A 42,349-nucleotide genomic window follows, 5' to 3' on the forward strand; every position below is an offset into this window, starting at 1 on the left:
CATGATCTCCATCGACCGGCCGTCGAAGACGGCGTGGTGCATCGTCAGCAGGAGGGCGTGGCGGTCGGGCGCGAGCGTGAGGAGCCGCCCCCGGGCGAGCGGTCCGGAGCCGAGGTCGAAGGGCGTCTCGCACTCCTCGCGCTGCGCGGCGAGGAGGAGTTCCTCGGCGTCCGCACGGCCGGACAGGTCCGCCACGCTCAGCGCGAAGCCGTCCCCGGGCGGCATGATCTCCTGCCGCGCCTCGCCCTCCACCGTGACGAACCGGGTGCGCAGTGCCTCATGGCGTGCGGCCACGGCGTCGAGAGCCCGCGCGAGGAGCGCCCGGTCCAGGCCGCCCTCGATGCGATAGGCCATCTGCTCGTTGTACGCCGCGTGGGAACCCTCGGCCTGCTCCAGTGCCCACAGACGCTGCTGGCCGAAGGAGCAGAGCGGCGGCGCACCGGACTCCGGTGTGGGGGAGGAGTGGTCGCGAGGAGTGTGTGTCGCCGTCAAGGGCGGCCCTTCTGCCGTGAGGTGAACGATCGGTACCGACGCGAGCCGGCCGCGGCGTCGTCGCCGCGGGGCGTGGGGAGCGAAGAGGGCCGTGCGGCGGGGTCCGGTCGGTTCGGCCGAGGTTCCGGACAGCGGTGCGGCACTGTTCTCGCTCCGTGGGGGACGGGTTCTCTCGCACGAACGTGAGCGGCGCGGGTGGATCGCGGGCCGCCGTCGGGCCTGGCCGGAGGTTCAGATTCCGGCCGAGGTCAATGATTGGCCTTGGCTCTTCACTGTGTCAATGACTGCCTGTGCCGCTCGATGTCCGCATGGTCACGAACGGGCGGCAAGCGGGCAGCGGCGGGGAGTCTTTCGGGCACCGGCGCCGGAGCCCTCCTGTCGGGGTGCGGTATCTGTCCAGGCAAATTTGCGCAGTCCAAGCTGCGCAATCTAGTCTGGGTATATGCGTGAGATGCCCCAGGTCCCCGACGACGTTTCCGAATCAGCCGCGCGCGCGGCCCGAGAGGTCCGCGTGGTCTTCAGCCGGCTCCGGCGGCGCATGCGCGAGACCTACGACCCCGGGGACCTCACCCCGTCCCAGACCTCCGTCCTCAGCCGGCTGGACAAGGACGGGGAGGCGTCGGTCAGCGACCTGGCGTCCGCCGAACGCGTCCGCCACCAGTCGGTGGCCGCCACCGTCGGCGTGCTGGAGGAACGTGATCTCGTCTCCCGCCGCCCGGACCCCGGCGACGGTCGCCGCCAGCTCGTCTTCGTCACCGACGCCGGACGCGCCTTCCTCGAGGACCGGCGCCGGGCCGGCGAGGGCTGGCTCACCCGCGCCCTGGAGGACCAGTGCACGGAAGCCGAACGCCACACCCTCATCGAGGCGGCGGCCCTGCTGGAACGCATCGTCCGGTCATGAGCGGCCATGTGCCCGGCGTGATACGCCGTCTGCTCCCCGGCCGCTCCAAGGGGGCGACGGACGGCTTCGACCGACGCCTGATGGCCCCGATGATGCTGGGATCGGCGCTCAACCCGGTCAACTCCTCCGTCATCTCCGTCTCCCTGGTGCCGATCGGCGCCGCCTTCGGAGCCTCGCCCTCCCAGACGGCGTGGCTCATCTCCGCCCTCTACCTGGCCACGGCCATCGGTCAGCCCGTCGTGGGACGCCTGATCGACCTCTTCGGACCCCGCCGGCTGTTTCTGGCCGGGACGGCACTGACCGGCATCGCCGGCGTCATCGGCATGCTCGCCCCCAACCTCGGCGTGCTCGTCGCCGCACGGGTGATCCTCGGCTTCGGCACCTGCTCCGGCTATCCGGCGGCCATGTACCTGATCCGCAGCGAGGCCCGGCGCACCGGCCGGGAAAGCCCGGCCGGCATCCTGACCGCCCTCGCCGTCACCACCCAGACCATCGCCGTCATCGGCCCCAGCCTCGGCGGCCTGCTGATCGGCTTCGGCGGCTGGCGTACGACCCTGGCCGTCAACATTCCCCTCGCGATGGCCGGTCTGTACCTCGGCGCCCGACGCCTCCCGGTGACCCCCGGCTCCCGCCGCGAGGACGGCCGCAGCCCCGTGCGCGACATGGACCTGCCGGGCATGGGCCTGTTCGCCGCGGCGCTCGTGTGCCTCCTGCTGTTCCTGATGAACCCCGGTGGCGGCACCTGGTACCTGCCGGCCCTGACCGCCGCCGCGGCAGCCGCCTTCGCCTGGCGCGAGCTACGGGCGCGGCAGCCCTTCATCGACATAGGGGTCCTCGGCGGCAACCTGCCGCTCCTCGCCACCTACGGCAGGGCCCTGCTCGCCTACGTCGTCACCTACGCGTTCCTGTACGGCTACACCCAGTGGACGGAGGAAGGACGCGGGCTGTCCGCCTCCCAGGCCGGCCTGGTGCAGCTTCCCCTGTTCGCCATCGCGATCGTCGTCTCCCTGCTCACCGGCCGGCACCAGGCGGTCCGCGGCAAACTCCTGGTGGGCGCCACCGGGCAGATCATGGCCTGCGGCATGCTGTTCCTGCTGCGCTCCGACAGCCCCGTCTGGATGCTCCTGGCCGTCGTGTTCGTCCTCGGAGTGCCTCAAGGCCTGAACAGTCTCGCCCTGCAGAATGCCGTCTACCACCAGGCCGACGCCGAACGCATGGGCTCCTCCGCCGGGCTCCTGCGCACCTTCGGCTACCTCGGCGCCATCATCGCCTCCGCCGCCAACGGCGCCTTCTTCGGCCGGCACGTCGACACCGGCGGCCTGCACCACCTCGCCGCCTTCATGCTCGCCATCAGTGCCCTGTTCCTCGTGGTGACCCTGTTCGACCGCTCCCTGCGCCGCGTCGCCCCGTCGGAACCCGAAACCTCCGCACCGTAACCCCGAACCCCCGACCCCCGAATTCCGATCAGGAAAGAGACGAACCACCGTGACGAATCCCGCCGCATCGACAACCGCCCTGCTGGTGATGGACGTTCAGGAGGCCATCACCGCCCGGGTCCCCGACCCCGACTACATCCCACGCCTCACCCGGGCCGTCTCCGCCGCCCGCGGCGCCGGCATCCCCGTGCTGTACGTCGTCATCGGCTTCCGCTCCGGCCACCCCGAGACCAAGTCCAGCCCGCAGTTCGCCGCCCTGCCCGACACCGCCTTCACCGAGGACGACCCCGGCGCCGCCATCCACGCCAACGTCGCCCCCCGGCCCGGCGAGAGCATCGTCACCAAGAGGCGCGTCAGCGCCTTCGCCGGCAGCGACCTCCAACTCCTGCTGCGCGCCGGCGGCATCGACCACCTCGTCCTGACCGGCCTGGCCACCAGCGGCGTCGTCCTGTCCACACTGCGCCAGGCCGCCGACCTCGACTACCGGCTCACCGTACTGTCGGACGGCTGCGGCGACACCGACCCGGAGGTGCACCGTGTGCTGACGGAAAAGGTCTTCCCCCGCCAGGCCGAGGTCACCACCGTCGACACCTGGACCAAGACGCTCGCCTGAACACGCGGGGCCGAGCCCGCCAGGTCATATACATGAATCATCGGTCTCGACAGAGAAGGGCAGTGAGGCGATACGCCTGATATGCGCCCGTTTCACTGCCACCCCGTCCAGCAGGATTCACACATATGAACCACCTGCGTCCTGAGTGTTGACCTCAAAAGAAGGGCGCCAGCACACTGAACTCGCCCGCCTCTCGGCGGACGAACGGCCTCCACGTGCCTCCGCCATGAGACGAGGAGTACGTCATGACCGGATTCAGCCGTCGCGATTTCATCAGGGCCGCAGGTGTCGGGTCCGTGGCCCTGGCCCTGCCACCGGCGGGAGCGGTGGGTGAGGCGAGTGCGGGAGCGGCCCGGCCGACGGCCCTGCGGGGGGCCGTGGACGCCTCGGGCACCTGGCAGGTGACCGCGACCGTCCTGGGCTGGACCTTCGGCGGCTCGCTCGGCTCCGCCGCGACCGACATCACCACCCGCTCGGGATCGGACGCGGTCGGCGCGTACGACGAGACCGCCTTCACATTCCAGTCGGGTGCGCGAAAGGGCGGCATCCGCGTCTACGACGGCGCGTCGGCCGTCGTCTTCACCGACACCCGCGTCACGGCCGGCGCCAACTCCGATCCGTTTCCGACGGTGAGTCAATACCCGAGGCTGGCAAATCAGTTGAGCCACAGGGACTGCTTCGGGAGATTCCAGTTCAACAGCTTCACGAGCGCGGCGGACAGCCCGTGGGTCTTCTTCGACGACGCGGGCAACACCTTCCTGCTCTCGGCGGCCAGCCACTTCCAGGACACGCGGACCACACAGGCCGCGGACGGCTCGATCGCGGTCGGCGTCATCGACTCGATCACCACCCTGCCGGCCGGCTACACCCGGCAGACCATCCTCTCGGTCAAGGCCGGCATCGGCGCCACCCACCGCGCGTGGGGCACCGCGCTGACGCGGCTGGCGGGCAAGACCCCACCGGCCAACGACTCGGGCGTCATCCTCAACACCCTGGGCTACTGGACCGACAACGGCGCCGACTACTACTACCGGTTCGACGAGTCGAAGGGCTACGCGGGCACCCTGCTGGCCGTCCGCGACGAGTGGGCGTCCCGGAAGATCCCCATGGGATACATGCAGCTCGACAGCTGGTGGTACCCCAAGGGCCCGGCCGACGACTGGAACGCCCTGCCGGACGGCACCTCGCTGTACGAGGCGGACAAGACCCTGTTCCCGGACGGACTGGCCGCGTTCCAGAAGAAGTTGGGCAAGCCGCTCGTCACCCACGCCCGGTGGGTGGACCCTTCGAGCCCGTACCACGGCACGTACACGTTCTCGAACAACGTCGTCATCGACCCGAAGTTCTGGCAGGGCGTCATGGACTACCTCAGCGAGGGCGCAGTCGCCGTCTTCGAGCAGGACTGGCTCTGCAACAAGGCCAAGCCCGCCGACGACAACCTCACCGACGCCGACGCGTTCTTCGACAACATGGCCCGGTCCTCCGCCGCCGAGGGCATCGACCTCCAGTACTGCATGGCGCTGCCGCGTGACTACCTCCAGAGCACGCGCTACCCCCACCTGACCACGATCCGGGTGAGCGACGACCGCTTCGACCGGCCGAAGTGGGACATGTTCCTCTACGACTCGCAACTGGCCGGCGCGCTCGGGGTGTGGCCCTGGGCCGACGTGTTCCTGAGCGGCGAGACGAACAACCTGCTGCTGGCCAACCTGTCGGCCGGCCCGGTCGGCGTCGGGGACGCGCTGGGCAAGGTGAACGCCGCAAACCTGTCGAAGGCGGCACGCCCCGACGGGGTCCTCGTCAAACCCGACGCGCCCATCGTCCCCACCGACGCCACCTACATCGGCGAAGCGGCCGGGAAGTTGCCCGCCATGGTCGCCTCCACCCACGTCGCGCACGCGACGGGGCTGACCTACCGCTACGTCTTCGCGTATGCCCGGCAGTTCCGCGCGCCGCAGTGGATCCACCAGGCCGAGGACGCGACCCTCTCGGGCGTGACTGTCGGCACGGACCAGCCCGGATACACCGGCAGCGGCTTCGCCGACTACCAGAACGCCGACGGCGACTACGTGGAGTGGACGGTCCGGGCACCCGCCGCGGGCACGTACACCCTTCAGTTCCGCTACGCCAACGCCGCGTTCACCGACCGCCCGCTCGCGGTGACGGTCAACGGCGGCACCGCACACACCCTGTCGTTCCCCTCCACCGGCTGGTGGACGTCCTGGAGCGTCGTGGGCCTGACCGCCACCCTCGCCGAGGGCGCGAACACCGTACGCGCGACCGCCACCGGGGCGAGCGGCGGCAACATCGACTGGCTCGGCGTCACCCGGGGCACCGTGCCGACCGGCATGTCCCAGAGCGTCTCCTTCAGCCCGGCCTCCCTCGGCGTGGGCGGACCGGCGTACGTCTACGACTACTACGCGGGCACCGGCTCCCCGGTCGCCGCGGGCGGCAGCGTGAGCGCCACCGTCACCAGCGGTACGTACTGGATCGTCGCGCCGGTGGGCCCCTCGGGCATCGCCTTCCTCGGGGACGCCGGGAAGTTCGTCCCGCACGGCGGCAAGCGCGTCGTGCACCTCGACGACGACGGCGAGGTGCACGCCACCATCGCCTTCGCCGCCGGTGAGGGACCGGTGACCCTGCGCGGCCACGCGCCGCGCAGGCCGACCGTCACCGCCACCACGGGCAGTGCGGGCACCGTCACCTACGACACGTCGACCAGCCTGTTCACCGTTTCCGTGACGAGCGCCGACAATCAGGCGGTCGTCTCCATCGCCCCCTGACTCCCCGACCGCGGCGCCCCGACCTGTCGAGCGCACTCGGCCTGCCAAGAAGGTGAGAACCGACGTGAGAAGACCTTTCGCGGTCGCCGCAGCGGCGGCCGCCGCGATCCTCGGGCTGATCGCCGTGCCGGCGGCGGCAGCCGCGGCCTCCGCCTCGGCCCCGGCGTCCGTCGAACTCCGAGTGATGCCGATGGGCGACTCGATCACCTGGGGCACCGGCAGCAGCGACGGCAACGGCTACCGGCTCCCGCTGCACGACGCACTCACCGCCGCGGAGTACACCGTGGACTTCGTCGGCAGCATGCGGAACGGCAGCATGGCGGACCCCGACAACGAGGGCCACAGCGGCTGGCGCATCGACCAGGTCGCCGACATCACCGACTCGGTCCTGAGCACCTACCGGCCCAACGTGGTGACCCTGATGATCGGCACCAACGACCTGAACCAGAACTACCGGCCGGCGACCGCACCCGACCGGCTCGCCGCCCTGGTCGACCGGATCACCGACGACCTGCCGGGTGTCACCGTGCTGCTCGCCTCGTTGATCGTGTCGACCCACTCCGTCGAGGAACCCCTCCGGCCGGCCTTCAACCGTGAGGTGCCCGCGATCGCCGAGGCCGCGCGGGCGGAGGGCAAACACGTCGGCTACGTCGACATGGGCACGCTGACCACCGCCGACCTCGCGGACGCGCTCCACCCCAATGACGCCGGCCACCAGAAGATGGCCGACGCCTTCCACGCCGGCATCCTGGCCGCCGACGCGGCCGGCTGGATCGCGCCGCCGGGCCTCGGCGGGATCGTGCACTCGGGCGTCGCCGGGACCGCCAACGGCACCGACGCACAGAAGTGGACGACCCTGCGGCCGGTGCGACCTCCCGCAGCGCTCCGCTAGTGCGAACGGCCACCAGCACCGGCAGTGTCGGCGGATTCGATGCCAAGGACGTTCAGCAGCGCCAGAGCGTCGGCGTCGGGGGAGTTCACCGGTGCGCTGTAGAGCACCAGGTACTGATCGTGATCCGTGAGCGCGAGCTTGTCGCACTCGACGGTGAGTTCTCCGACGACCGGGTGGCGGAAGGTCTTCGTGAGCATCGGTATGGCCTGCACGTCGTGCCGCTCCCAGAGCCTGGCGAAGTCGGCGCTGGCGTCGCGCAGCTCCTCGACAAGGCCGGTCACCGCGGGATCCGTCGGATAGCGGGCGAGGGTGGCGCGCAGTTCCGTGACCACGTGGTGCCGGAACTCGGCCGCGTCGGAGATCCCGTACGGCGCCGCGTCCGCGTCCTGGGGCGTGAGAAAGGCCCGGCGCGCGAGATTCCGGTCCTCCGGGGCGAGCCGGGCGAAGTCCTCCAGGAGCGCCGCCGCGAGAGCGTTCCACGCGAGCACCTCGAACGCGGCGGACATGACCAGGGCGGCCGTCTGCGGCAGCCGCTCGATGAGCGCGAGAATGCTCGGGCGGACATCGCGCCGGTGCAGCCGGGTACGCAGCGGCGCGGTGCCCGCGAGGACGTGGAGGTGGTCGGACTCGGCGTCGGTGAGCCGCAGCGCCCCGGCGACACCGGCGAGGACCTCGCTCGACGGCCTCGGCGCCCTGCCCTGTTCGAGCCGGACGTAGTACTCCGTGGAGATGTGCGAGAGAACGGCCACTTCCTCGCGCCGAAGGCCGGGCGTGCGGCGTCGCGGGCCGCGGGGGAGCCCAACGTCCTGCGGCCTGAGCCGCTCGCGACGGCTGCGGAGGAACGCACCCAGCTCATGCTTGTCCATGTCCTCCAGTGTGCATGCCGCGCGGCGGCGGATCCTGGTACCGCCTGTGCCTGTATCCGGCCCGGGGCCCGGCCGATGCTGTCGACATGACGAACCACACGAACAACGCACCCATCGGCCTGCTCACCGGCAAGGTCGTACTCGTCACCGGCGCCAGCCGCGGCATCGGGGCGGCGGCGGCCAGGCTCTTCGCCGCCGAGGGCGCAACCGTCGTGCTCGCCGCCCGCGGCACCGACGCCCTCGACCGCATCGTCACCGAGATCCGCGCCGACGGCGGCGTGGCCGACGCCGTCACCCTCGACCTCGCCGACCCCGCGAGCGTCCGCGCCGCGGTCGACCGCGTCGGGGAACTGCACGGACGGCTCGACGGAGCCTTCAACAACGGCGCGGCCGTCCAACAGCCCGGCCCGCTCGACACCACGAGCGACGCGGACATCGACGAGCAGTTCGTCGTGAACTTCCGCTCGCACTGGACCGCCATGACCTCCGAGGCCGCACTCATGCGGCAGGGCGGCGGCGGGGCCATCGTCAACACCTCGAGCATCGGCAGCCGCCGCGCGAACCCCGCCCTGCCCGCCTACGGCGCCATGAAGCGCGCGCTCAACAGCATCACCGAGACCGCGGCCGTCACCTGGGGCCGGCAGGGCATCCGAGTCAACGCCGTCACTCCCGGCGGCACCGCCACGGAGATGATCGACAAGTGGGAGGAAGTGTCCCCGGGCATCATCGAACGCAACAACGCGGCGACTCCGCTCGGCCGCATGGCCGAGCCCCGCGAGGTGGCCGAGGCCGCGGCATGGCTGCTGAGCGACCGTGCCTCCATGGTCACCGGCGCCATCGTGCCGGTCGACGGCGGCGCCGGCGCCTGAGAAGTCGAGCACCGGAAGGCGCGGCCTGTGTCAGGATGCTCGGCATGTCTGGTCGAGCGCTGAGCTTCGGGGCGGTGGCGGAAGCATACGAACGGTTCCGGCCGGGATATCCCGACGCACTGTTCGACATGGTGACCGCATACGCGGACCGTCCGCTCCGTACCGCCCTCGAGATCGGCGCCGGGACAGGCAAGGCAACCCGCCTGTTCGCCCGACGCGGGGTCGTGGTCACCGCGACCGACCCCGATGGGTCCATGCTCACCGAGCTGCGCAAGCACGTGCCGGCGAACGTCAGGACGGTGCAAGCCGCGTTCGAGGACGTGCCACCGGGGAAGCGGTACGGGCTGGTCTACGCGGCGGCGGCGCTGCACTGGACGAACCCGGAGGGCCGGTGGACACGCATGGCCGCGCTGCTGGAGCCGGGCGGAGTGTTCGCCTCGTGCGGCGGCCCCTTGCGACTGGCCGACCCCGTCGTGGAGGAGGCTGTCCGCGCGGCGCGAGCACCATACTTGGAAAGCGACGAGGTTCCGTCCCCGGACGGGACGCCCGCGGACCATGAGATGCAGTGGCCGGGCACGGAACTGCGACGGTCCGAGTGGTTCACCGGCGTTCAACAGGCCGTGATCGAAAGACGTGTCGCGATGAGCGCTCGCGACTACGTTGGTCATCTCTCCACCGTCTCGGCCTATCTCGTGCTGCCGAGTGCGGAGCGGGAGCAGGTATGGGGCCGGATCATGCGGCTGCTGCCGGAGAGAGTCGAGATGACAGCCGACATCACCGTCCATCTCGCGCGTCGGCGCTACGAGGATTGATCGCAGGTCCGGCTGGGCGCGCGCCCAGCCGGACAGGGTGGTGGCCGAAGGTCCCTGTGGTCCTGGGCCGTTGAGTCCCCGGGTGCGGACCTTCGGCATCGGGCGCGGGGTGGTGGGGACTGGGAGAGTGAGTGGTGTCAGGAACCGACCGGATGTCTTGAAGGGATCAACGCCATGGCCGTGCACGAGCCCACGCACCGCAGTTCGGGTTTCCACCTGCCGACGTTCCGTGGGAACCTCACCGCTTCCGCTCCGGGGTCGGCCGAGTCGGCGGACGCCGGCACGCTTGCCGCACGGGCCTACGCCTTCGCCGCGGCCCGCGTGCTGCTGGGGTTCGTCTTCCTGTGGGCGTTCCTCGACAAGACCTTCGGCTTCGGCTACGCGACCCCCTCCGGGAAGGGCTGGATCGACGGCGGCTCGCCGACCGAGGGCTTCCTCGGGCATGTCGCGGTCGGTCCGATGGAGTCGACGTTCCACTCGTGGGCCGGCGCGGCCTGGGCCGACTGGCTGTTCATGCTGGGCCTGCTCGGGATCGGGGTCGCGCTGATCGCCGGGGTGGCGCTGCGGCTGACGGCGCTGGCCGGGACGGTGATGATGGCGCTGATGTGGGTGGCGGAATGGCCGCTCGCGAAGCACCTGTCGGACGGCTCGGCGAGCGGCTCGGCGAACCCCTTCGTCGACTACCACCTCATCTACGCGGTGGTGCTGATAGCCCTGGCCCTCGCCTCGGCCGGCAACACATTCGGACTGGGCCGGCTGTGGGCCCGGCTCCCGCTGGTCCGTGACCACCGGTGGCTGCGCTGAACGCGAGCGGTGGGGCGGGTCCACAGACGGACCCGCCCCACCGGCCTGTGGGTGGGTTCGCCGGCGCCACCCCGCCGACCGTCCACCTGCCGGACCTCAAGGTCGACCCGTCGGATGTCGCGCGGGCCGGCCTCGACGGCGTTCAGGCCGGACCAGAAGATCGTTCCGGCCAGTCCACCATGTCGATTCCACCGGCCCATGACACGGCCCGCGGCGTCACACCCTGGACGCGCCCAGGGACGTGGTGGCTTGCGTCGTGCAGGTGGATGAGGATGTCGTGTGCCCGGCCGAGGGCGCTCCTGTACTTGGTGGGATCGGGCCGTCCGGCACCGATGTTCCAGGTGACGCGCTCCTTGTCCAGCCAGGCGCGTGCGGAGTCGGGGGCAGTGCGCATGTCCAGGATGTAGTCCCGCCGGCGGACCTTGTCGAGCGTGTGTTCATTGGTGCCCGGCCTGGCGGCACCCACGGTGTAGGTCCGCATCACGTCGTCGTCGGCGCCGAAGGCCGCGAAGGATCCCTTGTGAAAAGTGAAGCCGACGCTGACACAGCCCGTGCCGAACGCGTCGCGCAGGAACGCCCCTTGGGAGTCGTGGGACATGTGGGTGTTGTGCCCCGGGCGCTGCCTCCGCAGCAGTTCGTACACCTCCCGGGTCCGCTCCGCCCGCTCCTTGCGCTCGGCCGGCGGCGGATCACGGTAGAGACCGGGCAGGCGGGCCTCTTGGAGGAGGGGCCGTCCCCCTGACGCGGGTAGTGCCTGCTGTATCGACCGGGCCGGTCTCGACCACCACAAGTCCGGTGCGGTACACGCTTCCCAACGGCCAGTCAGCGGGCCCGCACGCGATCCCGCACCCGACCCGAGGTCCGCATTCCCGCACTCCTTCGCGAACCGTCCCTCACCGGGCCGTCCAGCCCCCGTCCACCGTGACCGTCGTCCCGGTCATGAAGCGCGACGCGTCCGACGCGAGGAACACCGCGGCGCCGCCCAGCTCTTCGGCCTCGCCGACCCGGCCCAGGGGAGTGCTGTCCACGATGCGCTCGCCCCAGCGGCTGTCGAGCAGGCCCGAGCTGAGGTCCGTACGGAAGTAGCCGGGCGCGAGCGTGTTGACGCGCACGCCGCGGTCGGCCCACTCGACGGCCAGGGACTTGGTGAGTGCCTCGACGCCGCCCTTGCTGGCCGCGTACGCGGCGATGCGCTCGAAGCCGGTGCTGGCGTGCACCGAGGAGACGTTGACGATCGAGCCGCCGCCCTGCTCCAGCATGACCTTCCCGGCCTCACGGCAGCAGTAGAAGGCGCCCGCGAGGTTGACGTCCACGACCTGCCGCCACGCGTCGTCGGTGACCTTCTCGCTGCGGGTGAAGTGCGGGCTGACGCCTGCGCAGTTGACCGCGGCGTCGAGGCGGCCCGCCCACTTGACGACCCGTTCGACAGCCGAGCGTACGGCGGCGGAGTCGGACACGGAGCCGGGCACGACCAGCACCTTGCCTCCGTGGCCGGAGAGTTCGGCGGCGAGCTGTTCCAGGTCGGCGGTCGTGCGGGCGGTCACGGCCAGGGTCGCACCGGCCTGGGACAGCGCCACCGCCATGGCGCGGCCGAGGCCCTTCCCGGCGCCGGTGACCCAGACGGTCTTGCCGTCGAGGCGCAGGTCGCGGTTCACATCGCTCATCGCCGGGGCTCCGTCGGAAGCTCGCGCAGATTCCGTTTGAGGACCTTGCCCGAGGGCGTGCGCGGGAGTTCGTCGACGACGTGGAAGTGGGCGGGCACCTTGAACTTGGCGAGCCGGGCCCGGCAGAACTCCCGCAGTTCCTCCGGGCCGGCCTGTGTCCCGGGGCGGAAGACGACGAAGGCGCGGGGCACTTCGCCCCAGCGGGCATGGGCGAGGCCGACCACGGCGGCCTCCAGGACGGCGGGGTGTTCGTACAGCACCCGCTCCACCTCCGGGGTGGCGATGTTCTCGCCGCCGGAGACGATCATGTCCTTCTTGCGGTCGTCGATGTAGAGGAAGCCGTCCTCGTCGACATGGCCGATGTCCCCGGTGTGGAACCAGCCCTCCTTGAGGGCGGCCGCCGTCGCCTTCTCGTCCCGCCAGTAGCCGGCGAAGACCTTCGGACCGCGCAGGGTGATCTCGCCCAGTTCGCCGGTCGCCGCTTCGGCGCCGGCGTCGTCGACGATCCGTATCCGGGTGTGCGGGACCGGGCGGCCGACCGAGCCGAGCTTGGTCAGGCAGTGCGCCCGGTCGAGGAAGGTGTCGCCGGAGACGGTCTCGGTGAGGCCGTAGGCGTCGGCGAACCAGGCGTTGGGGAAGGCGGTCATGATCCGGCGCAGCACCGGCTCGGGTGTCTCTCGCCGCCGCCCAGCACGAACCGGACCGATGCGGTGTCGTACGCCTCGCGGCCCGGAACCTCCAGGACGGCGTTGACCATGGCGGGCGCGAGCCACAGGTTGGTGACACGCTGGTCCTGGATCGTCCGGAGGGTGCCCTCGGCGTCGAACTTGCGCTGGAGCACGACCTTCCCGCCCGCGTACAGCACCCCGAGCGCGGGCATGTCCAGACCCCCCACGTGGTACAGGGGGCCGCACACCAGCGTGGTGTCCGCCGAGGTGAGTCCGAAGTGGACGATGTGCGCCAGGTTCTTGGCCTGGACGTTGCCGTGGGTGATGCACACACCCTTCGGCCGCGAGGTGGTGCCGGAGGTGTACATCAGCCGTTGCAGATCCCCCTGCTCAACGTCGACGGGCTCCACGAAGGCGCCCCGGTGCCGGGCAAGCAGATCCTCGTAGCCGGACCACGGAGCGGTGGGGGAGTCGGCGTCGACCTGGATCCGCCGGGTCAGCCCGGTCAGAGCGGGCGCGATCCGGTCCACGGCCTCGGTGAAGTCCGGCTCGGTGACGACGGCCTTCGCGCGGGCGTGTTCGAGGATGTACCGCCACTCGTCCTCCGAGAGCCGGTAGTTGAGCGGCAGGAACACCGCCCCGATCCGGTTGACGGCGTAGACGAGTTCCAGGAACTCCGGCCGGTTGTACAGCAGCAGCCCGACGACGTCACCGCGCCCCACGCCCAGCTCGGCAAGACCGGCGGCCAGCCGGTTGACCCTCTCGTGTAGTCGGCGCACCGTCAGGTGCCCCTCGTCCTGGACGACAGCCACCGCGTCGGGCCGTTGGGCCGCGTGGTAGTCGAGGATGCTCGCGAAATTGTGCACGGCGACTCTCTCGTTCGGCGACCGGACATTGTCCCGACCGGTCGGTTGCCCGCTACAAAGTTTTCGTGTACCTCTTGGTCTATAAAACCGGTAGCCGAACTTTACGACGCTCCACAGCTACCGACAACCGGTGTGCGGGCGATTCCCGCGGAAGGAGGGAACCTGTGCCACGCATTCGTCTGGAGGCCGACGGGCCCGTCACCACTCTCCGCCTGGACAATCCGCCGATGAACGCCTTCGACTCCGCTCTGCGTGAAGAGCTGGCGCAGGCCGTGCGCGGACTCGCGGACGCGCGCGACGTACGGGCCGTCGTGCTCTACGGGGGTGAGCACCTGTTCGCGGCCGGGGCGGACATCAAGGCCCTGGCCGCGATGGGCCCCGAAGAGATCCGTGGCTGGAACCGGGCCCTGCAGCGTGCGTTCGACGAGGTCGCCCGCCTCCCGATGCCGGTCGTGGCCGCGGTCAACGGCTACGCGCTCGGCGGCGGTCTGGAACTGGCCCTGTGCGCCGATTACCGGGTCGCGGCCCAAGACGCCGTGCTCGGTCAGCCGGAGGTGCGGCTCGGCATCATCCCGGGCTCCGGCGGCACCCAGCGGTTGACGCGCCTGCTGGGCCCGGCGAAGGCGAAGAACCTGCTGATGACCGGCCGCGGGGTCAAGGCGGAGGAGGCGCTCAGGATCGGACTCGTGGACGAGGTCGTCCCGGCCGAGGCGGTGCACGCCACCGCGCTCGGTTACGCGAACAGGCTCGCCGCGGGACCGGCCGCCGCCCTCGAAGCGATCAAGGAGGCGGTCGACCACGGCGCCGACGCCGGCCTGTCCACCGGACTCGCGCTGGAACGGTCGCTGTTCACCGGCGTCTTCGGGACGGCGGACGCGGCCACCGGTCTGCGCTCCTTCCTCGAACACGGCCCCGGCAAGGCGCGTTTCGCCGGCCCGGCGGGAGCCGGCGACGGAGCCGACGAGCGCGACCCGGATCAGGACGACACGTATCAGCACGACCCGGACCAGGACGACACGAAGGGGCGTACGACGTGAAGGCACTGCGCTGGCACGGTGCACGGGACCTGCGTCTGGAGGAGGTGCCCGACCCGCCGCCCCCGCGACCGCACGAGGCGGTCGTGGAGGTCTCCTGGTGCGGCGTGTGCGGCACCGACCTGCACGAGTTCCTCGAAGGCCCGCACATGATCCGCGGCGGCCCGCACCCTCTCACCGGCGCCGAACCGCCCCTCGCCCTGGGACACGAGTTCAGCGGAACCGTGCTCGCCCTGGGCGCCGAGGTCCCCGGCGTCGCCGTCGGCGACCGTGTCACCGTGGATCCCGTCTGGCGGTGCGGGCGCTGCTACTGGTGCACACGAGGCGAATACCACATCTGCCCCAAGAGCGGCAGCGTCGGACTGGCGTCCCCCGGGGCCTTCGCCGAGCGGGTCACCGTGCCGCTGGCCGGCCTGACCCGCCTCCCCGGCAATGTCAGCGACGAGATGGCGGCCCTGGCCGAACCGCTGGCCGTCGGCCTGCACGCCGTGACCCGGGCAGGAGTGCGGGCGGGCGACAACGTCCTGGTTCTCGGGGGCGGCCCGATCGGCTTCGCCGTGGTGCTCGCGGCCCGTCTCGCGGGGGCCGCCGGGCTGTACGTCAGCGAGCCGCTCGGAGAACGCCGGGAGAAGCTCCTGGCGGCCGGGGTCACCGAGGCGTTCGACCCCCGGGAGACGGACGTACGCCGTGAACTCTTCGTGCGCACCGGGCGCATCGGCCCGGACGTGGTGATCGACGCGACCGGCGTACCCGCGCTCGCGGCCCAGGCCGTGGCCACCGTCCGGCGCGGCGGCCGGGTCGTTCTGGCGGGGGTCGGCCACGGCCGTGTGGAGATCGAGATGGGGCAGCTCGTCTTCTACGAGCGGACCCTGCTCGGCACCCTCGGCTACAACTTCGACATCCCCCGCGTGATCGACCTGATGAGCACCGGGCGCCTGGACGCCTCCCCCCTGCTCACCGGGCGGTTCTCGCTGGCCGAGGGAGCCGGGGTCTTCGAAGACCTGGCCGCCGACCGGGCCCGGCACCTCAAGGTTCTGCTGACCCCGAAGGGACTGTGAGATGGATTTCGACCTGCCCGAAGAGACGCGGGCGTTGCAGGAGATGGTCCGCGAGTTCGCGGCCCGGGAGATCGCCCCGCACGCGGCCTCGTGGTCGGAGAACGAGGAGTTCCCGACCCACATCTTCACCAAACTGGGCGGACTCGGACTCATGGGCATGCTGGTGCCCGAGGCGTACGGCGGTGCGGGCGCCGACATGGTCTCGTACGTGGCGGTGATGGAGGAACTGGGCGCCGTCGACCAGTCGGTCGCCTCGTCCTGGAACGCGCACTCCACGATCGCCTCGCTGCCGCTGCTCGCCTACGGCACGGAGGAACAGAAGCGGCGCTGGCTGGCTCCGCTGGCGCGGGGCGAGGCCATCGGGGCGTTCGGCCTGACCGAGCCGGAGGCGGGCTCCGACGCGGCCGGGATCGTCACCACCGCGCGTCGGGTGGACGGAGGGTGGCTGATCAACGGCACCAAGATGTTCATCACCAACGCCGGTACCGACATCAGCCAGGGCGTGACCCTCCTCGCGGTGACCGGCCACGACGACGACGGCCGCAAGCGTTTCGCGACCTTCTACGTCCCCACGGACACGCCCGGCTACGCGTGCGGCCGCAAGCTGAAGAAGCTCGGCTGGCACGCCATGGACACCCGGGAGCTGGTCTTCACCGACTGCTTCGTGCCGGAGGACCATCTGATCGGCGACGAGGGCGGCGGCCTGCGCCAGTTCCTGTCCGTGCTGGACAAGGGCCGCATCAGCGTGGCCGCGCTGGCACTGTCCCTGACCAGGACGGCCCTGCGGCTGGCCGTCCAGCACGCCACGGAACGCGAGCAGTTCGGGCGTCCGCTGTCCGCCTTCCAGGCGGTCGCCCACAAGATCGCGGACATCGGCACGGAGTTCGACGCCGCCCGATGGATGGTCTACCGCGCCGCGTGGCTCGCCGACCGGGGACGCCCCTACGCCACCGAGGCCGCGATGGCGAAGCTGTACGCCTCCGAGGTCGCCAACCGCGCGGCCTCCCAGGCGGTGCAGATCCACGGCGGCTACGGCTACATCCGCGAGTCGGAGATCTCCCGCTTCTACGCCGACGCGAAGATCCTGGAGATCGGCGAGGGCACGAACGAGATCCAGCGCAATGTCATCGCGAGGGCCCTGGTCAAGCGGACGTGAGGCCCGGTCGGGTCCCGCGGTGCGCGCTCGCACACCACGGGACCGGATCAGCCTCCCACGGCGACGGGCGCCCAGTCCTTCTCGGGGTCGAGCGAGCACTCGGGCCGGTCGCGCTTGAACGCCTCGGCCCGCTCCTCGACAGCCCGCAGTGTGCTGTCGGGCGCCCCGAAACCGCGGAACAAAGTGGCGCAGTACTCACGGGAGAGGCGGTCGGGTCCCCACGGCCCGTCGGTGCGCACCCATTGGTAGGTGTGATTGTGCAGATTGAGGAACTGGAGTGTGGCCAGGCGCGGTTGGACCGCGCTGAGGGCCTTTTGCCCGATGGCCTCGGAGAGCAGACCGGAGACGAGCTGCTCGAAATCGGTCCGCTGCTGGAGCAGCGTCCGCAGTTCACCCCCGCTGAGGCTGCGGTAGTCGTGCTCGTAGACCCAGATGTGGTCGAGCCGGTGGAAGATGATCGTCAGCAGCGACTCCGAGAGCAGCCGCAGGCGCACCAGCGGCGTCTCGTCCAGCTCCGCCACCTGCCGGGCGCGCTTGAGCAGCGGCAGCATCACCCGCGACTGGACCTCGATCAGCAGGTTCTCCTTGGACACGATGTAGTAGTACAGCGCGCCCTTCGCCAGCCCCACGGCCCGGCCCAGGTCATTGACGGAGGTCGCGGCGTAGCCCTGGCGGGCGAACAGCTCGGCCGCGGTGTCGATGATCTTCTGACGCCTGACCTCGAAGTCGGGACCGTGGCCCGGCGGTCGTGGCATGGGGTTCTCTCCCTCTCGTGCGACAGCGCGCTGTCGGTGCGGTGTCCGCCTCCCGCGGTCGGTGACCGAAAGGGAGGCGGACGGCGGTGATGCTGTCTCCAGTTTGCCCGACCAGTCGGTACATTGAAGATACGGCCGAGGCGGCGCGTTCGGCGCGTCGCCTGCGTGAGTGTAGCGAGGACGCACATGACTGTGGCACCGCAGATGGACGGCGTGGATTCCCCGCACGGGGAGCGACTCCTTGAGATGTACCGGCGGATGCGACGTATCCGCCGGTTCGAAGAGCGGGCGTCGGAGCTGTACAAGGCGACCGAGATACCGGGTTTTCTGCATCTGTCGATCGGTCAGGAGGCCAGTGCCGTGGGCGCGTGCTGGCCCCTGCGTGAAAGCGACGGCATCACCTCCACCCACCGTGGCCACGGTCATGTCCTGGCCAAAGGTCTGGACGCGGCCTCGATGATGGCCGAGCTGATGGGCAAGGACGCCGGAACCTGTCACGGCCGCGGCGGTTCCATGCACATCGCCGATCCCGGTCTGGGCATCTACGGAGCCAACGGCATCGTGGGCGCGGGCCTGCCCATCGCGGCCGGGGTGGCGACCGCCGCCAAACTGCGCGCGGCCGGCGACGTGGTGGTGGCGTTCTTCGGGGACGGCGCGGTCGCCCAGGGCATGTTCCACGAGGCGGTCAACCTGGCCGCCGTATGGGACCTGCCCGTCGTCTTCCTCTGCGAGAACAACCACTACTCCGAGTTCTCGGCCGCCTCCGAGCAGCACCGTGCGCCGCTCTCGGCCCGCGCCGCCGGATACGGCATCGGGTACGCGCACGTCGACGGCAACGACATCCTCGCCGTGGCCGGAATGATGAGCGACGTGGTGGAGCGGATCCGGCACGGCGGCGGCCCGATCCTGGTGGAGGCGGAGACCTACCGCTGGCACGGGCACTACGAGGGCGACCCCGAGCGCTACCGCAGCCCGCAGGAGGTCGCCGAGGCCAGGACGCGGGACCCGCTGATCGTGGCGCGCCGGCACCTGGCGGCAGCCGGGGTGGGCGAGGCGCCGGTGGACGCCGTCGACGAGGAGATCGACCAGGAGATCGAAGCGGCCGTCGTCTGGGCGCGGAGTCTGCCCGAACCCGACCCGGCCACCCTGCACGACTTCGTCTCCGCCCCGAGGCCGGCCCTGCCCGAGCCCGCCGGCCCCGCGCCCGGCGGTGAGATCTTCCGCTCCATGGACGCCGTACGCCTCGCCCTGGAGCACGAGCTGACGGCGGACCCCTCGGTGTTCGTGGCCGGCATCAACGTCGGCGCGGGCGGCAACGTCTTCGGGCTCACCCGGGGGCTGGCCCAGGCGTTCCCCGGAAGGGTCCGCGACACCCCGATCAGCGAGAGCGCCATCCTCGGTACGGCGGTGGGCGCGGCGATGGCCGGGATGAGGCCCGTCGTGGAGATCATGTACATGGACTTCATCGGCGTCTGCCTCGACATGCTGCTCAACCAGGCCGCCAAGCTGCGCTTCATGACCGGCGGCCGGGCCTCGATGCCCCTCGTCGTGCGCACCCAGTTCGGGGCGGGCCGCTCCTCGGGCAGCCAGCACTCGCAGAGCCTGGAGGCCGTTCTCGCGCACATTCCCGGACTGACCGTGGTGATGCCGTCCAACCCCGCCGACACCTACGGCCTGCTGCGCGCGGCCATCCAGGACCCGAACCCGGTCGTATTCGTCGAGAACCGCCTCCAGTACGGCCTCAAGGGCCCGCGTCCCGCGGACGACCACCTGATTCCGCTCGGCAGGGCCAAGGTCGTGCGCGAGGGCACGGACGTCACCCTCGTCTCCTGGTCGCGGATGGTCCAGGACTGCCTCACCGCGGCCGAGCAACTCGCGGGGGAGGGGATCAGCGCCGAGGTCGTCGATCTGCGGACGATCGCCCCGCTGGACCGCGAGACCGTCCTCGCCTCCCTCGCCAAGACCAACCGTCTGGTGATCGCCCACGAGGCGGTACGGGACTTCGGTGTCGGCGCCGAACTGGCCGCCCTCGCCGTCGACGAGGGATTCTGGCACCTGGACGCGCCTGTCACGCGGGTGGCGCCGCCCCCCGTCCCGGCCCCGTACGCTCCGTCCCTCGAACGGGCCTGGCTGCCCTCGCACGACACCATCGCCGCCACCGTGCGCCGCATCGCCGCGGTCTGAAATCAAAAGGCGCCTTCGGGGACATTTCCCCGAGGGCGCCCCGATCAATGTATCGATCAGTCCAAAGGGAGGTCGCGGCGAGGCGGGGGCCGGTCGCCGGCCGCGGGGCACGGGTTCACCCCACGCGGCCGACGGAGCGCTCCGCGGCCGGCGGGCGGGGACCTCGAACGTCCGGCGGAGCCGGGTGCGAATGCAAGATCCCCACCGCTGCCGGTCCATCGGTACCCAGGCCCTAAACTGCTGAGTTATGGCGAGACCACCAGGGCACGGGCCGGGCTACGAGACCAAGCGGCAGGAGATCATCGACAAGGCGGCCGCACTGTTCGCCAAAAAGGGCTACGCCGCCACCGGCATCGCCGAGGTGGGTGATGTCGTAGGGCTGGCCAGGGGTGCGCTGTACTACTACATCGGCTCGAAGGAGCACCTGCTCGTCGAGATCCAGGACCGGGTCATGCGTCCCATGCTCGCCAACGTGCACCGGATCGCCGCGCTCGACGAGGACGCGCTGGTCCGCCTGCGGATGCTGTCGTTGACGCTGCTGGAGAACATCCTGGCCCGTCTCGACCACGTCTGGGTCTACGAGCACGACTACCGCAACCTGCACGGGGTCAACCGCACGCGACTGCTGAGCCAGCGCCGCGAGTTCGAGAACGTCGTCCAGCAACTGCTCGTCGCCGCCATGGACGAGGGATCGTTCCGCAGGATCGATCCGCGACTGGCCACACTGCAGTTCCTCAACATGCACAACCACACGTACCAGTGGATCGAGCCCGGGGGCGAGTGGGACGCCGAGTTCCTCTCCCGGGAGTACTGCGCGACCCTCTTCCTGGGCTTCGCCACTCCCGGCCGCCGGTTCGCCGACCTGGAGGACCGCATGGCCGAGCTTCTCGCGTTGAGGAAGACCGCCACCCCCGAGCCGCTGCCCAGCTCCTCACGGAAGCCGTGACCCGCCGCCCGAGCCGCGCACCGGGCACGTGCGAGGCCCCGGGAACCGGTCCTGGGGCCTCGGCGGCAGACGGAGCGACGGGTGCCGGTCCTGTCAGACGGTCGCCACGGGGGTGAGCGGACTGCCCTGCGTACCGGGGAGGTTGAGCGGGGGAGCGGTGAGCAGGAAGCGGCTGCGGTTGTGCTCGCGCAGCCAGGCGGCGAGCTTGTCGAGGTACCACAGTTCACCGAGCGGGACGCCGAGCTTGAAGAGGCACAGATGGTGGATGGGCAGCAGGGTGTGCGGTCCCTGGGCCTTGGTGACGCCCACGCCCTCCACCGCGTAGTTGTCCGCGATGAGCGCCGATATCTGGCTGTCGGCGATCCACTCCAGGAGATCGGGGTCGTCGGCGTCGAGGTACGGCGCGGTCTGGTGGATCGCCACCGGGTCGGGGTTCTTCTCCCAGGCGAGGATCTGGGTGGCGAAGCCGGTGCGCAGGAGCAGCATGTCACCGGGTTCCACGGTCACGTCGTCCGCGGCCATGATGTCCTGGAGCTGCTTGAAGCTGACCGGCTGGTAGCCCGTGCCGAGGTGGTGGGCGATGTCGATGAGGACACCGCGCCCCTGGACACCGTGCTCCGCCATGTGCTCCAGGCCGAGGTGACGGGCGAAGCTGAGGCTGCCGCTGCCGTCCCCCTTGGCGTCGTCCCGGGGTCCGACCAGGTCGGTGCCCGGACGGTACCCGTTGTAGTAGACGGGCTCGGCGACACCGTCGCCGTCCGCGTCGAACTCGGCGCCCTGGTGGGCGAGGGCGTCCCACTGGGTCGAGTACTGCAGCCACAGGGTGACCACGTCGTCCGACCACACGTCGGTCAGTGAGGGGTCGATCTCCTTGCTCGCGACGACGTTGTAGAAGACGTCCTGCTTGTGCGCGAGATCCTCGGTCGGCCGCAGGATCGGCGGATAGCGTCGCTGGTTCATGGCCGAACCGCCCGGATAGTCGAGCGGGAGGCTCAGACTGAAGCTGACTCCGTGCTCGACCTCGCGCACACCCTGGAGCACCTTCTGCGGCGTCAGCAGGTTGATGCGGCCCAGCTCGTCGTCCTCGCCCCAATCGCCCCACGTCGACCCGGGCGGCCTCTGCTTCCAGCGCTTCGTCATGGTGAATGCCTCCTCCGTCGACGTCCCTGTCGACTGTCGCCGTCATGCTATTTACTTTGTACCGTTTGGTCAATGGAATGTCTCATTGTTTTACTGACACGCTCGCGACGCTTTCGGTAAAAGTAATAGACTAGGTGGTCGAAATAGGGTAGACCGTGGGCTGACGTAGCTGTCGGTGCTTGGAGGCACACGAATGAGTAAAATTCCGTACGCCGAGGTCGTGGCGGGTGTCCGCGCCACCATCGGCGCACACACCCAGGCGCAGGACGCCGGCCGGACCGACGAGATCGTCGCGCTGTACGCGCCGGACGCCGTCCTGGAGGTGCCGGGCGCCGAACCCGTCGAGGGAAGTGCGGCGATCCACCAGGCGTTCAAGGGCTGGGAGCCGACCAAACCCCAGCTCCACCTGGTCGGCAACACGGTCGTCACGGCGTCCGGTGACGGCGGGGCGACCGCGGTGAGCGACGTCGTCTTCCTGCAGCGGGGCGAGTCCTCCTGGGACGTGCAGATCACCGGCCGCTATGCCGACACCCTGCGGTGGCAGGACGGCACCTGGCTCTTCACGCGCAGGACCACCACTTACCAGATCTGACCGACCGACTCTGTGGGAGCCGACATGACCACATCTGCCGAGATCTCGGCCGCCGTTCACGTCCAGGCCGCCGTGGCCGCCTACGCGCAGGCACTCGACGCCGACCGCGTCGAAGATCTCGTCGAACTCTTCTGGCCCGACGCGGTCGCCGAGATCACCGGCGTCGGCACCTTCGAGGGGCACGACGCCATACGGGCCGGATACGCCGGATTCTCCCCGGCGCGACCGCAGTTGCACCTCGTGGGGAACACCGTCGTCACGTCGGCCACCGACGACGAGGCGACGGCGGTCAGCAACCTGGCCTTCTTCCAGCGCGACGACGCGGGCTGGGCGGTCCGGCTGGTCGGCCGCTACGACGACGTACTGCGCCGGCGCGACGGCGAGTGGCGCTTCCAGCGGAGGGTCACCACCTTCCAGCCGTGACGCGCGTCGCGCCCGTTGGTGAGACAGGGCGGTGCCCGGCCGGCTCCCCGCCGCCGGCCGGGCACCGCCCTCTTGTGTCACGCGTCGCGCGGAGAGCCCGCCTTCGAGAGGTCGAAGGCGTTGAAGTCGTTCTCCCGGACCTCCCGGATCAGCTCCTGGAGCTTCCATCGCCCGGTGGGATTCAGCAGTTGGCTGACGGCCTTGCCCGGGATGTTGGACCCGTAGAAGTAGCTGCCCTTCTGGAAGATGGACAGGGAGTCGCTGCTGTTCATGAGGTCGGTCCACTCCTTCTCGGCGGAGGCCTTGACCTCGATCACGTCGTGGCCGTGGTCACGCGCGTACTGGATGGTCTCGTGGACGAACTCCACCTGGTCGCCCGCGTAACGGGGGTTGTTGCCGAGCGCGCCGTGCGGCCCGCCGGGGAAGAAGAAGTTCGGGAAACCGGCCGTGGCGACCCCGAGATAGGTACGCGGCCCGGCCGACCAGTACTCCTCCAGGGGCAGGCCCCGCCTTCCGCGCACGCCGAGCCGGTTGAGCGCGCCGGTGCCGAAGTCGTAGCCGGTGCCCCAGATGACGATGTCGAACTCGCGCAGGCCCGCCGCGGTCTCGATACCGTTCTCGGTGAAGCGGAGGATGGGCTCCTCGGGGAGTGAGACGAGCGAGACGTTCGGGTTGTTGTACGCCTCGAAGTAGCCCGTGCCGAACGGGGGGCGTCGCGCGCCGTACCCGCCGTCCTTGGGGACCAGCTTGTCCGCCGTCTCGGGGTCCCGCACGATGCCGCGGATCTTCGCGGCCATGAAGTCGCACCATTCGGCGTTCACCGTCGGGTTGTACGTCATGTCGCGGTAGTGCTCGGTCAGCTTGGTGAAGCCGGGGCTGTTCCAGATCCGCTCGTAGAACGCCTGGCGCTCCTCGGGGCCCACGTCCGCCCCGCTGACCGGGTTCATGGTGTGCAGAAACCCGCTGGGCGAGGTGTCGAGGGTGTCGCGGATGCGCTCGAAGCCGGCCTTGAGCCGCGCCTGTTCCTCGGGGGTGATGGGCCTGTTGTTGAGGGGGGTGACCCAGTCGGCCTTCATCTGGTAGACGGTCAGGGAGGCCACCTCGCCGGCGATGGCGGGCACCACCTGGACGCCGCTCGACCCGGTGCCGACGAGCGCCACCCGCTTGCCCCGGAAGTCGATGGGCTCCTTGGGCCAGCGGCTCGTGTGGTGCTGCTCGCCCCGGAAGTCGTCCCGGCCGGGGATCTCCGGGACGAAGGGGACCGAGAGGTTGCCGGTGGCCGCGACGAGGAAGCGCGTCCTCAGCGTCGTGCCGTTGTTGGCCGTGACGGTCCAGGTGCCCGTCGGCTCGTCGTAGACGGCCGAACTCACCTTCGCGTCGAAGACGATGTCGCCCCGCAGGCCGAACCGGTCGACCACGTGGTTGAAGTACCGTTCGATCTCCGGCTGTCCGGCGTACTGCTCCGTCCACTCCCACTCCTCCCACAGCTCCCGGGAGAAGAGGTAGCCGTAGGTGTAGCTCTCGGAGTCGAAGCGTGCCTCGGGGTAGCGGTTCCAGTACCAGACGCCGCCCACGCCGGTACCGGCCTCCAGCAGCTTCGCCGAGAGACCGGCCTCCCTGGCCCGGTACAGCTGGTAGATGCCGGTGACCCCGGCTCCGATGACCACGACGTCCAGCAGACCGGCCGGATCGGCCTGCCCTCCGGCCGTCGAGTCGGCCGTCCGCGGTGTCTTCGTCGTCTTGCTCATCTGCCCTCCAAGCGAACAGGGGGCTGCTTGCTCCGCCCGCATGAGCCCTTGTTTTGTGTAGTGACCGGTCGGTCGAATATTGAGGCGAGGGTAGAGCAGTGCGGTGGCTCCATCAATGGGTGGGCGCCAATGGGACGGGCGCCGAGGGGTCGAGCCGGGGCTCGACCCGGTCGGCCCCGATCGGTGAGGCCGCCGTCGTACTCGTTGATTATACCGACCGATTGATCTAACTTTCGTTGAAGGGGATGACACAGTGACGTGCCAACAGGAGTCGCACATGGCGAAGGATGCTGAAGACCCGACCGACCTGCGCAGCGCCGGCCTCAAGGCGATGCGGGACGCGTTGCCCGGTGTGTTCCCCGACGGGGACATCGACCTGCGGGACGGGCAGCTCGGGGAAGAACTCGTCGAGATCGGCCTCACCAGCGTGTGGGGCGCCCTGTGGGCGCGTGAGGGCCTCAGCCCGCGCGACCGGAGCCTGGTCACGCTGGGAATCCTCATCGCGCTCGGAGCCGAGAGCGAACTCAGGACCCACTTCAGGATCGGCGTCACGAACGGCCTCACCGAGGACGAGATCGCCGAGGTCGTCTACCACGCCGGCGGATACGCCGGTTTCCCGGCCGCCACGGCGGCGCGCAACGCCGCCCGGGAGGCGCTCTCCGGCTGACGGGGCCGGACGCCCTCGGGCGGGGGAGCGAAGGGCGAGCGCGGGAGATGTTCCACCAGCCGCTTCGGCACGGTCCGTCCTCGGGCCGGTGATGCGGCGTCACCATCTGAGGAGTTCCTATGTCTTGGGAGAACAGGGTCGCGGTCGTCACCGGCGGCGCCCGCGGAATCGGGCGGGCGATCGCGACGGTGCTGGCCGCTCGGGGCGCGGCGGTCGCCGTGTGGGATCTGGACCTGGAGGGCGCGGAGAAGACCGTCGGCATGATCCAGGAGGCGGGCGGCACGGCGACCGCCGTGGGCGGCGACGCGGCGGACGCCGCCGCAGTGGCCACGGCCGCCGCGCGCACCCGCGAGGAACTGGGGCCGGTCTCGATCCTCGTCAACAACGCCGGAGTCACCGCCTACCAGCCGTTCACGAGCATCACCGAGGACGCCTGGGACCGCATGATCGGCATCAACCTCAAGGGGCCGTTCCTGGTGACCCGGGAACTGGTGCCGGACATGCTCGACGCGGGCTGGGGGCGCATCGTCAACATCTCGTCGTCGTCCGCGCAGACCGGCGCGCCGGCCATGGCCCACTACGTCGCCTCCAAGGGCGGGGTGATGGGCCTGACCCGGGCGCTGGCGATCGAGTACGCGGACAAGGGGATCACCGTCAACCACGTGCCTCCCGGCTTCGTCGACACCCCGCTGGTGCGGCAGGGACCGGTCGACGTGGAGGCGGTCGCGAAGACGATGCCGATGAAGCGCGCAGGCCGGCCCGAGGACGTCGCCCACGCGGTGGCCTACCTGGCCTCCGAGGAGGCCGGTTACGTCACCGGTCAGACCCTCGGCACGAACGGCGGACGTTACCTCGTGTGACGCCCGGCGGGCTTCGGGCCGGCGACGGGCCCCAGGCCGTGGAGGGGGCGGGGGCGCGAACCGTTTGACCCGCCCCGGAGCGATTGTGTCGACCGACATGTCCGTGTCCCCCGGCGGGACCGCATCAGAGCAGCAACGGAGTCATCCATGAGGATCGAGCACAGTACGTCGGACAGCCGCGGCAGGCTGTCCGTCCGGCCCGGAGCCGACGGGGCCGACGCGTGAGCGCCCCCGGCCGGGTCCTGGTGGTCGGCGCCTCGGCGGCCGGGCTCACCACGGTGGAGAGCCTGCGGCGCAAGGGGTACGACGGCGAGATCGGCGTGATCGGCGACGAGCCGCACGCGCCGTACGACCGGCCGCCGTTGTCCAAGCAGGTCCTCTCCGGCGCGTGGGAACCGGCGAGGGCGACCCTGCGCACCCAGGAGATCCTCTCGGGCCTCGACGCCGACTTCGCACTCGGCGACGCGGCGACCGGTCTGGACGCGCCGACGAGAACCGTGCGGACGGCGTCGGGCCTCGAACGGTCCGCGGACGCCATCGTGATCGCCACCGGCGTCCGCGCGCGCCACCTGCCGGGACAGTCCGAACTGGACGGCGTGCACGTGCTGCGCGGCCTCGACGACGCGCTGGCCCTCAAAGCCGACCTGCGGCCCGGGGCGCGGCTCGTCGTGGTCGGCGAAGGTGTACTCGGGTCCGAGATCGCGGCGACCGCCCGCACACTCGGGCTGGACGTCACCCTCGCCGGTCCGCTGGCCGCCCCGATGGCCCTCCAGGTGGGCCCCATGGTGTCCGGACTGCTCGCGGACCTGCACCGCGAGCGCGGCGTGCGGCTGCGCCTGGGTGCCGGTGTCGCGGGTCTGACCGGTTCGGACGGCCGGGTCACCGCAGTGGAACTGGCCTCCGGGGAGACCCTCCCGGCGGACGTGGTCGTCGTCGCCATCGGGGCGTCACCGGCGACGCGGTGGCTGGCGGGCAGCGGACTCACCCTGGACAACGGCGTGGTGTGCGACTCCCGGTGCCGAGCGGCGGACGGCATCTACGCGGTCGGCGACGTGGCCCGGTTCCACCACGAGAGCTACGGGCGGCTGCTCCGGCTGGAGAACCGGACGAACGCCACCGAGCAGGCGTTCGCCGTCGCCGGAGCCGTCCTCGGCGACGACCGGCCCTACGTCCCGGTGCCGTACTTCTGGACCGACCAGTTCGACGCGAAGCTCCAGGTGCACGGACTGCTCCCGGCCGAGGCCGAGGCGGAGGTCGTCGAAGGCGACGTGACGGCCCGGCGATTCGTCGCCCGCTACACCAGCGAGGGCGTGGTCACCGGCGTCCTTGGCTGGAACATGCCCAAGCAGACGCGGCTGCGCCGCCAGGAGGTCGTGGACGCCCTGCACGCCCCCGCCTCCACCCCCTGAAACCGAAAAGGAGAGGTCTCATGAAGGTTCTCGTCGACGAAGAGAAGTGCTGCGCCGCCGGACAGTGCGTGTCCGCCTCCCCGGACGTGTTCGACCAGCGGGAGGAGGACGGCATCGTCATCCTGCTCGACCCGAATCCGCCGGCGGAGTTCGCCGAGGACGTGCGCAACGCGGGGGCCGTGTGCCCCGCGCTCGCCATCCGCATCGAGGAGTGACGAGCACGCCCGCACCGGCGGCGGGCCGGCCGGAACATCCCGGACCGGCTCTCCTCCTCCCGCTTCTCCCGCCGCCTTGAGCGCGGCCGGGAGCCCACGTTCCCTCTGTCCGTCATGACCGGTGCGGCCGAGACTCCTTCGCCACCGGTTCGCGGTCCGGTACAGCACGACAGGAGTTCACCCATGACCGAGTTGAGTTTCGAAGGACGCGTAGCCGTCGTCACCGGCGCGGGGCGCGGCATCGGGCGCGCCCACGCCCGTCTGCTGGCCGAACGGGGGGCGAAGGTCGTCGTCAACGACCTCGGCGGATCGATGGAGGGCGAGGGCGCCGACGCCGGCCCGGCACAGCGGGCGGTCGACTCGATCGTCGCGGCCGGCGGCGAGGCCGTCGCCGACCACCACAACGTCTCCACCGAAGCGGGCGGCAGGGCGATCGTCGACACCGCGCTGAACGCCTTCGGGCGGATCGACATCGTCGTCAACAACGCCGGAATCATCAGGTACGCCGGTCTGCCGGAGGTCGACCTCGAGAACCTGGAACACCACCTGGCCGTGCACCTGCTCGGTTCGTTCAACACCACCCGGGCCGCCTGGCCGCACTTCGTGGAACAGGGCTACGGGCGGGTCGTACTGACCACGTCCGCCGGTCTGTTCGGCCTCGACAACAACCTGTCGTACGCCGCGGCCAAGGGCGGCGTGATCGGACTGGCCCGTAGCGCGAAGCTCGCGGGCGAGCCCCACGGGATCAAGGTGAACGTGATCGCCCCGGCCGCGCTGACCCGGATGGGCGGCATCGAGGACGAGGCCGCCGCCGAAGCCGCCGCGCAGCAGGCGGGCATGCGGTCCGAGGCGGTCTCGCCGATCGTCGCCTACCTCGCCCACGAGGACTGCCCGGTCAGCGGCGAGATCTACGCGGCCGGTGCCGGGGCGTTCGCGCGCCTCTTCATCGGCTCGACCCCGGGTTACGTGCACCGGGGCGCTCCGGCCACCGTCGAGGACGTGGTGCGGAACTGGGACGCGATCAACGACGAGAAGGGCTACTACGTCCCTGCGGACCTGATGGCGTGGACGGGCGAGTTCCTCGGCCACCAGTTCAAGGAGAAGCCGGGTGCGGCGTCCTCGTGATCGGGGACCGTCGTACGGCATTGATTGTACCGACCGGTCGGCGTAAGATTCGTACGGCACATCGCGGTGCTGTCGGCCAGGAGCGGTGCGCGACGTCCGGGTCCCGCCGACATCTCCGGCGCACGCGCAGCTCGTTGCCGTCCCCCGAGGAACTCAAGGAAGAGGAGTGCGGACCATGGCCGAGAAGGTGACCGGTAGCGGTGCGACCGAGGAGATTCCCAAGTACCCCTCGCCCCGGGCCGCGGAGTGCCCGTTCGCACCGCCGCCGGGACTGCTCGCGCTTCACGACTCGGGCCCCTCGGTCCGCAGGGTCGAGACATGGGACGGCGGCACCCCCTGGGTCGCCACGACCCATGCCACCCAGCGCCAACTCCTCGCCGACCCACGGCTGAGCGCCAACATCGGGGCGCCCGGGTACCCGCACACCACGGCGGCGATGAAGGCGCACGCGGGGCAGATGCAGCCGTCGATCAACAACACCGACGGCCCCGAGCACCAGCGTTGGCGCCGGATGCTGACCAGCTCCTTCACCCGGCACCGGATGGAGAAGCTGCGCCCGGAGATCCAGCGGATCACCGACGACCTCATCGACAGGATGCTGGCGGGCCCGAACCCGACCGAGCTTAACGAGGCGCTCTCGCTTCCGCTGCCGTCCCTGATGATCTGCGCGCTGCTCGGAGTGCCCTACTCGGACCACCCGTTCTTCCAGGAGCACGCGGGCGTCACCAACGCCCGCTACAAGAGCCCCGAGGACGCGGCCGAGACCACGCGGGTCCTGCGCGAGTACATCGGCGGGCTCATCGAGGCCAAGATGGACGACCCCGGTGAGGACGTGCTGTCCGATCTCGCCGAGCGGGTCAAGGCGGGCGACCTGACCATGGCGCAGGCCGCGCCGCTCGGACACATCCTGCTGGTCGCCGGCCACGACACCAGCGCCAACATGATCACTCTGGGGACTGCCCTGCTGCTGGAGAACCCCGATCAGGCGGCGGCTCTGCGCGAGAACAGCGACGACCCGAAGTTCGTGGCCAACGCCGTTGAGGAACTGCTGCGTTACCTGACGATCCCGCACCTGCTCGCCCGCCGGGCGGTCGTCGAGGACATCGAGATCGACGGTGAGGTGATCCGCGCCGGGGAGGGCGTCATCGCCGCCCTTCCGGCGGCCAACTGGGACCCGGAGGCGTTCCCCGACCCCGAGCGGCTCGACCTCGCGCGCAAGGCCGCACACCACATGGCGTTCAGCTGGGGCCCGCACCAGTGCATCGGCCAACAGCTGGCCCGTATCGAGCTTCACGTCGTCTTCAGCACGCTGTTCCGCCGCATCCCGACGCTGCGGCTGGCGGCCGACGTGTCGGAGCTGAACTTCAAGGAGGACTCACAGGCCTACGGCATCTACGAGCTGCCCATCGCCTGGTGACCCGGCGCGAGCCACGAGGCCGGGCCGCCTGACAGGTCCTCGTCAGCACGGCCCGCTCCCCGAACTCCCCGGGGGAGCCCGGTTACTCCGGCTCCACCACCGTCGTCCGGCGGGGCTGCGCCGACTCCAGTACCGGCACGGCGTCCTCGACGGCCGCCTCACCGGAACCGGAGTCGCGCTCGCCCCACCATGACGACATCACGCCTTCAAGGTCAGTGGTGCTGGAGACGCTGGTTGTGGTGCCGATACGTGTGTGTGGAGGAGTTGATGTTGTTGGTGATGTCGCCGACGTTGAAGTTGATCAGTCCGCCGCAGACGAGGAGGCAGAAGCCGGGGGTCGGGTCGGGGGGTGTCGGGGTGGCGGTGACCTGGACGGTCGTGGTGTTGTTTGAGGCGTCGCATTCTGAGTTGCCGTTGTAGGCGGCCGTGATGGTGTGGGTGCCGACGGTGGTGAAGGTGGCCGTGTAGTTGGCCTGGCCGTTGGCGTTCACCGGGACGGTGTCGAGCAGGTCGCTGTTGTCGAAGAAGGTGACACCGAGGCCGCCGGTGGGGTCGGCGGGGCAGTCGACCGTGGCTTCCAGCTGAACGGGGGTGTTCACCTCGGCGGACTGCGGGGAGGCCGTCACCGTGGTGCTCGACGGTACCGCCCAGGCGGGCGAGGCAAGCCCCAGCACGGCGGCCAGGGCTGCGGCGATGACTAGTCGCGCTCTGCGTGGTGTGATTCGCACCGGTTCATTCCTTGTTTCGATTTCCGGTCCGCAGGTCGCGGGACACGTGAAATGTCACGTTATAGCCCTATTCTTTGCCCTCGTGGAATGCTGCGCCCATAAGTAGCCTGGTTGGATTAGCTGACCGCGCACTCGCCGGACGGGTCAGATGCCGGGTGCGGGGATGCGGGTGTAGGTGAGCCCGGGGCTGACGCCGCCCGCGGTGGTGACAGTGACGGTGACCGGGCCTGGGGAGCCCGCCGGTGCGACTGCGGTGATCTGCGTGTCCGACACCACCGTGAACGAGGCGGCCGTACCCCCGAAGGTGACGGCCGAGGCGCTCGCCAGGCCGGTGCCGGTGAGAGTGACCACGGAGCCTGCGGACGCCGGACCGCTGCTGGGCACCAGGGCCGCCAGCGTGGGCGGGCCGAGGTAGGTGAAGGCGACGGGGTTGCTCGTACCGCCCGGGGTGATCACCGTGATCGGTGCGCTGCCCGTCCCCGGAGGGGCGGATGCCGTGATCTGCGTTGCCGACACCACGGTGAAGGAGACGGCGTTGGCGGAGCCGAAGCGGACGGTGCCGGTGCCGAGCAGGTTGCTTCCATTCAGTGTGACCACGGTGCCTCCCGCCGTGGGGCCCTGGGCAGGGCTGCCGCTGTCGAGAACGGGCGGCGCGGCGTAGAAGAAGAAGGCGTCCGGGGCGCTGGTGCCCCCTGGTGTCGTGACGGCCACCGCTGCCGCCCCGGCGGTTCCGGCGGGTGTGACGGCGGTGATCTGGGTGGCCGAGTTCACCAGGAACGACGTGGCCGGGACCCCGGCGAAGGTGACCGCCGTGGCCCCGGAGAACCCGGTCCCCACGAGGGTGACACCGGTGCCGCCCGCCGTCGGGCCGTTGGCGGGTGTCACCCCCGTGATCTGCGGCACCTGCGCCGTGACGTAGGTGAAGGTGACCGAGTTGCTGCTGCCGGTCGGATGGACGACCGTCACCGCCACCGCACCCGCGGCGTGGGGAGGACTCATCGCTGTGATCTGGGTGGCCGAATTGACGGTGAAGGAGGTGGCGTTGGTGCTGCCGAACCGTACGGCGGTGGATCCCGCCATGCCGGTGCCGGTGAGGGTGACGGTGGTGCTCCCGGTGGTGGGGCCCTGTGTGGGGACGATGGTGTTGATCGTGGGGGGCATGAGGATGCTCCTATGACAGCCTGGGCGAAGCCCGGGGCTGACGGCGCGCCGGTCCGGGCCTGGGAGTCACCGCATCCGGGAAGCCGGCGGCAGGGGGCCGTCCTCCCACCGAGGCCACCTGGTCGGGCGGCGGGCAGGGTGGGGATCGTCGCGCGAAAGGCGGTGGTCGGGGCAGGGCTGCCGCCCGGTGCGAACCGGGCGGCAGCGGGGGATGTGAGTCAGATGCCGGGACCGGCGACGTAGGTGAAGGCGTCGGTGGCCGTGTCGGAACCGGCCGCGTTCGTCACCACCACGTCGACCGGGCCGGCGGCACCGGGCGGGGTCACCGCCGAGACCGTGGTGGCGTTCACCACGGAGAACGGTGCCGGGGAACCGTCGAAGGTGACTGAATCGGTGGTGTCGAGGTTGGTGCCGGTGATGGTCACACCGGTGCCTCCCGATGTGGGTCCGGAGGCCGGTGCGACGGTGGCCACGGTGGGGACGTCCACGTAGGTGTAGGACAGCCCGTTGTTCGTGCCGCCCGCGGTGGTCACGCTCACCCCGACGGGGCCCGCCGCCGCGCCCGCCGGTACCGGGACGGTCAGTTGGGTGTCGGAGACGACCGTCGGTGTGGCGGTGTTGGCGCCGAAGGACACACTGGTGGCCGTCGCCAGACCGACGCCGTTGATGGTGGCCGTGTTGCCGCCCTCCAGCGGACCGGAAACCGGACCCACCGAGGACTTGAACGGGGCTCCGACGTAGAAGAACGGAGCCGGGTTGCTGGTACCACCCGCCGTGGTCACGGTGATCCCGACGGTGCCGGTACCCGACGGCGACACGGCCGTGACCTGGGTCGGTGAGACGTTGGTGACACTGGTGGCCGGCTTGGTGCCGAATGTGACGGCAGTCGTGCCGGACAGGTTCGTACCTGTGATCGTCACCAACGTGCCACCGCCGGTGGATCCCTGATTGGGAGTGATGGGCATGGAAAACTCCTCGCTGACAGGACGGACAGGGGTCGCAGCGAAACCATGAGCTTCGAGAGCCGACCTTCGCGGGGAAGTCACACGAAAGAAGAGACGACTGAACTGGGCTGCCGCACAGAAGAAGAACCGGCAGGCGCCGCCCCTTTGACGTGATCCCCGGTCATGGGATGGGCGGCCCACCGGTTCGCTGCTTCAAGTACTCCACAGGCAGGCAGGTTTGGCAAGGCTTCAATCACATAATTTCGATGGCAGGGGCGCGCAGGTGTGATTGAGTACCACCGGCGTGCACTCATTGACTTGAGCCCCCGTAAGCGCGAAAAGGCCAGTCGGCACCGTAAACGGCGCCGACTGGCCGTCCAACCCCCTTCGGGGTGCCCATCGCGACCTCGGCGAACCCGCACCTTCCCCACGTGTGAAAGGCGGCAAGCCACACCGAAACCACGTTCCCCGAATGGAACGGGCTGCCCATTGGTTGGATGCACCCAGTAATGCAGGCTCTCGGCATATGCCTCAAGCCATGGATCCCCGAGTCACCTGAACGGAGTAATGTCTTGGCTGGTCAACGGGCGAGCAGGATTGCCGTGTGAAGGAGTGGGGGCGCGGAAGGAGCACAAGGGGGCGCTCGCGTTGGCCTCGCGCTTTCGAACGGAAATGGATTATGGCCTGAAGATGAACTCTCCGGGTGAAGGCGCGGATTGTTGAACCGGGCGCCCCAATCCGCGGTGGCGCTCGAACAGCGCCGTTTTGGAGAGACCCATCCGGAACTCCACGAGCGCGTTGTCCGGGGCGACACCGACGGTGCCGATCGAGGCACCTATGTTCCTCGAACAAGTGGGCGCCAACGCAAAAGAGATGTACTGCCCGGTGTGCAGGACCGCCCCGGCGGGGCTGCGGATCCTCAAGAGACGTAGACACGTTCCGATCCGCGGGGGCACGGCTCGTATCCGGCCCCTGCACGAGACAGAGGCACCGTCACCAATGGCGCCCCCTGGCCGCCCGAGCAGCTCTCCTTCGGTGTCCCGGCGGCAAGGACGTTCTCACCGCAGCTGTCGTGGAGTGGCGCCCCGGAGGGCACCGAGAGCTACGCCGTGACCGTCACGGCAGAGACTCCCGCCTGACGAACCCCGTCTTCAGGCCCATCGACGCTGCACTGAACCAACCGCCGCCAGACTCGGGGCTGTCGGGAGGGCCGAAGGTCCACCTCGTCGTCAATGGACGTGGCCTGCCCCCTCCCTCGGCATTCTCCGCCGCACACCTCCTGCACATCCAGGCCCTCATCCCACTGGTCCGCGGCACCCCGCCCATCCGCCCCTGCCGCGACGCGCGGCGACGACGGGCAAGTCATTCGCGCTCTCTCAGGTACTCGACGGCTCTGCGCGCCGCGGCGCCGATCACCGCGTCGACGCGGGGGAGCCGGCGGTCGGCGCGTGCGGCCTGGGTGAAGACGACCGCTGTGTACGTACGGCCGTCGGGCAGTTCGATCACCCCCGCCTCGTGCCGCATGGCGCCGAACGTCGCGGTCTTCCCGTACACCGCTACGTCGTCGTACGGGAAGCCCGCCGCGAGCCGATGCTGCCAGGGCTGGAGTCGCATGGTGCGGCGAATGAACGCGCAGCCGGTGGGGGAGGCCGCCGTGTCCGTCCAGACGGCACGCAGCAGTCGCGCCATCTCGGCCGGGGTGGTGGCGGCCACCCACGCGGGGTCGTAGACGCCGGGCGGCGCCGCCCGATCGTTGTCCGCGATCCGCGCCATTGCCGCGTCCACCGAATCGGCCCCCGTCACGTCCAGCAGCCGGGCCAGGGTTCCCGCGGCACCGTCGTTGAGACGCGTGCGCGCGAGGCCGAGGACACGGCAGGTCTCGTCGAACGCCTCGGTGCCCACGTGGTGGAGCACCGCGTCGGCAGCCGCGTTGTCGGAGATGCTCATCATCATGACGACCAGGTCGCGCAGGGACATGGACACCTCGTCGCGCAGTTGTGAGATGCCGGTGGGTCCGGGCAGCCTGTCCCCGGGCGACAGGGCAACCCTTTGCAGAGGGTCGAGGACGCCGGCGTCGACCTGTCTGCAATAGGCCACCGCCAGCGGCACCTTGTAGACCGAGCCCATCAGTACGGCCTCGTCCGCGTCGAGGGCCACCGCCACCGCGGGCCGGTGCAGTTCGGCCGCGTGGAGCCGACCGTGTACTCCGGCGTCGTCGAACATGGCACGCAGGGTGCGCTGGATGGCTCCGTCGCCGCCCGCGCTCATCGGTCCGCCCCGCTGCTCGGGAGGTGTGCCGATGCCAGCGTGTCGGCCATGGCGACGGCCGCTTCGGTGGCGTGTGCGGCGGCGAGCCGGCGGGCGTCCCAGACCACGCGCAGTCGCAGCGGAAGCGCCGGGTCGGTGGTCCGGCGCCGGGCGACACCGCCCGCCGCGAGGGTTTCGTCCGCCGTGACGAGTACGGCCTGACCGGCGGCGACGAGGGCCAGTGCGGCGCGTTCGTCGGAGATCACCACCGTCTCGGCCCGATGGCCCCGCCCCGCGAGCGTGTCCAGGAAGAGGTCGTGCGCCGCGGGCGCTTCGGCACGCGGCCGGACCGCATAAGGCAACCGGCGTCCCGCCCGCGCTCCACCCGAACGCGGACTCGGCGTGCTCGCTTCGCCCGGCGAGGACAGCCCCGCCCCGGCGCCGGCCGCCCCGTCCGGGACCAGCCAGCCACGTCGCCAGCAGCGTCACGGGGCCCGCGGACAGGCCGCGCAGTACGACAGGGTGCCGGACGACGGCCAGGTCGAGCCGTCCGGCGGAAACGTCCGTCAGCAGTGTCGCTGTCGGCGCTGTGACCACCGAGACCCTGGTCCGGATACCGGCGCGGACGGGTGAGGCGGCGACGCTCGCGCCGAGCCGGGGCGGCAACTCGGGCGGCAGACCGAGCCGTAGACGCTGTCCGTCCGCGCCCTCCCTGGCGCCGGTGTCCCGCAGCTCGGCCAGTGCGGAAAGGGCCCGGCGCGCGTGCGGCAGCAGAGCAGCGCCCTCCTCGGTGAGGGAGACCCCGCGCTCCCGATCGAACAGCCGTACCCCCAGCAGCGCCTCCAGCCGGCGCAGTGCCTGTGAGAGAGGCGGCTGAGTGATGCCCACGCGTTGCGCGGCGTCGCCGAAGTGCCCCTCCTCCGCGAGGGCGACGAAGATCTCCAGATGCCGCTCGGTCAGCATGCGTCCCCCGTGGTCTGCGGTGATATGCCGAATGAATCGGCACGCGGCCGCGAGTGTATTCGACACAGGAAGACTCTCGAGGCTTGACTCCGGGACCCAAGGGACGGGCCCGGAACACCAGTTGAGGCCCGCGTAAGGCGAAGGAGTCCGCCATGCCCGCTCAGCAGTCCCAAGCCGCCTCGCGATGTGTGAGTCGGCGCAGCCTCCTGAGAACGAGCGTTGTCGCGGGCGCGGCAGGAGTCGCGGGGACGGCCGGGACCGCATCGGCCACCGCGCCGCGCGGCGTCCCTGCCCGCAACAGTCGTCCGGGGCGCAGCGGTGTGAAGCTGCGCTGGCTCGGCGTCGCGGGCTGGGAACTGAGCTTCGACGGTCACCGGGTCCTGATCGACCCGTATCTCACCCGGCAGCCTTACACGGACTCGGACGGCAAGGCCGACATGACGCGGAAACTGGAGGTGAACCGCGGGATCATCGACTGGCTGCTGCGCGAACACCTCACCTCGGCGCCCGAGTTCATCCTCCTGACGCACGGGCACTGGGACCACCTCGCCGACGTGCCGTACCTCCTGGACCACTCCGCCTGGCGGGAGCGGGAGATCAATGTTCTGGGCACCGAGACGCATCTGCACCTGCTGAGTGCCATGGGCGTCCCCGGCACAGGGCGCAAGCACCGGCTGGTGGTGGTGTCGGGGGACGAGGTGCTGCGCCATCCCCTCCAGTCGTCCGACAACCCGTCCCGTCCCGACTACACCATCGAGGTCGTACGCAGTCTGCACAGCCAGCTCGGCGGCTACGGCTTCGACCCCTACGGCACCCTGACCGCACCCCCGGCCCGGCCCCGGGCGCTGGGCGATCTGGTGGAGGGCGGCACATTGGGCTACCAGATCACGGTGGGTGACCGCTTGCGCGTCATGTTCCTCAGCGGTTCGGCCAACTTCGCGGCCCGCGAAGTCGCCGGGGCCACCCCCGATGTGCTGGTGCTGGGAGCCAGCGGGCACGCGGCCGTGCACGACTACTTCGAGCGCGCCGTTGGCACTCTGGGCCGGCCACAGATCATCGTCCCGAGCCACCACGACGACCTGGTCACGGCCCTGGACGACCCCGCGGTGCACGACACGGTGAACCGCGGCGTGGTCGACCGGCTCCAGCAGGTGATCGGGACGGACGGTCGCGTCCTCGACCCCCGCCATCTCGAAGTGCTGGAACTCTGACAGGTGAATCCGTCTCGGACGGCACTCGGCGAAACGGCCAGACACACGCGTGCGCCCGGCCCGCTCCGGACCGTCCGCCGCGTTGCCGCCGCACGTTGCGCACCGCGCGTTGAACTTCGCGGACGCAAGCACGAGTAGCTGCGGCACAGGCCTCCTGCATGCCGATCGGCCGGCGGAAGGCCGCGCGGCGTCGATACTCAGACAGGCAGGTCTGCGAGCCGCTGTGCGGTGCTGAAGCGGGGAGTGAGACGGGTCTTGGTCATGGCGAAGGAGGTGCCGGTGGCGGTGTCGGCATAGACGTAACTGCCGCCGCCACCGGCCCAGCCGAACGTGGTGGGTGTCTCGTCCGGCCGCGTACCGAGCCGGCCGAGCGGACAACCGAGGGCCGACCGCGCATGGTTGCCGAAGACCTGGTCGGTGCCCTCGAAGGCCACCGCCGTCAACTCCTCGAGCTGGTGCGCGTCGATGAGGCGGCCGTCGAGGACCGCGGCATTCATGGTGGCCGCTGCCCGCGCGGTGAAGGTTCTGGGCACTGATCGCCACGACGGCCCGGCGGTTCACCCGTGAAAGCCCTCGCACCACCTGGGGCAAGAGGTCGAGTCAGCAGGCCAGCGGCTTAACGTCCGCGCGAAACTCAAGGCTGACCTCATTCACCGGCTGGCCAGCCCAAGTTGGATGGATGCCGCATCGACCGTCTGCGCCAGCAGGACTGCGATGGTCATGGGGCCGACCCCACCGGGGACCGGCGTGATCAAGCGGGCACGAGTGCGGGCGGTGTCGAAGTCAACGTCGCCAACGTCGCCGGGGTTGTATCCGGCGTCGATCACGACAGCCCCTGGCTTGAACGTCTTCGCCGCGAATAAGCCGAGGGCGCCCCACGGCCGCCACAACAACGTCCGCTTCCCGCACGATCGCGGCCAGATCGGTCGAACGGGAGTGGCAGTAGGTGACAGTGGCGTCCCGGGAGAGCAAGAGCATTCCGACGGGCTTGCCGAGGATCGCACTGCGACCCACGACAACGGCATGCTGACCTGCAAGGTCTACCTCATACTCGTCCAAGAGCCGCATGATCCCGCCAGGGGTGCACGATGCGAATCCAGACAGCCCGAAGCTCATCGCCCCGAAGGAGGTCATCGTGACCCCGTCAACGTCCTTCTCCGGCGCGATGGCCTCGAATGCCGCCCGCTCATCAATGTGAGGGCCAACGGGGTGTTGAAGCAGGATGCCGTGCACTCCGGCGTCCTGCGAGAGGGACTGGATGGTATCCACCAGCTCAGCGGTTGTAGTGGTGTCCGGCAGGCTGACAAGCCGGGACTCGATGCCCGCCTTCGCGCAACGGGCCCGCTTCATCCGGACGTATGTCACCGAAGCCGGATCTTCACCCACCAGCACCGTTGCGAGGCAAGGCGTCACACCGACACGTCGCGAAATCTCTGTCGCCTTGCTTAACGTCTCCTCAACCATGCGTCGGGCAAGGCCAACGCCGTCCATGAGTCGGGCCGTTTGTGTCTGGGACATGGTCGCCTCCAGGCGTCACTGACCACTCGCCCAGGCGCACGGCATCGACCGAATTGTCGGACCGCTCCCCGGTGGTGCTCCACCTCAGCGCCAGTCACGGCCCAACCACCGCTCTAGTGGACAGCCCTTAGGGTTCTGGCCCACTTCTTGTGACGCGCACACGTTCAGTAGCGGGGCCCCGTTGAGAACTCAAGGCCAAGATCATGCAAAGTAGGGGGATGGATGAGTCGTCCCTGCCCGGTGGCTCCATCAATCACGTGGTGCGTGTCGGTGCCACGGTGCGCCGGCCCGCGTCGCCCAGTACGGAGTTCGTCGGTGACCTGCTGAAGATGTTTGAGGCCGGCGGCTGGCCAGGCGCGCCGCGCTACCGTGGCATCGACGAGGCGGGCCGGGAGGTCCTGACCTACGTCGAGGGGCATGTGGCCTGGGAACCGCAGCAGCCGCCGACGGTGTACTCCGACGAAAGTCTGCTGCGGGTCACGGAGCTTGTCCGGGAATTTCACGACCTGACGGCAGGCACGGCACTGGCCGGGGGACACGAGGTCGTATGCCATAACGACCTCTCGCCCAAGAACACGGTCTATCGACCTGTCAGCGGTGCCTTGCGCCCGGTGGCCTTCACCGACTGGGATCTGGCAGCCCCGGGCGCGCGCATCCATGATGTCGCCCACGTATGTTGGCAGTACCTCGGGCTCGGGCCGAGTATCGAAGACGCCTCCGAGGCTGCGCGTCGGGTTGCGGTTGATCGCTGATGGCTATGAGCTTGTGGACCGGCGTGAGTTGGTCTCTGCGATCCTGTGGTGGCAGGACAGATGCCGGCGCGGCATTGAGGCTGCTGCGGACTCTGGGGACCGCGAGATGATCCGTCTCCGCGACACGGGTGCAGTAGTACAGGTGCAGGAGGCATATCAGTGGGTTGCCGATCACCGGCGCGATATGGATCGTGCCTTGCGCTGACCAAACTGGCCTGATACCTCATCTTTTTGGCTGGGCCTCGTTTTCGGACCTCCGGGTCGGCGGCGCATCCTTGCCCACGACGACATCGCCGAGCCATATGAGAGGCGGTCTGTCTGCCACGAGTCTGGTCCCCACTCACACAACGCCGCCTCTGTGCAGTCGAGTTGGACTGGTCCTACCAAGGGAGTTCCAGTAGCCCGCTGAGCCGGTGAGCGCGCAGCCCCGCGTTCCGCGCCGTGTCCCACGTCCTTCAGGATGGTTCCCGGGGACTCTGATCCCGGCGGCGTTCGAAGAAGCGGAGACTCACTGGTGAAAGTGCATCACCTCAACTGCGGCACGATGAACATGCCGACCTACCCCATGGTCGCGCACGTGCTGCTCGTGGAAACCGACGCGAACGGACTGGTGCTCGTGGACACCGGATTCGGGCTCCAGGACATCCAGGACCCGGTCGGCCGGGTCGGGTTCATGCGCCACGTCATCAAGCCGGTTCTCGACCCGGAGGAGACCGCGGTACGGCAGATGCAGCGACTCGGGTTCCGGCCCGAGGACGTACGGCACATCATCGTCACGCACCTGGACTTCGACCACGTCGGAGGGCTGGCCGACTTCCCGCACGCCCAGGTGCACGTGACGGCGGACGAGATCGACGGAGCGATACGCTCGCCGTCGCGGCGCGAACGCACCCGGTACCGGCCGGCCCAATGGGCGCACGGGCCGCGGTTCGTCGAGCACCGGCTCGGCGGTGAGGGGTGGCGGGGGTTCGCCGCGGCGAAGGAACTGAGCGGGATAGCGCCCGGGTTCGTGATGGTGGCAACCCCCGGGCACTCCCGCGGACATGTCTGCGTCGGCGTCGACGCGGGTGAGCGGTGGCTGTTGCACTGCGGAGACGCCTTCTACCACTGGGGCACCCTGGACGGACGGGCCGAAGTGCCGTGGCCGGTGCGCCTCATGGAGCGCGGTGCGGCGCAGCAGCACCGTCTCCTCGTCGAGAACCAGCAACGCCTGGCAGAGCTGAACCGCCGGGCCGATCCCGGCCTGCGCATCATCTCCGCCCACGACCCGAGCGACCTGGAGACGGTATGAGAGAAAGCGTGCTGGTCACCGGGGCGGGATCCGGCATCGGGAGGGCCACCGTTCGCTTCCTCGCCGACGAGGGTTTCCACGTCTACGGGGCGGTCCGCAGGCCGGACGCTGCAGCCGAGCTGAGCGCCGTACTCCCCGCCGACTGGTTCACCCCCGTGCTCTTCGACGTACGGGACGAGAAGAGCGTCGCCGACGCCGCGGCGAAGACGGCGGAACAACTCGACGGCACGAAGCTGAGAGCCGTCTGCAATGTGGCCGGGGCCGTCGCCAACGGACCTCTCGCCGATCTGACGGGGGAGGATTTCGCCGGTCTCCTCGCCGTCAATCTTGTCGGCGTCCACACGGTGACCAGGGCGTTCCTGCCACTCCTCGGCGCCGGCAGCCGTATCGTCAATCTGAGTTCGGCCAGTGGCGTCAGGACCCTTCCCTTCACCGGCGCGTACTCCGCGAGCAAGTTCGGCCTCGAAGCCCTCAGCTCCGCCATGCGCATGGAGTACGCCGCTCTCGGGATCAGGGTGTCGGTGATCGCGCCCGGAATGATCGACACGCCCATGGCCTCCGCCATTCAGGAGGAACTCGGCAGGACGCCGACCATGCCGGTCTACGAGGCTCCACTGCGCCGCTCGCTGGAGAGGTCCGTCCGGGCCGCCGAGAACGGCATCCCGATGGACAGGGTCGTCCGGGCCGTACACCGCGCCATCACCGCACGGAACCCGGCACCCCGCTACGACCTTCACCACAGCTTCCTACAGGACGCCGTCCTCATGCGTCTGCTGCCAGTCCGGGCACGCGAGGCAGTCGTGCGCAAGGTACTCGGTCTGAACCCCACGTAGCCGGCGGGAGAGCGGCTGGCGGCACACCATCCGGACCCCGGGCCGCTCTCCTGCCCCACCGTGAGAACCAGGCGCGTCTGCCGGTGCATTGGCAGGGAAGGCGAAGGGGGCGGACGATCCAGGCGTCGGTGCTGGCTCGGTTCGGATTGGCCGGTGGGGGCTTGCACCGCTCGGTGTACCGGCGTTCGGCGTCGGTGGGGTGGTGGGGGTGGTTGGTGACCGGGTGGGGGGGGTGGGTTTGCTGGATGTGTGGGGCGTGTTGGGGGGTGTGGTGTGTTGTGGCGGGCTGGGGGGGGGGTGTCGGGG

Annotated in this window: 39 protein-coding genes, 4 pseudogenes and 1 riboswitch (1 of these 44 only partly in view); of the genes and pseudogenes, 26 read left to right on the forward strand and 17 right to left on the reverse strand. The window is 70.1% G+C overall.

The window, feature by feature from the left end; genetic code table 11:
• A protein-coding gene (locus AC4IHM_RS33310; protein WP_490870690.1) for a non-ribosomal peptide synthetase crosses the window boundary here: on the reverse strand, positions 1-492 show its 5' end (the start). Its footprint begins 3,453 nt before the window's first position; 492 of the gene's 3,945 nt are visible here — the first part of the coding sequence; its start codon is at positions 490-492; the stop codon falls past the left edge of the window.
• Between the two features lie 442 nt (positions 493-934).
• Between AC4IHM_RS33310 and AC4IHM_RS33315 the strand changes: the two genes are divergently transcribed.
• The 5 genes from AC4IHM_RS33315 to AC4IHM_RS33335 all read left to right on the forward strand — a co-directional run bounded on the left by AC4IHM_RS33315 (position 935) and on the right by AC4IHM_RS33335 (position 7,117).
• A complete protein-coding gene (locus AC4IHM_RS33315; protein WP_490870691.1) occupies positions 935-1,393 on the forward strand; it encodes a MarR family winged helix-turn-helix transcriptional regulator in 459 nt (152 codons plus the stop codon).
• Complete coding sequence (locus AC4IHM_RS33320) at positions 1,390-2,829, forward strand: MFS transporter (protein ID WP_490870692.1); 1,440 nt, start codon at positions 1,390-1,392, stop codon at positions 2,827-2,829. The genes AC4IHM_RS33315 and AC4IHM_RS33320 overlap by 4 nt, the downstream gene beginning before the upstream one ends.
• Before the next feature lie 49 nt (positions 2,830-2,878).
• Complete coding sequence (locus tag AC4IHM_RS33325) at positions 2,879-3,442, forward strand: cysteine hydrolase family protein (RefSeq protein ID WP_490870693.1); 564 nt, start codon at positions 2,879-2,881, stop codon at positions 3,440-3,442.
• A gap of 245 nt (positions 3,443-3,687) precedes the next feature.
• Positions 3,688-6,225 carry a CBM35 domain-containing protein gene (locus tag AC4IHM_RS33330; protein WP_490870694.1) on the forward strand — a complete coding sequence of 846 codons (2,538 nt, stop codon included), beginning with the start codon at positions 3,688-3,690 and terminating at the stop codon, positions 6,223-6,225.
• Between the two features lie 64 nt (positions 6,226-6,289).
• Positions 6,290-7,117, forward strand: coding sequence for an SGNH/GDSL hydrolase family protein (locus tag AC4IHM_RS33335; RefSeq protein ID WP_490870695.1), 828 nt, complete (start codon positions 6,290-6,292; stop codon positions 7,115-7,117).
• Here the strand turns inward: AC4IHM_RS33335 and AC4IHM_RS33340 are convergent.
• A complete protein-coding gene (locus AC4IHM_RS33340) occupies positions 7,114-7,983 on the reverse strand; it encodes a helix-turn-helix transcriptional regulator (protein ID WP_490870696.1) in 870 nt (289 codons plus the stop codon). The genes AC4IHM_RS33335 and AC4IHM_RS33340 overlap by 4 nt on opposite strands.
• Positions 7,984-8,069: 86 nt before the next feature.
• On the opposite strand from AC4IHM_RS33340, the gene AC4IHM_RS33345 reads away from it, so the two are divergent.
• From AC4IHM_RS33345 to AC4IHM_RS33355, 3 genes are all read left to right on the forward strand, one after another.
• Positions 8,070-8,852 carry an SDR family NAD(P)-dependent oxidoreductase gene (locus AC4IHM_RS33345; RefSeq protein ID WP_490870697.1) on the forward strand — a complete coding sequence of 261 codons (783 nt, stop codon included), beginning with the start codon at positions 8,070-8,072 and terminating at the stop codon, positions 8,850-8,852.
• Positions 8,853-8,887: 35 nt separating this feature from the next.
• Positions 8,888-9,664, forward strand: coding sequence for a class I SAM-dependent methyltransferase (locus tag AC4IHM_RS33350; protein ID WP_490870698.1), 777 nt, complete (start codon positions 8,888-8,890; stop codon positions 9,662-9,664).
• A gap of 174 nt (positions 9,665-9,838) precedes the next feature.
• Positions 9,839-10,468 (forward strand): hypothetical protein, encoded by a 630-nt coding sequence (locus AC4IHM_RS33355; RefSeq protein WP_490870699.1) that lies wholly within the window; start codon positions 9,839-9,841, stop codon positions 10,466-10,468.
• Between the two features lie 142 nt (positions 10,469-10,610).
• Here the strand turns inward: AC4IHM_RS33355 and AC4IHM_RS33360 are convergent, their stop codons facing one another.
• From AC4IHM_RS33360 to AC4IHM_RS33375, 4 genes and pseudogenes are all read right to left on the reverse strand, one after another.
• Complete coding sequence (locus AC4IHM_RS33360) at positions 10,611-11,111, reverse strand: erythromycin esterase family protein (protein ID WP_490871009.1); 501 nt, start codon at positions 11,109-11,111, stop codon at positions 10,611-10,613.
• Between the two features lie 250 nt (positions 11,112-11,361).
• On the reverse strand, positions 11,362-12,132 hold the full coding sequence (locus AC4IHM_RS33365; protein WP_490870700.1) for an SDR family NAD(P)-dependent oxidoreductase: 771 nt from the start codon (positions 12,130-12,132) through the stop codon (positions 11,362-11,364).
• Positions 12,129-12,440 (reverse strand): AMP-binding enzyme, encoded by a 312-nt coding sequence (locus AC4IHM_RS33370; protein WP_490871010.1) that lies wholly within the window; start codon positions 12,438-12,440, stop codon positions 12,129-12,131. The genes AC4IHM_RS33365 and AC4IHM_RS33370 overlap by 4 nt, the downstream gene beginning before the upstream one ends.
• Before the next feature lie 171 nt (positions 12,441-12,611).
• A pseudogene (locus AC4IHM_RS33375) lies at positions 12,612-13,666 on the reverse strand (AMP-binding protein); the annotation flags it as partial.
• A 164-nt stretch (positions 13,667-13,830) separates the two neighbouring features.
• Here AC4IHM_RS33375 and AC4IHM_RS33380 point away from each other — a divergent pair.
• Genes AC4IHM_RS33380 through AC4IHM_RS33390 form a run of 3 tightly spaced genes read left to right on the forward strand, consistent with a single transcriptional unit; the run spans position 13,831 to position 16,914 of the window.
• Positions 13,831-14,703, forward strand: a complete 873-nt coding sequence (locus AC4IHM_RS33380) for an enoyl-CoA hydratase/isomerase family protein (RefSeq protein WP_490870701.1) — start codon at positions 13,831-13,833, stop codon at positions 14,701-14,703.
• Positions 14,700-15,758, forward strand: coding sequence for an alcohol dehydrogenase catalytic domain-containing protein (locus tag AC4IHM_RS33385; RefSeq protein WP_490870702.1), 1,059 nt, complete (start codon positions 14,700-14,702; stop codon positions 15,756-15,758). The genes AC4IHM_RS33380 and AC4IHM_RS33385 overlap by 4 nt, the downstream gene beginning before the upstream one ends.
• 1 nt (position 15,759) lies before the next feature.
• On the forward strand, positions 15,760-16,914 hold the full coding sequence (locus AC4IHM_RS33390) for an acyl-CoA dehydrogenase family protein (RefSeq protein WP_490870703.1): 1,155 nt from the start codon (positions 15,760-15,762) through the stop codon (positions 16,912-16,914).
• 47 nt (positions 16,915-16,961) lie between these two features.
• Here AC4IHM_RS33390 and AC4IHM_RS33395 read toward each other — a convergent pair whose 3' ends face one another.
• On the reverse strand, positions 16,962-17,669 hold the full coding sequence (locus tag AC4IHM_RS33395; RefSeq protein ID WP_490870704.1) for a TetR/AcrR family transcriptional regulator: 708 nt from the start codon (positions 17,667-17,669) through the stop codon (positions 16,962-16,964).
• 186 nt (positions 17,670-17,855) lie between these two features.
• Between AC4IHM_RS33395 and AC4IHM_RS33400 the strand changes: the two genes are divergently transcribed.
• Complete coding sequence (locus AC4IHM_RS33400) at positions 17,856-19,853, forward strand: alpha-ketoacid dehydrogenase subunit alpha/beta (protein ID WP_490870705.1); 1,998 nt, start codon at positions 17,856-17,858, stop codon at positions 19,851-19,853.
• A gap of 247 nt (positions 19,854-20,100) precedes the next feature.
• Positions 20,101-20,799, forward strand: a complete 699-nt coding sequence (locus AC4IHM_RS33405; protein WP_490870706.1) for a TetR/AcrR family transcriptional regulator — start codon at positions 20,101-20,103, stop codon at positions 20,797-20,799.
• Between the two features lie 93 nt (positions 20,800-20,892).
• Here the strand turns inward: AC4IHM_RS33405 and AC4IHM_RS33410 are convergent, their stop codons facing one another.
• Positions 20,893-21,939 carry a cyclase family protein gene (locus AC4IHM_RS33410; protein ID WP_490870707.1) on the reverse strand — a complete coding sequence of 349 codons (1,047 nt, stop codon included), beginning with the start codon at positions 21,937-21,939 and terminating at the stop codon, positions 20,893-20,895.
• 193 nt (positions 21,940-22,132) lie between these two features.
• Here AC4IHM_RS33410 and AC4IHM_RS33415 point away from each other — a divergent pair, with 193 nt between their 5' ends.
• A complete protein-coding gene (locus tag AC4IHM_RS33415; protein ID WP_490870708.1) occupies positions 22,133-22,531 on the forward strand; it encodes a YybH family protein in 399 nt (132 codons plus the stop codon).
• 24 nt (positions 22,532-22,555) lie between these two features.
• On the forward strand, positions 22,556-22,954 hold the full coding sequence (locus AC4IHM_RS33420; protein ID WP_490870709.1) for a nuclear transport factor 2 family protein: 399 nt from the start codon (positions 22,556-22,558) through the stop codon (positions 22,952-22,954).
• Positions 22,955-23,031: 77 nt separating this feature from the next.
• Here AC4IHM_RS33420 and AC4IHM_RS33425 read toward each other — a convergent pair whose 3' ends face one another.
• Positions 23,032-24,702 (reverse strand): flavin-containing monooxygenase, encoded by a 1,671-nt coding sequence (locus AC4IHM_RS33425; RefSeq protein ID WP_490870710.1) that lies wholly within the window; start codon positions 24,700-24,702, stop codon positions 23,032-23,034.
• 277 nt (positions 24,703-24,979) lie between these two features.
• Between AC4IHM_RS33425 and AC4IHM_RS33430 the strand changes: the two genes are divergently transcribed.
• The 6 genes from AC4IHM_RS33430 to AC4IHM_RS33455 all read left to right on the forward strand — a co-directional run bounded on the left by AC4IHM_RS33430 (position 24,980) and on the right by AC4IHM_RS33455 (position 30,395).
• A complete protein-coding gene (locus tag AC4IHM_RS33430; RefSeq protein ID WP_490870711.1) occupies positions 24,980-25,369 on the forward strand; it encodes a carboxymuconolactone decarboxylase family protein in 390 nt (129 codons plus the stop codon).
• Positions 25,370-25,488: 119 nt separating this feature from the next.
• Positions 25,489-26,229, forward strand: a complete 741-nt coding sequence (locus AC4IHM_RS33435) for an SDR family NAD(P)-dependent oxidoreductase (RefSeq protein WP_490870712.1) — start codon at positions 25,489-25,491, stop codon at positions 26,227-26,229.
• Between the two features lie 221 nt (positions 26,230-26,450).
• Positions 26,451-27,638 carry an NAD(P)/FAD-dependent oxidoreductase gene (locus AC4IHM_RS33440; RefSeq protein ID WP_490870713.1) on the forward strand — a complete coding sequence of 396 codons (1,188 nt, stop codon included), beginning with the start codon at positions 26,451-26,453 and terminating at the stop codon, positions 27,636-27,638.
• A gap of 20 nt (positions 27,639-27,658) precedes the next feature.
• A complete protein-coding gene (locus AC4IHM_RS33445) occupies positions 27,659-27,853 on the forward strand; it encodes a ferredoxin (protein ID WP_490870714.1) in 195 nt (64 codons plus the stop codon).
• Between the two features lie 183 nt (positions 27,854-28,036).
• On the forward strand, positions 28,037-28,978 hold the full coding sequence (locus tag AC4IHM_RS33450) for an SDR family NAD(P)-dependent oxidoreductase (protein ID WP_490870715.1): 942 nt from the start codon (positions 28,037-28,039) through the stop codon (positions 28,976-28,978).
• 175 nt (positions 28,979-29,153) lie between these two features.
• Positions 29,154-30,395 carry a cytochrome P450 gene (locus AC4IHM_RS33455; RefSeq protein WP_490870716.1) on the forward strand — a complete coding sequence of 414 codons (1,242 nt, stop codon included), beginning with the start codon at positions 29,154-29,156 and terminating at the stop codon, positions 30,393-30,395.
• A 212-nt stretch (positions 30,396-30,607) separates the two neighbouring features.
• On the opposite strand, the gene AC4IHM_RS33460 is transcribed toward AC4IHM_RS33455, so the two are convergent.
• From AC4IHM_RS33460 to AC4IHM_RS33470, 3 genes are all read right to left on the reverse strand, one after another.
• Positions 30,608-31,123, reverse strand: coding sequence for an Ig-like domain-containing protein (locus AC4IHM_RS33460; RefSeq protein WP_490870717.1), 516 nt, complete (start codon positions 31,121-31,123; stop codon positions 30,608-30,610).
• Between the two features lie 144 nt (positions 31,124-31,267).
• Positions 31,268-32,284, reverse strand: a complete 1,017-nt coding sequence (locus AC4IHM_RS33465) for an IPT/TIG domain-containing protein (RefSeq protein ID WP_490870718.1) — start codon at positions 32,282-32,284, stop codon at positions 31,268-31,270.
• 218 nt (positions 32,285-32,502) lie between these two features.
• Positions 32,503-33,249 carry an IPT/TIG domain-containing protein gene (locus AC4IHM_RS33470; protein WP_490870719.1) on the reverse strand — a complete coding sequence of 249 codons (747 nt, stop codon included), beginning with the start codon at positions 33,247-33,249 and terminating at the stop codon, positions 32,503-32,505.
• A gap of 968 nt (positions 33,250-34,217) precedes the next feature.
• Here AC4IHM_RS33470 and AC4IHM_RS33475 point away from each other — a divergent pair.
• Positions 34,218-34,346: pseudogene (locus AC4IHM_RS33475) on the forward strand (YbhB/YbcL family Raf kinase inhibitor-like protein); the annotation flags it as partial.
• A gap of 244 nt (positions 34,347-34,590) precedes the next feature.
• Here the strand turns inward: AC4IHM_RS33475 and AC4IHM_RS33480 are convergent.
• The 3 genes and pseudogenes from AC4IHM_RS33480 to AC4IHM_RS33490 all read right to left on the reverse strand — a co-directional run.
• A complete protein-coding gene (locus AC4IHM_RS33480; RefSeq protein WP_490871011.1) occupies positions 34,591-35,496 on the reverse strand; it encodes a serine hydrolase in 906 nt (301 codons plus the stop codon).
• Positions 35,493-35,837 (reverse strand): hypothetical protein, encoded by a 345-nt coding sequence (locus tag AC4IHM_RS33485; protein WP_490871026.1) that lies wholly within the window; start codon positions 35,835-35,837, stop codon positions 35,493-35,495. The genes AC4IHM_RS33480 and AC4IHM_RS33485 overlap by 4 nt, the downstream gene beginning before the upstream one ends.
• A 478-nt stretch (positions 35,838-36,315) precedes the next feature.
• Positions 36,316-36,702 (reverse strand): annotated as a pseudogene (locus AC4IHM_RS33490) (helix-turn-helix domain-containing protein); the annotation flags it as partial.
• Between the two features lie 56 nt (positions 36,703-36,758).
• Here AC4IHM_RS33490 and AC4IHM_RS33495 point away from each other — a divergent pair.
• Positions 36,759-37,649 (forward strand): MBL fold metallo-hydrolase, encoded by an 891-nt coding sequence (locus tag AC4IHM_RS33495; protein ID WP_490870720.1) that lies wholly within the window; start codon positions 36,759-36,761, stop codon positions 37,647-37,649.
• 197 nt (positions 37,650-37,846) lie between these two features.
• Here the strand turns inward: AC4IHM_RS33495 and AC4IHM_RS33500 are convergent, their stop codons facing one another.
• Both AC4IHM_RS33500 and AC4IHM_RS33505 read right to left on the reverse strand, forming a co-directional pair.
• Positions 37,847-38,146, reverse strand: coding sequence for a serine hydrolase (locus AC4IHM_RS33500; RefSeq protein WP_490870721.1), 300 nt, complete (start codon positions 38,144-38,146; stop codon positions 37,847-37,849).
• Between the two features lie 153 nt (positions 38,147-38,299).
• Positions 38,300-39,167: pseudogene (locus AC4IHM_RS33505) on the reverse strand (bifunctional 5,10-methylenetetrahydrofolate dehydrogenase/5,10-methenyltetrahydrofolate cyclohydrolase).
• A 21-nt stretch (positions 39,168-39,188) separates the two neighbouring features.
• A riboswitch (ZMP/ZTP riboswitch) is annotated at positions 39,189-39,275 on the reverse strand.
• 110 nt (positions 39,276-39,385) lie between these two features.
• Between AC4IHM_RS33505 and AC4IHM_RS33510 the strand changes: the two are divergent.
• The 3 genes from AC4IHM_RS33510 (at position 39,386) to AC4IHM_RS33520 (ending at position 42,043) form a co-directional block, all read left to right on the forward strand.
• The gene (locus tag AC4IHM_RS33510) at positions 39,386-39,919 is read left to right on the forward strand and encodes a phosphotransferase family protein (protein WP_490870722.1); all 534 of its coding nucleotides are present in this window, start codon (positions 39,386-39,388) and stop codon (positions 39,917-39,919) included.
• 514 nt (positions 39,920-40,433) lie between these two features.
• Complete coding sequence (locus AC4IHM_RS33515; RefSeq protein WP_490870723.1) at positions 40,434-41,210, forward strand: MBL fold metallo-hydrolase; 777 nt, start codon at positions 40,434-40,436, stop codon at positions 41,208-41,210.
• Entirely contained in the window at positions 41,207-42,043 is an 837-nt protein-coding gene (locus AC4IHM_RS33520; RefSeq protein ID WP_490870724.1) for an SDR family NAD(P)-dependent oxidoreductase, read from the forward strand. The genes AC4IHM_RS33515 and AC4IHM_RS33520 overlap by 4 nt, the downstream gene beginning before the upstream one ends.
• The last annotated feature ends 306 nt before the right edge of the window (positions 42,044-42,349 follow it).

Source organism: Streptomyces sp. SL06, assembly GCF_058244745.1.

Excerpts from the sequence above, each read along its gene's own strand:
- AC4IHM_RS33355 (WP_490870699.1), top strand. The coding sequence starts at position 9,839 with ATGGCCGTGCACGAGCCCACGCACCGCAGTTCGGGTTTCCACCTGCCG.
- AC4IHM_RS33365 (WP_490870700.1), bottom strand. The coding sequence starts at position 12,132 with ATGAGCGATGTGAACCGCGACCTGCGCCTCGACGGCAAGACCGTCTGG.
- AC4IHM_RS33410 (WP_490870707.1), bottom strand. The coding sequence starts at position 21,939 with ATGACGAAGCGCTGGAAGCAGAGGCCGCCCGGGTCGACGTGGGGCGAT.
- AC4IHM_RS33340 (WP_490870696.1), bottom strand. The coding sequence starts at position 7,983 with ATGGACAAGCATGAGCTGGGTGCGTTCCTCCGCAGCCGTCGCGAGCGG.
- AC4IHM_RS33395 (WP_490870704.1), bottom strand. The coding sequence starts at position 17,669 with ATGCCACGACCGCCGGGCCACGGTCCCGACTTCGAGGTCAGGCGTCAG.
- AC4IHM_RS33470 (WP_490870719.1), bottom strand. The coding sequence starts at position 33,249 with ATGCCCATCACTCCCAATCAGGGATCCACCGGCGGTGGCACGTTGGTG.
- AC4IHM_RS33520 (WP_490870724.1), top strand. The coding sequence starts at position 41,207 with ATGAGAGAAAGCGTGCTGGTCACCGGGGCGGGATCCGGCATCGGGAGG.
- AC4IHM_RS33445 (WP_490870714.1), top strand. The coding sequence starts at position 27,659 with ATGAAGGTTCTCGTCGACGAAGAGAAGTGCTGCGCCGCCGGACAGTGC.
- AC4IHM_RS33320 (WP_490870692.1), top strand. The coding sequence starts at position 1,390 with ATGAGCGGCCATGTGCCCGGCGTGATACGCCGTCTGCTCCCCGGCCGC.
- AC4IHM_RS33400 (WP_490870705.1), top strand. The coding sequence starts at position 17,856 with ATGACTGTGGCACCGCAGATGGACGGCGTGGATTCCCCGCACGGGGAG.
- AC4IHM_RS33435 (WP_490870712.1), top strand. The coding sequence starts at position 25,489 with ATGTCTTGGGAGAACAGGGTCGCGGTCGTCACCGGCGGCGCCCGCGGA.
- AC4IHM_RS33500 (WP_490870721.1), bottom strand. The coding sequence starts at position 38,146 with ATGAATGCCGCGGTCCTCGACGGCCGCCTCATCGACGCGCACCAGCTC.
- AC4IHM_RS33455 (WP_490870716.1), top strand. The coding sequence starts at position 29,154 with ATGGCCGAGAAGGTGACCGGTAGCGGTGCGACCGAGGAGATTCCCAAG.
- AC4IHM_RS33390 (WP_490870703.1), top strand. The coding sequence starts at position 15,760 with ATGGATTTCGACCTGCCCGAAGAGACGCGGGCGTTGCAGGAGATGGTC.
- AC4IHM_RS33450 (WP_490870715.1), top strand. The coding sequence starts at position 28,037 with ATGACCGAGTTGAGTTTCGAAGGACGCGTAGCCGTCGTCACCGGCGCG.
- AC4IHM_RS33370 (WP_490871010.1), bottom strand. The coding sequence starts at position 12,440 with ATGATCGTCTCCGGCGGCGAGAACATCGCCACCCCGGAGGTGGAGCGG.
- AC4IHM_RS33465 (WP_490870718.1), bottom strand. The coding sequence starts at position 32,284 with ATGCCCCCCACGATCAACACCATCGTCCCCACACAGGGCCCCACCACC.
- AC4IHM_RS33330 (WP_490870694.1), top strand. The coding sequence starts at position 3,688 with ATGACCGGATTCAGCCGTCGCGATTTCATCAGGGCCGCAGGTGTCGGG.
- AC4IHM_RS33420 (WP_490870709.1), top strand. The coding sequence starts at position 22,556 with ATGACCACATCTGCCGAGATCTCGGCCGCCGTTCACGTCCAGGCCGCC.
- AC4IHM_RS33415 (WP_490870708.1), top strand. The coding sequence starts at position 22,133 with ATGAGTAAAATTCCGTACGCCGAGGTCGTGGCGGGTGTCCGCGCCACC.
- AC4IHM_RS33315 (WP_490870691.1), top strand. The coding sequence starts at position 935 with ATGCGTGAGATGCCCCAGGTCCCCGACGACGTTTCCGAATCAGCCGCG.
- AC4IHM_RS33350 (WP_490870698.1), top strand. The coding sequence starts at position 8,888 with ATGCTCGGCATGTCTGGTCGAGCGCTGAGCTTCGGGGCGGTGGCGGAA.
- AC4IHM_RS33405 (WP_490870706.1), top strand. The coding sequence starts at position 20,101 with ATGGCGAGACCACCAGGGCACGGGCCGGGCTACGAGACCAAGCGGCAG.
- AC4IHM_RS33430 (WP_490870711.1), top strand. The coding sequence starts at position 24,980 with ATGGCGAAGGATGCTGAAGACCCGACCGACCTGCGCAGCGCCGGCCTC.
- AC4IHM_RS33425 (WP_490870710.1), bottom strand. The coding sequence starts at position 24,702 with ATGAGCAAGACGACGAAGACACCGCGGACGGCCGACTCGACGGCCGGA.
- AC4IHM_RS33510 (WP_490870722.1), top strand. The coding sequence starts at position 39,386 with ATGGATGAGTCGTCCCTGCCCGGTGGCTCCATCAATCACGTGGTGCGT.
- AC4IHM_RS33480 (WP_490871011.1), bottom strand. The coding sequence starts at position 35,496 with ATGAGCGCGGGCGGCGACGGAGCCATCCAGCGCACCCTGCGTGCCATG.
- AC4IHM_RS33345 (WP_490870697.1), top strand. The coding sequence starts at position 8,070 with ATGACGAACCACACGAACAACGCACCCATCGGCCTGCTCACCGGCAAG.